Source organism: Pseudomonas sp. LBUM1657 (assembly GCF_059716075.1).
This window is the reverse complement of the sequence record NZ_CP166799.1, coordinates 1093700-1151370: the sequence shown is the minus strand read 5'-3', so window position 1 is coordinate 1151370 and position 57671 is coordinate 1093700. Positions and strand designations below refer to the sequence as shown.

46 protein-coding genes (1 of these 46 cut by a window edge) are annotated in these 57671 nt (G+C 60.2%); 17 read left to right on the top strand and 29 right to left on the bottom strand.

Annotation, left to right across the window (positions count from 1 at the left end; translation table 11 throughout):
- Positions 1-87, top strand: partial view of a tRNA 5-methoxyuridine(34)/uridine 5-oxyacetic acid(34) synthase CmoB gene (gene cmoB, locus ACA055_RS05205; RefSeq protein WP_497682660.1) — the end only. The gene continues 870 nt to the left of window position 1, outside the view; 87 of the gene's 957 nt are visible here — the last part of the coding sequence; its start codon lies off the left edge, out of view; it ends in the stop codon at positions 85-87.
- Between the two features lie 133 nt (positions 88-220).
- Here the strand turns inward: cmoB and tadA are convergent, their stop codons facing one another.
- The 7 genes from tadA to treP form a co-directional block, all read right to left on the bottom strand.
- Positions 221-718 (bottom strand): tRNA adenosine(34) deaminase TadA, encoded by a 498-nt coding sequence (gene tadA / locus ACA055_RS05200; RefSeq protein WP_497682659.1) that lies wholly within the window; start codon positions 716-718, stop codon positions 221-223.
- Positions 718-2094, bottom strand: a complete 1377-nt coding sequence (locus tag ACA055_RS05195) for a multicopper oxidase family protein (protein WP_497682658.1) — start codon at positions 2092-2094, stop codon at positions 718-720. The genes tadA and ACA055_RS05195 overlap by 1 nt, the downstream gene beginning before the upstream one ends.
- A gap of 228 nt (positions 2095-2322) precedes the next feature.
- Positions 2323-2613, bottom strand: a complete 291-nt coding sequence (locus ACA055_RS05190; protein WP_497682657.1) for a PTS sugar transporter subunit IIB — start codon at positions 2611-2613, stop codon at positions 2323-2325.
- 2 nt (positions 2614-2615) lie between these two features.
- Complete coding sequence (gene ptsP / locus ACA055_RS05185) at positions 2616-5150, bottom strand: phosphoenolpyruvate--protein phosphotransferase (RefSeq protein ID WP_497682656.1); 2535 nt, start codon at positions 5148-5150, stop codon at positions 2616-2618.
- A gap of 62 nt (positions 5151-5212) precedes the next feature.
- The gene (locus tag ACA055_RS05180; RefSeq protein WP_497682655.1) at positions 5213-6436 is read right to left on the bottom strand and encodes a maltoporin; all 1224 of its coding nucleotides are present in this window, start codon (positions 6434-6436) and stop codon (positions 5213-5215) included.
- A gap of 105 nt (positions 6437-6541) precedes the next feature.
- Positions 6542-8191, bottom strand: a complete 1650-nt coding sequence (gene treC, locus ACA055_RS05175) for an alpha,alpha-phosphotrehalase (RefSeq protein ID WP_497682654.1) — start codon at positions 8189-8191, stop codon at positions 6542-6544.
- Between the two features lie 120 nt (positions 8192-8311).
- Complete coding sequence (gene treP / locus ACA055_RS05170) at positions 8312-9754, bottom strand: PTS system trehalose-specific EIIBC component (protein WP_497682653.1); 1443 nt, start codon at positions 9752-9754, stop codon at positions 8312-8314.
- 236 nt (positions 9755-9990) lie between these two features.
- Here treP and treR point away from each other — a divergent pair, with 236 nt between their 5' ends.
- Positions 9991-10695 (top strand): trehalose operon repressor, encoded by a 705-nt coding sequence (gene treR / locus ACA055_RS05165; RefSeq protein ID WP_497682652.1) that lies wholly within the window; start codon positions 9991-9993, stop codon positions 10693-10695.
- Between the two features lie 101 nt (positions 10696-10796).
- Positions 10797-15518 carry a membrane-targeted effector domain-containing toxin gene (locus ACA055_RS05160; RefSeq protein WP_497682651.1) on the top strand — a complete coding sequence of 1574 codons (4722 nt, stop codon included), beginning with the start codon at positions 10797-10799 and terminating at the stop codon, positions 15516-15518.
- A gap of 86 nt (positions 15519-15604) precedes the next feature.
- Here ACA055_RS05160 and guaA read toward each other — a convergent pair whose 3' ends face one another.
- The 8 genes from guaA to ACA055_RS05120 all read right to left on the bottom strand — a co-directional run bounded on the left by guaA (position 15605) and on the right by ACA055_RS05120 (position 22931).
- The gene (guaA, locus tag ACA055_RS05155; RefSeq protein WP_497682650.1) at positions 15605-17182 is read right to left on the bottom strand and encodes a glutamine-hydrolyzing GMP synthase; all 1578 of its coding nucleotides are present in this window, start codon (positions 17180-17182) and stop codon (positions 15605-15607) included.
- Between the two features lie 99 nt (positions 17183-17281).
- Positions 17282-18751 (bottom strand): IMP dehydrogenase, encoded by a 1470-nt coding sequence (gene guaB / locus ACA055_RS05150; protein WP_497682649.1) that lies wholly within the window; start codon positions 18749-18751, stop codon positions 17282-17284.
- 117 nt (positions 18752-18868) lie between these two features.
- The gene (locus ACA055_RS05145; RefSeq protein ID WP_497682648.1) at positions 18869-19417 is read right to left on the bottom strand and encodes a sugar ABC transporter ATPase; all 549 of its coding nucleotides are present in this window, start codon (positions 19415-19417) and stop codon (positions 18869-18871) included.
- A 249-nt stretch (positions 19418-19666) separates the two neighbouring features.
- Positions 19667-20848, bottom strand: a complete 1182-nt coding sequence (purT, locus tag ACA055_RS05140) for a formate-dependent phosphoribosylglycinamide formyltransferase (protein WP_497682647.1) — start codon at positions 20846-20848, stop codon at positions 19667-19669.
- A 101-nt stretch (positions 20849-20949) separates the two neighbouring features.
- Positions 20950-21417, bottom strand: coding sequence for a preQ0 transporter (locus ACA055_RS05135; protein WP_497682646.1), 468 nt, complete (start codon positions 21415-21417; stop codon positions 20950-20952).
- 122 nt (positions 21418-21539) lie between these two features.
- A complete protein-coding gene (locus ACA055_RS05130; RefSeq protein ID WP_497682645.1) occupies positions 21540-21755 on the bottom strand; it encodes a DUF1289 domain-containing protein in 216 nt (71 codons plus the stop codon).
- Entirely contained in the window at positions 21752-22276 is a 525-nt protein-coding gene (locus ACA055_RS05125) for a gamma carbonic anhydrase family protein (protein ID WP_497682644.1), read from the bottom strand. The genes ACA055_RS05130 and ACA055_RS05125 overlap by 4 nt, the downstream gene beginning before the upstream one ends.
- Before the next feature lie 55 nt (positions 22277-22331).
- Positions 22332-22931 carry a CoA pyrophosphatase gene (locus tag ACA055_RS05120; protein ID WP_461957365.1) on the bottom strand — a complete coding sequence of 200 codons (600 nt, stop codon included), beginning with the start codon at positions 22929-22931 and terminating at the stop codon, positions 22332-22334.
- Between the two features lie 146 nt (positions 22932-23077).
- Between ACA055_RS05120 and ACA055_RS05115 the strand changes: the two genes are divergently transcribed.
- The 7 genes from ACA055_RS05115 (at position 23078) to nagE (ending at position 31681) form a co-directional block, all read left to right on the top strand.
- The gene (locus ACA055_RS05115; RefSeq protein ID WP_497682643.1) at positions 23078-23629 is read left to right on the top strand and encodes an NUDIX hydrolase; all 552 of its coding nucleotides are present in this window, start codon (positions 23078-23080) and stop codon (positions 23627-23629) included.
- A 64-nt stretch (positions 23630-23693) separates the two neighbouring features.
- Positions 23694-24197, top strand: a complete 504-nt coding sequence (locus ACA055_RS05110) for a L,D-transpeptidase family protein (RefSeq protein ID WP_497682642.1) — start codon at positions 23694-23696, stop codon at positions 24195-24197.
- A gap of 299 nt (positions 24198-24496) precedes the next feature.
- Positions 24497-25228 carry a GntR family transcriptional regulator gene (locus ACA055_RS05105; protein ID WP_497682641.1) on the top strand — a complete coding sequence of 244 codons (732 nt, stop codon included), beginning with the start codon at positions 24497-24499 and terminating at the stop codon, positions 25226-25228.
- A 37-nt stretch (positions 25229-25265) separates the two neighbouring features.
- The gene (nagA, locus tag ACA055_RS05100; RefSeq protein ID WP_497682640.1) at positions 25266-26372 is read left to right on the top strand and encodes an N-acetylglucosamine-6-phosphate deacetylase; all 1107 of its coding nucleotides are present in this window, start codon (positions 25266-25268) and stop codon (positions 26370-26372) included.
- On the top strand, positions 26353-27375 hold the full coding sequence (locus ACA055_RS05095; RefSeq protein WP_497682639.1) for an SIS domain-containing protein: 1023 nt from the start codon (positions 26353-26355) through the stop codon (positions 27373-27375). The genes nagA and ACA055_RS05095 overlap by 20 nt, the downstream gene beginning before the upstream one ends.
- Before the next feature lie 35 nt (positions 27376-27410).
- Complete coding sequence (ptsP, locus tag ACA055_RS05090; RefSeq protein WP_497682638.1) at positions 27411-29927, top strand: phosphoenolpyruvate--protein phosphotransferase; 2517 nt, start codon at positions 27411-27413, stop codon at positions 29925-29927.
- Positions 29928-29965: 38 nt separating this feature from the next.
- Positions 29966-31681 (top strand): N-acetylglucosamine-specific PTS transporter subunit IIBC, encoded by a 1716-nt coding sequence (gene nagE, locus ACA055_RS05085; RefSeq protein WP_497682637.1) that lies wholly within the window; start codon positions 29966-29968, stop codon positions 31679-31681.
- A 533-nt stretch (positions 31682-32214) separates the two neighbouring features.
- On the opposite strand, the gene ACA055_RS05080 is transcribed toward nagE, so the two are convergent.
- Together ACA055_RS05080 and purL are read right to left on the bottom strand one after the other, a co-directional pair.
- Complete coding sequence (locus ACA055_RS05080; protein WP_497682636.1) at positions 32215-32526, bottom strand: NGG1p interacting factor NIF3; 312 nt, start codon at positions 32524-32526, stop codon at positions 32215-32217.
- 20 nt (positions 32527-32546) lie between these two features.
- Positions 32547-36443: a phosphoribosylformylglycinamidine synthase gene (purL, locus tag ACA055_RS05075; protein ID WP_497682635.1), complete on the bottom strand. Its 3897-nt coding sequence runs from the start codon at positions 36441-36443 to the stop codon at positions 32547-32549.
- A 274-nt stretch (positions 36444-36717) separates the two neighbouring features.
- On the opposite strand from purL, the gene mltF reads away from it, so the two are divergent.
- Positions 36718-38178 carry a membrane-bound lytic murein transglycosylase MltF gene (gene mltF / locus ACA055_RS05070; protein WP_497682634.1) on the top strand — a complete coding sequence of 487 codons (1461 nt, stop codon included), beginning with the start codon at positions 36718-36720 and terminating at the stop codon, positions 38176-38178.
- Between the two features lie 126 nt (positions 38179-38304).
- On the opposite strand, the gene pdxJ is transcribed toward mltF, so the two are convergent.
- From pdxJ to lptF, 8 genes are all read right to left on the bottom strand, one after another.
- Positions 38305-39048 carry a pyridoxine 5'-phosphate synthase gene (pdxJ, locus tag ACA055_RS05065; protein WP_497682633.1) on the bottom strand — a complete coding sequence of 248 codons (744 nt, stop codon included), beginning with the start codon at positions 39046-39048 and terminating at the stop codon, positions 38305-38307.
- 148 nt (positions 39049-39196) lie between these two features.
- Entirely contained in the window at positions 39197-39886 is a 690-nt protein-coding gene (gene recO / locus ACA055_RS05060) for a DNA repair protein RecO (RefSeq protein ID WP_497682632.1), read from the bottom strand.
- Between the two features lie 159 nt (positions 39887-40045).
- Positions 40046-40948 (bottom strand): GTPase Era, encoded by a 903-nt coding sequence (era, locus tag ACA055_RS05055; RefSeq protein WP_497682631.1) that lies wholly within the window; start codon positions 40946-40948, stop codon positions 40046-40048.
- Positions 40941-41630: a ribonuclease III gene (gene rnc, locus ACA055_RS05050; RefSeq protein WP_033053426.1), complete on the bottom strand. Its 690-nt coding sequence runs from the start codon at positions 41628-41630 to the stop codon at positions 40941-40943. Before rnc ends, era begins: the two co-directional genes overlap by 8 nt.
- A gap of 184 nt (positions 41631-41814) precedes the next feature.
- Positions 41815-42669, bottom strand: coding sequence for a signal peptidase I (lepB, locus tag ACA055_RS05045; protein WP_497682630.1), 855 nt, complete (start codon positions 42667-42669; stop codon positions 41815-41817).
- Positions 42670-42674: 5 nt separating this feature from the next.
- On the bottom strand, positions 42675-44474 hold the full coding sequence (gene lepA / locus ACA055_RS05040; RefSeq protein ID WP_162441056.1) for a translation elongation factor 4: 1800 nt from the start codon (positions 44472-44474) through the stop codon (positions 42675-42677).
- Positions 44475-44645: 171 nt separating this feature from the next.
- Positions 44646-45707: an LPS export ABC transporter permease LptG gene (gene lptG, locus ACA055_RS05035; RefSeq protein WP_497682629.1), complete on the bottom strand. Its 1062-nt coding sequence runs from the start codon at positions 45705-45707 to the stop codon at positions 44646-44648.
- Positions 45700-46818: an LPS export ABC transporter permease LptF gene (gene lptF / locus ACA055_RS05030; RefSeq protein ID WP_497682628.1), complete on the bottom strand. Its 1119-nt coding sequence runs from the start codon at positions 46816-46818 to the stop codon at positions 45700-45702. The genes lptG and lptF overlap by 8 nt, the downstream gene beginning before the upstream one ends.
- 306 nt (positions 46819-47124) lie before the next feature.
- Here lptF and ACA055_RS05025 point away from each other — a divergent pair, with 306 nt between their 5' ends.
- Genes ACA055_RS05025 through ACA055_RS05015 form a run of 3 tightly spaced genes read left to right on the top strand, consistent with a single transcriptional unit; the run spans position 47125 to position 49502 of the window.
- Entirely contained in the window at positions 47125-48615 is a 1491-nt protein-coding gene (locus tag ACA055_RS05025) for a leucyl aminopeptidase (protein ID WP_497682627.1), read from the top strand.
- Between the two features lie 60 nt (positions 48616-48675).
- The gene (locus ACA055_RS05020) at positions 48676-49104 is read left to right on the top strand and encodes a DNA polymerase III subunit chi (RefSeq protein ID WP_497682626.1); all 429 of its coding nucleotides are present in this window, start codon (positions 48676-48678) and stop codon (positions 49102-49104) included.
- 8 nt (positions 49105-49112) lie between these two features.
- Complete coding sequence (locus tag ACA055_RS05015) at positions 49113-49502, top strand: DNA polymerase III subunit chi (protein ID WP_497682625.1); 390 nt, start codon at positions 49113-49115, stop codon at positions 49500-49502.
- A gap of 121 nt (positions 49503-49623) precedes the next feature.
- On the opposite strand, the gene ACA055_RS05010 is transcribed toward ACA055_RS05015, so the two are convergent.
- Entirely contained in the window at positions 49624-50391 is a 768-nt protein-coding gene (locus ACA055_RS05010) for a sulfite exporter TauE/SafE family protein (RefSeq protein WP_497682624.1), read from the bottom strand.
- A gap of 186 nt (positions 50392-50577) precedes the next feature.
- On the opposite strand from ACA055_RS05010, the gene xseA reads away from it, so the two are divergent.
- Both xseA and ACA055_RS05000 read left to right on the top strand, forming a co-directional pair.
- Positions 50578-51957 carry an exodeoxyribonuclease VII large subunit gene (gene xseA, locus ACA055_RS05005; protein ID WP_497682623.1) on the top strand — a complete coding sequence of 460 codons (1380 nt, stop codon included), beginning with the start codon at positions 50578-50580 and terminating at the stop codon, positions 51955-51957.
- A 3-nt stretch (positions 51958-51960) separates the two neighbouring features.
- Positions 51961-52782, top strand: a complete 822-nt coding sequence (locus tag ACA055_RS05000) for a peptidoglycan DD-metalloendopeptidase family protein (RefSeq protein ID WP_497682622.1) — start codon at positions 51961-51963, stop codon at positions 52780-52782.
- A 117-nt stretch (positions 52783-52899) separates the two neighbouring features.
- On the opposite strand, the gene ACA055_RS04995 is transcribed toward ACA055_RS05000, so the two are convergent.
- Positions 52900-53256 (bottom strand): hypothetical protein, encoded by a 357-nt coding sequence (locus tag ACA055_RS04995; RefSeq protein ID WP_497682621.1) that lies wholly within the window; start codon positions 53254-53256, stop codon positions 52900-52902.
- Positions 53257-53650: 394 nt separating this feature from the next.
- Between ACA055_RS04995 and leuA the strand changes: the two genes are divergently transcribed.
- Positions 53651-55330: a 2-isopropylmalate synthase gene (gene leuA, locus ACA055_RS04990; protein ID WP_497682620.1), complete on the top strand. Its 1680-nt coding sequence runs from the start codon at positions 53651-53653 to the stop codon at positions 55328-55330.
- Between the two features lie 202 nt (positions 55331-55532).
- On the opposite strand, the gene ACA055_RS04985 is transcribed toward leuA, so the two are convergent.
- Together ACA055_RS04985 and ACA055_RS04980 are read right to left on the bottom strand one after the other, a co-directional pair.
- Positions 55533-56324 (bottom strand): amidohydrolase, encoded by a 792-nt coding sequence (locus ACA055_RS04985; RefSeq protein WP_497682619.1) that lies wholly within the window; start codon positions 56322-56324, stop codon positions 55533-55535.
- Positions 56312-57460, bottom strand: a complete 1149-nt coding sequence (locus ACA055_RS04980; RefSeq protein ID WP_497682618.1) for a pyridoxal phosphate-dependent aminotransferase — start codon at positions 57458-57460, stop codon at positions 56312-56314. The genes ACA055_RS04985 and ACA055_RS04980 overlap by 13 nt, the downstream gene beginning before the upstream one ends.
- Positions 57461-57671: the final 211 nt, after the last annotated feature.

Genomic DNA, 57671 nt, shown 5'->3' with positions numbered 1-57671 from the left:
AGCGACTTCCTTGATCCCGAAGACCACAGCAAGACGATTGAAGGTCTGCCGGCGCCGATGCGCGCGGTGATTGTGGCTCGTAAATAATCCCCGATCTCCCCACCAATGGAGATCAAAATGTGGGAGCGGGCTTGCTCGCGAAAGCGGTGGGTCAGTCAACATTCCCGTTGAATGGTAAACCGCATTCGCGAGCAAGCCCGCTCCCACATTGGTTTGGTGTTTAGTCTGTTGGTTTCGCGCGTCGGGCCTTGAAGAACTCACTCAACACCGCCCCGCACTCCTCCGCCAACACCCCGCCCTCAAACAACACCCGGTGATTCAAAAAGCCTTGGGTAAAAAACTGCCCCTGGCTCTGCACAATCCCGGCCTTGGGCTCTAAAGCGCCATACACCACTCGCGCAATCCGCGAATGCACGATCAGCCCGGCGCACATGCTGCACGGTTCAAGCGTCACGTAGAGCGTGCTACCCGGCAGACGGTAGTTGCTGGCGGCCTGGGCGGCGGCGCGGATCGCGACCATTTCGGCGTGTGCACTCGGGTCGTTGCCGCTGATCGGGCAATTGAAGCCGCGGCCGATGATTTCACCGTCCTGCACCAGCACCGCACCCACCGGCACTTCGCCCAGCTTTGCCCCTTGAGCGGCCAGGGCCAGGGCTTCGTGCATGAAATCACGATCGCGACTGCGGTCAATGATTGCTGTCGGGCGTATCTGACGCATCAGGCCACCTCGATGGCGGCCATCAGGCCGGTTTCCATGTGGTCGATCACATGGCAATGGAACATCCACACCCCCGGGTTATCCGCCACCAGCGCCACTTGTGCGCGTTCGTTCTTGCCCAACAAGTAGGTGTCGGTGAAGTACGGGATGACCTTGTGCCGGTTCGAAGCGATGACCTTGAAGCTCATGCCGTGCAAGTGGATCGGATGCTGATACTGAGTCATGTTCTTCAATTCGAAAATGTAGCTCTTGCCCTTCACAAGCTTGGCAATCGGGCGGTCAGCGCAGGTCTTGTCGGTGATGTCCCAGGCCTTGCCGTTGATCTGCCACAGGCTCGGCGGCTTACCGTTGTCGACGTTCACCGACACCGAGCCCACCCATTCGAAATTGAAGTTGAGTTTCTCTGCATTGGCCAGGTCTGGTTCGGCCACTGGGTTGGCGGGCAATGCAGGCGGCCATGCGGTTGGCGCGTCGGTGTTGGCCACCGAGCGCAATGTACCCAAGCGCACCGGGCCGTTGCGCAGGGACAGTTCTTCACCGGCCGGTGGTGCCTTGATCGCCAGGCAGATGCGCATGCCGGGGCCGAGCCAGTATTCCTTGCCCAGCGGCCGCGGCTCGATGGGGTTACCGTCCAGCGCGTAGATCTGCGCTTCGACGCCGGGAATGTTGAGGCGATAAGTCAGGGTGTTATCGAGGTTGAGCAGACGCACCCGGGTGATCTGCCCGGCAGGCAAGTCGATCACCGCTTGCGAGACGCCGTTGATGGTCGACAAACGTCCCGCCGTGCCGCCACGCGCCGCCTCGCGAGGAATGCTGAACGCGACGAACGCGCCTTCTTCATCGACATGCCAGCTCTTGAGGCTCAGGGTCTGTTCGAATTTGAAACCGGTCGGCTCGCGCTCTTCGATGATCAGCGGGCCGACGAGGCCACGGCCGAGTTCTTCGCTGCTGTTCACATGCGGGTGATACCAGTAGCTACCGGCGTCCGGCACGCGGAATTTGTAGTCGAAGTATTCGCCCGGCAGGACCGGCAGCTGCGAGACATAAGGGACGCCGTCCATTTCCAGCGGCAGGCGGATGCCGTGCCAGTGGATGGTGGTCGCGACCGGCAGGTGGTTGATGAAGCGCACCCGCAACCATTCACCCTGACGGACCCGCAATTCGGTGCCCGGCGCCGACGGGCCGAACGCCCAGGCTGGGGTCTTGTGCCCGGCCACCAGTTCGACGTCCAGCGGCGCGGCGATCAGCTCATAGTCGTGACCTGCCTCGGCGTCGGCCATTTTACCCAGCCAGTAACGCGACGCGCCCCCCGCCCCCACGCCAACCACCACAAGACCGGCCAGACCACCGAGTATTTGTCGACGGGTAAAGGACATGAACTCAACTACCTCACGTATCAGCGACAGGCCCGCAGGCCTGTAAAAGGCGAATACGATACACCTGCGGTTGAGAAACAGTAAGGGCGGGGCGGCGACTGGTCGCAGTCAAAGCACGGCTGGCAATGCACCTGTGGGCGAGCTTGCTCGCGAAAGCGGTGGGTCAGTCACCATGGATGTTGGATGTGACGGCCTCTTCGCGGGCAAGGCCGCTCCCACAGGAATACCTTACGCTTGAAGGCCGGTGATCAGATGCACCACCCCGTTATCCAGCGTCATGACGCCCGGTACACCCGCCATCGTTAACGCCTGCCGATCCATCCGCCCCACATCCCGCAACTCCACCCGCACCCGGGTCAGTGCCACTGGCTGCTGCGACTTGAGGTTATCCACACCGCCCAACGCCGCCACGACAGTCGGCGCCAACCCGGAAACCGGCTGGGCAACCACCTTCGGCTCATCCGCTACCAGATCCGGAGTCAACGCTTTCCAGAACGCCCGCTGCATTTTCTCGAACATGTTCAGTTCTCCAGAATCAGTGAAGTATCGACCGTCGCCTCGTGATACAGCCGCAAGGCCTCGCGCACCTGTTCGGCACTTTCCAGGCCCAGCACTTGCTGAGCGATGGCTTGGCAATCCGCCAGATCCACTTCGCGAACCGCCGCTTTGATCGCCGGTATCAACGGCACACTCACCGACAACTCATCCACCCCAAGCCCCAACAACAGCGGCACCGCCAGCGTCTCGGACGCCATGGCGCCACACACACCGACCCATTTGCCATGGGCATGGGCCGCTTTCACGGTGCTGGCGATCAACCGCAGCACCGACGGATGAAAGCTGTCAGCCTGGCTGGCCAGACGCGGGTGATCGCGGTCCATGGCCAAGGTGTATTGGGTCAGATCGTTGGTGCCGATGGAGAAGAAATCCACCTCCGGCGCAAACAGATCCGCCATCAGCGCTGCTGCCGGCACTTCGATCATGATCCCCTGTTTCGGCAGCTCGGTGAGCCCCAGTGCCAGCGCCTCTTCTTCCAGCAGCTGTCGCGCCAGGCGCAGCTCCGACAGCTGCGTGACCATCGGCAACATGATGTGCAGACGGGCCAGTCCGGCGCAGCTCAGGATCGCCTTGAACTGATCGCGCAACAGCTGCGGACGCTCCAGGCACAAGCGAATCCCGCGCATGCCGAGGAAAGGATTGGTCTCGCTGTCCATCGGCACGTAGGCCAGGGGTTTGTCGCCGCCGACATCCAGTGTGCGCACCACCAGGCTGCGGGCTGGCCCCAGTGCGCGGGCGATAGCGCTGTAAGTGGAGGCCTGTTCTTCATGGCTCGGGGCATGGTGGCGATCCAGATACAGAAACTCCGAACGCAACAGACCGACGCCCTCACCGCCCAGGGTCATGGCCTGCTCGGTTTCGCTGAGCGAAGCGACGTTGGCTGTCACGTCGACGTGGTGACCGTCGCGGGTACAGGCGGCCAGTTCGGCGTTTGCCAGCTCATGCTGATGGCGTTTCTGCTGCCGCTGTCGATGGGCTTGCAACTGCTCGATGGCGGTCGGTTCCGGGTCCAGGTGCAGCTCGCCCTTGTCGGCATCGAGCAATACCTGAGTGCCGTTGGCCAGCGCCAAAACTTGCACGGGCAACCCGCAGATGGCCGGCAAACCGAAGGCCCGGGCGAGAATCGCCACGTGGCTAGTTGCCCCGCCGCCGACCGTGGCGAAACCCAGCACTTTGCGGGTATCGAGCCCGGCGGTCTGGGACGGCGTGAGTTGCTCGGCGATCAGAATCGCTCCGTCCGGCAGCTCCATCACCTGATCCTGCACACCGAGGATTCGCTTGAGCACCCGTTGGCCGACGTCAGCGAGGTCTGCTGCGCGTTCCGCCAGCAACGGACTGCCGAGGCTCTTGAACAGCGCTGCCGTAGTCTCGGTGGCCGCGCGCCAGGCGAACGCGGCGCTTTTGCCGTCGGTGATCAATGCCTGAGCCTGATCCAGCAGACTCGGATCTTCGAGCAGTTCCTGATGGGCCTTGAAGATTTCGGCCTGCGCATCGCCCGTCGCGTTGTCACGCAACTGCTGCAGGTCCAGCAGCGCTTGAGCCAAGGCAGCGGACAGACGCTCGCGCTCAACCTGCGACCCCTCGCCGGACTCGCTCACCTCAAGGGTCTGCTCGGCAATCTGCACCACCTGACCGAACGCCGAACCCGCCGACGCACACACACCGCGCAGCACATTCAGCGATGAGGCCTCAGTCGCCACCGGCGCCACATCAGCCACTACCGTCACTACTTCGCCGCAGCCAGCGACGAGCAACTCAGCCAGCGTCCTGATCGCCACGTCGGCATCCGCCCCCGCCGCACTGACCTGCAAGCTGTCGCCGTGAGCCGTCTGCAACGCCATGATCGCCACTAGGGATTTGGCATTCGCACTGTCCTGCTGTTTATGCAGGAAAATGCTCGCCGAAAAACCTTTCGCGGCCTGGGCGAACACGGCCGCCGGACGGGCATGCAAGCCATTGGGATTGGGCAGTGTCACCGGTTTGGAGAACAGCGCTTCGACTTCTTGCGGTGTCTGTTCATCGACCGTCTGTTGCGCTGGATTCAACTTCAGCAGCGGCTGACCACTTTCCACCACGCCCGTTTCCGGCGCCAGCCACGTGAAGGGCTCCCCACTGACCACCAGCATCAACGTCAACAGACTGCGCGCATTCAAGGCGATGTAATCGGCATCGAACTCGATCAACGCCTGCCCCGACTCGACCCGCTGGCCTTCCTCCACCAACCGGGTAAACCCCTTGCCGGCCAGGTTCACGGTGTCGAGCCCGATGTGCATCAACACCTGCACACCGTTGTCGTCGGTGATGCTGACGGCATGACCACTGGCCTGCACATTGCTGATCACCCCGGCCAATGGCGCGCACAGGGTTTGCGAAGTCGGGTCGATGCACAGACCGTCGCCGATCACACGCGTCGAGAACACCGGATCGGGCACTTGATCCAGTGGCATCAGCACGCCGGACAAAGGCGCGAGCAGTTGCAATTGTTGGGATGTGGCCATGACGTCACCTGCTGTTTTGTTCTTTGAAGTGCCGATGGAGCGCGAGGCTCCGACAGCATCGCTTATTTCCACCAGTACTCGACTTGCAATCCGACGTTCGCACCGTGGCGCGCCGTGCCGAACGCGCCGGTGTCGGACAACGCCGAACCCGCCGCCAATTCATTGGCCGCCCGCTTGGCCGCCTCGTTCCAACTGGCATAGGTGTAATACAGCCGCACCTCCGGGCGTTGCCAGAATTCCGGGCCTTTGGGCGACCAGGTCGGGGCGAAGGTGAATTTGCTCAACTTGCGCGTACCCCCCGTGGCCTCGACCTGATCATGTCCCAGCTCGGTCACCAGTTTGAACTGCTCGGAGATCGCGTAGGCCGGGCGCACGCCCAGGGAAATCCAGTTCTGGTCGCTGCCATCCTGGCGAATGTCTTTCTGGTACACCGCCTCGACTTGCCCGCCAAACCGCGGCGTCACTTGCCAGTCGAAGAACTCCACCACTCGGTAACTTTTGTTGCTGTCGTCCAGCTGCACATTACCGGTATAGCCCAACCCGGTGCCGGGGCCTTCGCCGTACTGAAAGGCCAGTTTGTTCTTGCCGCCCAGAAAGCCCTTTTGCACATGCTGGGCAGTGATCGCCCAACCGCGATGGGCGTCGCGGCTATCGGGCTTGTCGATGTAGCTCAAGCCCACTTCCAGCTCGCCACCAGGGTTGGTGTTGAAGCCGGCCACGTTGAAATCGTGACGGTTGATATAGTCCTTCTGGTACAGGTTGTCCTTGCGCGAGAACGCGTAGCTGTATTTCAGATCGCCGATCAGCACATCCTCGATACCGCCGCCGGTGGCGCTCTGGTTCCAGTAGTAGAAGTCGGAAATGTGGATATCGTTCCGCTTGTAGTAACGCCGCCCGGCCCACAGTGAGCCGCCGTTGAGGCTCGGCAAATTCGACCATTGCGCGTACAGCTGGGGCATGCGAATCGAGCCGTTGTCCTCCTCGAACGTCAGGCTGCGGTCGTACTGGTTATACAGCGACGCCATGCCATCGACGCTCACCACCGAGCCATCGTCCAGGGTGTACACATCCTGGCGCAACTCCAGCTCCGCGTATTGCTCGCATTCGTTGCCCAAGCGGTATTTCGTTTGCGCCCCGGGCAATTGAAAACACGATTGGGAACTGCTGTTGACCGAAGTGCCGACCCCACTGCGCAAGTAACCGCCGAACTCCAGCGCCTGGGCCGACAACGGCAAAACCAGGCAAACACTCGCCGCTACAAGGCTGCGATTTATTGTTGTTTTCAAGAGCCACCCATTATTTTTATTGTGTGATTCCGCAAAATCGGCGCGCAAAACTCCCCCGCGCAGCGTTCTGCGTGTTTTTTGAATCAGTGTTTTTTTGGTTGAGCGTTAGTGGTCGGTCAGGTGCAGAACGAACGACTCATAGGGCCGTAAAAAGACCTGCCGACTTCGCGGCGGACAATCCGGGTAGTTGCTGATCACCAGGCGTTGGCCCATCGCTTCGCTGAGGACTTCATCCGGCAATTCGACTTCACACGGCGTGTTGTAAAAGTTGTTCAGCACCAGCAAACGTTCGCCATGACCTTCACGGACATACGCCCAGATTCGTGTGTGCTCGGGCAGCAGCTGCCGGTAAACGCCGTCGGACATCAACGCTTCACTGCGGCGCAGGGCAATCAGTTGACGGTAGTGATGCAGCACCGAATCCGGGTCATCAAGTTGCGTTGCAACGTTGATCTGCGAGGCGTTGGCCGGCACGCCGATCCAGGGTTCCGCCACGCTGAAACCCGCATTCGGTTCAGCGTTCCAGTGCATCGGCGTACGACCGTTGTCCCGGGACTTCTGCATGATCGCCGCCATGTTGTCGGCGTCGCTTGCACCCGCCTCACGCTTGAGCCGGAAGATGTTCAGCGTCTCGACATCGCGGTACTGATCGATGTGATCGAAGCCGGGATTGGTCATGCCCAGCTCCTCGCCCTGATACACGAATGGCGTGCCCTGGAGGAAGTGCAGCGCCGTGCCGAGCATCTTCGCCGACACCACCCGATGCTCGCCGTCATGGCCAAAACGCGAGACCACGCGAGGCTGATCGTGGTTACACCAGAACAGCGCGTTCCAGCCGCCACCGGCTTGCATGCCGGTCTGCCAGGTGGACAGGATGCGCTTGAGCGCGAGGAAGTCGAAGTCGGCGCGAATCCACTTCTGCAGGTTCGGGTAATCGACCTTCAGGTGATGGAAGTTGAAGGTCATCGACAGTTCTTTCGACTCCGGCCGAGAGTAACGAATGCAATGCTCCAGGCTGGTGGAAGACATCTCGCCGACGTTGATCAGGTCATGACCTTCGAACACTTCGCGGTGCATTTGCTGCAAGTATTCGTGGACGTTCGGGCCGTCGGTGTAGAAGCGCCGACCGTCGCTGTTGTCCTCGGGAAAGTCCGCCGGTTTGGAGATCAGGTTGATCACGTCGAGACGGAAACCACCCACGCCCTTGTCACGCCAGAAACGCATCATCTTGAACACTTCGGCGCGCACCTGGGGGTTGTCCCAATTCAGGTCGGCCTGGGTGTGGTCGAACAGGTGCAAGAAGTACTGGCCGGTCTGCGCTTCATATTCCCAGGCCGAACCGCCGAATTTGGACTCCCAATTATTCGGCTGGTCACGCCAGATGTAGAAATCGCGGTACGGGTTGTCGAGGCTGCTGCGGGCCTGTTGGAACCAGGTGTGTTCGATGGACGTGTGGTTGACCACGATATCGAGCATCAACTTGATCCCGCGCTTGCCGGCCTCGGCGATCAGCAGTTCGCAATCGGCCATGGTCCCGTAACTCGGGTCGATGGCGTAGTAGTCGCTGATGTCGTAACCGTTATCGCGCTGGGGCGAACGCAGGAACGGCGTAATCCACAGGCAATCGACACCTAGCCAGTGCAGATAATCGAGCTTGGCCACGACGCCGAGCAAATCACCTGTGGGGTTGCCGGCGTGGCTGTGAAAACTCTTCGGGTAGATCTGGTAGATCACCGAACGTTGCCAGTCTTGCATGGCGCTATTCCTTCAATAAATAAATGCGGTGACTGTCCTGGCCCCTTCGCGAGCAAGCCCGCTCCCACATTTGGAATGCGGTCAACCTGTGGAAGCGGGCTTGCTCGCGATAGCGATCTGTCAGGCGACCCGATACCCCGGCCGAACAATCTTCATGCTCAACCCGCAGGTCAAAACAAACGGCACGACCATCGCAATGATCATCCCGATCACAAACATCGGGATGAACGACGGAATGATCGAGATGAAACCGGGCAACCCGCCAACCCCGATCGCCGAGGCCTGGACCTTGTTCAGCGACAGGAAGATGCACCCCAGGGCCGAGCCGATCAGGGCCGCGTAGAACGGAAATTTGTAGCGCAGGTTGACCCCGAACATCGCCGGCTCTGTGATGCCGAAGTAAGCGGAAATCGCCGACGTCGAGGCCATGCTTTTGTCTCGCACATTGCGGGTCATGTAGAACACCGCCAGTGCCGCGCTGCCCTGGGCGAGGTTGGACATGACGATCATCGGCCAGATAAAGGTGCCGCCCTGAGTCGAGATCAACTGTAGGTCGACGGCAAGGAACATGTGGTGCATGCCGGTGATGACCAGCGGCGCGTAGAGCAGGCCGAAAATCGCCCCGCCGACCATCGGCGCCAGGTCGAACAGCATGACCACGCCTTCGGTGATCAGAATCCCCAGATGCCGGGTCACCGGACCAATCACGGCCAGCGCCAGCACGCCGGTGACGACGATGGTGGTGATCGGCACCACCAGCAATTGCACGGCGTTCGGCACCCGTGCCCGCAGCCATTTCTCGATGACGCTCATCACGTAGGCCGCCAGCAGGATCGGCAGAATCTGCCCCTGATAACCGACCTTCTCGATCTGGAACAGCCCGAGGATGTCGAAGTACGGCAGGCTTTGCCCGTCCAGCCCGGCCACCGCTTTGCCGTAGTTCCAGGCGTTGAGCAGGTCCGGGTGCACCAGCATCAGGCCGAGCACGATGCCGAGGATTTCGCTGCCGCCAAACCGCTTGGCCGCCGACCAGCCCACCAGTGCCGGGAGGAACACGAACGAGGTGTTGGCCATCAGGTTGATCAGGCTCCAGAGCCCGTCAAGCTTGGGGTAGGCATCCAGCAGGGTCTTGCCCTCGATGAACATGCCTTTGGCGCCGATCAGGTTATTGATGCCCATCAGCAGGCCGGCAATGATCAGCGCGGGAAGGATCGGCATGAACACGTCGGAGAACACCCGCACCAGCCGTTGCATGGCGTTGATCTTGTCGGCGCTTTTTTGTTTAACGTCGGCGATGGTCGAAGCGGCGAGACCGGTTTGTCGACGCAACTCGGCGTAGACCTTTTCCACTTCGCCGGGGCCGATGACCACCTGGAACAAGCCGCCGGTGAAGAACGAGCCTTTGACCAGGTCGATCTGATTCAGCGTGGCGCTGTTGACCAGGCTCGGATCCTTGAGGGCCAGGCGCAGGCGAGTGACGCAATGCGCGGCCTGCTCGAGGTTGTCGCTGCCACCGAGGCTGTGCAGCAGCTCAGTGGCGATGTTCGGATAGTCGTGGCTCATGCTTGTTCTTCCGCTGTAGTTTTTTGTTATTGGCAGCACGCCGAAGCGAAAAGTACTCGTCTGTACGAGTTAAAGCAACAACTCGTACAGACGAGTTTGATTTTGTTTATCCTGAACCCGACCGGCGGCGACATTTCCTACCCCTCCTGCGCATGAAATCCAAAGCCGCATGGACAAACCCCGACCCTGCCCTTAAGGTTCAAAGCCTTGAGTACAGCGCGGCACAGAGCCATCCCATGAGTAAATACAACCAGATCTACAGCGATCTGCTTGCCAGCATTACTACCGAACGTCTGGAACGCGGCGCCCGGTTACCCTCCGAAACCGAATTGATGGAGAGCTACCAGGCCAGTCGCGGCACCGTGCGCAAGGCCATCGAGCAACTTCAGGAGCGCGGTTTCGCCCAGAAAGTCCACGGCAAAGGCACGTTTGTCCTGTCGACCAATCCCATCGAGTTTCAGCTCGGCGGCATCGTCAGCTTCCAGGAGACTTACCCGCGCCTGGGCAACGACGTCAGCACCGACGTGGTCGAGTTCAGCCAGATTCCCCTCGAAGGCCCTCTGCTGGAACACATCAAGGCGGAAGAAGGCAGCCTGATCACGCGGATCAAACGGGTGCGGCGGATCGACGGTAAACGGGTGATCCTCGACATCAACCATTTCGTCAGCGACGTGATTCCCGGCCTGACCCGTGATATCGCCGAACACTCGATCTACGCCTTCATCGAGCAAACCCTGCAATTGCAGATCGCCTATGCCCAACGCACCATCGAAGCGGTGCCCCGGAGCAAGGACGACCAGCAACACCTGGACCTCGACGGGCAGAGCCATGTGATCGTGGTCAGCAACCAGACCTTCCTGCAGGACGGCCGTCAGTTCGAGTACACCGAATCGCGCCATACGCTGGACAAGTTCTACTTCTCGGATGTGGCCCGGCGCTGACATTACAGGTCACTGAACTGCAAATGGGCATAACTATGTAGTGCACATGCCTTGAGTGAATGGGTCATCGTCGACGTCCATTTCTCAAGGATAGAGAGTGCATGAACTCGACCGAATCCCGTCCGTTGCCCAATGCAGCGGACAAGGCAACACTCAAGGCAATCGCCAACAACGTGATTCTGGCCTGCCCGGGCCTGCAAGACATGGCTCACGAGGTCGCCAGCGACCTGCTCAAGCAACACGACATCACCCGTCTCGACCCGGACCACATCTATTTCCACCGATTCAGCGCGGCGCAAAGCAGCGCTAAAACATTCACTGGCTGGGAACACATCCGGGCAACACCCAGCGAATCCACCACCCTGACACAACTGGTGATCCACCGCTTCCGCGCCACCGATCAGGACAACGCCGACCTGCTGGACCTCTATGGGGGCTTCTACACGGCAGGCCCCGAGGCCGGAACCTTCAATGAAACCAATGAAGTTCGCCTGCACGGCAATGACGTCTTGCAGTACTTTTGGACGATCGATTTCAGCACGCTTTACACCGGCAGACTGACTGCCTTCTGGAACGATTCCGGCACCGACTTCCGTACCTTGGCCAAGTGCAATTTCCTCATCAACGCCGTGCAGGCACGGGACAAACGTCAGTTGAGCGATGAGGATTTCCAGTTCGTCACGGATGCCGTCATCGGCCCGATCACCTGGCCTGTCAGTCTGCAGCTGCTGCAAGCTCACCACCCATGCGCTGAAGGTGTCCGAAACCTGGACGTCGCCGGTTATGTTTCCAACAATGCCCTGCGCATCGTTGCGCCCAGGGGCAGACAGATTGTTTACCTGCCCGGTGAAACCGACGCCTTTCAGGTGCTGGAAACCGCAATGGACATGCACGACTGGGTGTTACAGCAGATGAACAAGGAAGATGCGCGCCAGGCTTTCATGACGCACTTTTCCTTGGCAGATCGTCAGGATATCGACGAGAACATCACTGACATCATGAACCGGCTGGTCAGCACCTGGGGCAAATACGACCATCACCTTATCAATCAAAAAAATCAGGCCATTACCGGCGACGCCTTCAGTTGGCTGCGCGATTCGACCAAAACGGCCATGTTCAACGAAGCTCAACTTTCGTTGACCTCCAATGGCGATCTACGCAAAAAGCTCTGGATCGGCTACCTCAGTGCCGGTCTGAAAGTGCTCGGCCCGATGGCCGTCGTCGGCTGGCCGATTGCGTTGCCGGTGGTCGGCGCCAGCATTGTCAGCATGGGTTTGAACATCGATCAGGCGGTCAATGGAAAAACCGCCGAAGAGCGCAAGGCCGGCATCGTTGGCGCAGTGCTCAGCGGCATTGATGTGCTGTTCAACCTGCTCGCCCTGAAAGGCCCGGGCTTACTGGAGGAAATCGGTCCCGACATTGACGCCGCCGAAGCGCAAGAAATGGCCGATCTGAAGGGAAAGACCCTACCGCCCGAAGGCCCCGGACCGACTCCCAGCGAAGTCCCCCTTGAAACTTCGCACAACGCCGCCCCCTCCGAGAAAGTACCGGAAACTTTCAAAATCGAGGTGTCACTCAACGACGACACACTGGTTCGTGAACCGGGCAAGTTCCAAGGTACCTATCGGCTCGCGTCCAACCCTTCCAGCGCGATCAAGCTCAACAACAACGCTTATTACGTGCGCTTTGAAAGCAAACTCAACGGTCGAGGTTACTGGGCAATCATCGACCCGGCCAACCCCGATGCATTCTCGGGTTCGATTCCCGTACGGTTGAGCGCCGAAGGCAAGTGGGAAATCATCCCTCGACTGGGATTGAGGGGCGGCATGGAAGCATTGCCTGTTGCTGGCGTTGACGCGACAAGTGAGCCAATCGTCGAAGAATGGGCGCGAACGCCGGGCGTTCATGTTCCCGGGCTCGACGACCCCGAAATGAGGGCATGGGCACTCGGCGGACCCGACGTCCGCAGCCTGTTTAGAAGGGTGTGGACAATCGGCGGAGTAGATGTCCGCAGTGTGCTCAGGACTGATGTCGACAGCGTAGGCGCCCGCAGTGTGTTCATGTCCGATCTCGACGAAGCAACAGTCTCTTTGAGCGAGTTCGAATTGGCTCAGGAAGAACCTCGCAGAAACCTGGTCGACGATGCAAGCGCCTATTACGAGCTTCATCCACCGACTCCCCGCCAACCGGCAACCTCCACGGTGCGGATCGATACGCCGACCGAGCTGTTCGACAACGCATTCGCGGAAAAACAGGGACTGATCGTCGGCGAGAAACCCGGCAGTATCGGCAGCAAACAGTTCTTGATCGAAAACATGCCCGCCCTGGCCCAACGTGGCGTAAAGACGCTATACGTGCAGGAACTGCTGGCAAACGCCAATCAGCTCGACCTGGACACCTTTGCCCAAACAGGTGAAATGCCCGAAGAGCTGGAAAATTACCTGAAGAAACTCGACATCAAGGCCGGCAACGATCCCGACGGCAAGTTCAATCTGCTGGCGCTGGTCAAAGCCGCCAATGCCCAGCGTATCCGGGTTCAAGCCATCGACATGTCGACGACCTACCGCATCAATGTAGCCCCTTTCCTCAGGGAGCCGAATGACCAAATGGCGAGGAGCTTTTTTGCCAGCCAGGTCATTCAGTTCAATGAAGAATTGAGGGGGCCGGCCAATTGGGTCGCCCTGGTCGATCAGGAAAACATGACAACCTTCCGAGGCTACCGGGGCATCAGCGAACAGACCGATGCCCTGAGCATTCGTATCGATGACGTAATACCGGGTCAGGTACAGCCTATCGGCTCCGATCCCGGTTTTGCGGTGGAGTATGAGGACTATCCCGACTCCCCTGTCTATGAAGTGTCAGCAGTGACCGAGCCTGGCAGTATCCGGGCGCTGATTAAAGGCGACTGGCGTGTGCAGCTGGAAACCCCTTGGGCCTACAGAACCCCGCAAGAACTGAGAACGCTGTTGTCGGAACCGGGAATGTTCACCTTCCAGCGCTACAGAAGCAGCCTGCTGGTGGTTTATCGCAACGCCACTAATCAAATCGCGGACAGCGTCATCCGCTCGACACCCGGCGGCAGGATCAATCTGGATACTCCGCTCCGACCTGCCTACGATTCCATAACAGTGGATAACTTCGAGGAACTGAAACAGGCACTGATAGAAAAAGGTATGAAGCCGATGGGTTGGCCGGAACTGACCGGTGAGGCTGAGGGTGCAGCATCGCTGCTCGAAGGGATTGCGCAGGCGCTTCCTGAAATCCAGCGACCAACCATACCGGACAACTGGCAAGCCAATGAGCTGCTCGAAGGCAAGACGCCCGAACACGAACCCGGAAAGTACCAGGGTATCTATCGTCTCGACGCCAACCCTTCGACCGCCATCATGCTGGATGACACGCCGTATTACGTCGACTTCAAAACGGACGTCAATGGCGTTGGCTACTGGGCCATTATCAATCCGGAAAACCCGACTGCGTTTTCGGGCTCGATACCGGTGCGCCTGAATGCCGAGGGGAATTGGGAAACGGTGTCGAAAGAAGGACTCAAAGGGGGAGGAAAAAAGCTCAGTAAGCCAGGGACCGTCCAGCCCGGCCCCTCCCGCCCCACTTTCAGTCTGCCGTTGCCTTCTACGGCTTATGAGGTGCCGATTGAATTGCGATCGGCGCTGAGAAAAGGAGCGGACGGGTTCGATGATCGCTCGTTGTGGGATATCAGCGACAGCCTCCAGGAGTTCGACCCTCACCGAGACTTCAAGGCCATCAGAAAACGCCTGTACCAGGACGCGGCGCGGTTTTACGAGAACCCTAAACTCCCGCCAAGACCCTCCATACCACCACTGGACCCAGCTTCAACCGACCAGAGCATCATCAAGACGCTTCTCCAGGACGCCCGAGGGCTGGTGATTGGCGAAAGTCATGGTGACATCGGCAGCAAACAGTTTCTGATCGATAACATGGCGCAGTTGGCCAAACAAAACGTCAAAACGCTCTACATGGAACACCTGCTCACCGATTTCCACCAGGCCGGTCTGGATGAGTTTTTCAATACGGGTTCGATGCCAGATTCGCTCGAACAATATTTGAGGGGACTCGATCAGGGACATATCACCGACCCGCTTGAGCGCTATACGTTTTTTGAAGTGGTCAGGACAGCCGGAAACAACCGCATTCGAGTTCAGGCCATCGATTGCATGGCGAGCTACAGGCTCAACGGCATGAGGACTTTCAAGTCTGGAGAACGCGTCTACGACGAGGCACTCAGGCAGAAAATGATGAATTTCTACGCCAGTACAGTTATCCGAACCGACCAGGCAACGCACGGTGCCCACCGATGGGTGGCATTGATGGGTAATTCCCACGCCAATACCTACCGGAATGTCGCGGGAGTCAGCGAGTTGGAGGAAGCAATTGGTTTGCGGATCGAGGATGTCGCCGAGGGTAAATCAACCGGTATCGTGGTCGATCCGGGCAGGACTTACCCAACTGACCAAATGAGGCAGACTTTCGAGCTTGTCAAAAACGACCTTCGCCTCCAGGTCGAGACTCCCTGGATGGCGCAAAAAATGACAGAGATCGAACCCCTGCTGTCCCGCCCCGGCATGTACACCTTGAAACAGGAACCGCACATGACATTTCTGGTACATCGAAGTAACAACAACTCGGTCGTGCGCACCGCCATCGAGACGGACCAGGGTTACTACTACATCAATCGACCGTCCTGGTCCTCCGTCAGTGGCCGACGGTTTCCCAGCATCAAGGCGCTGCTCGGGGCTCTCGATCAAATGGGCATGACACTGGCGGGATGGTCGAAACCGCTGTAACCGGAAAACAAAAAGGCCGTGTGAAATCAGATTTCACACGGCCTGTTTGTTTCGCTAGCGATCAAGCCACAAGGGCTTGCGCGGGATCACTCCCACTCAATGGTCGCTGGCGGCTTGCTCGACACGTCGTAAGTGACGCGGGAGATGCCTTCGATTTCATTGATGATGCGGCCGCTGACGGTTTCCAGCAGTTCGTAAGGCAGGTGTGCCCAACGCGCGGTCATGAAGTCGATGGTTTCCACGGCACGCAGGGCCACGACCCAGGCGTAACGACGGCCATCGCCGACCACGCCAACCGATTTCACCGGCTGGAACACCACGAACGCCTGGCTGACCTTGTGGTACCAGTCGGCCTTGCGCAGTTCTTCGATGAAGATGTGGTCGGCGCGACGCAGCAGGTCGGCGTATTCCTTCTTCACTTCACCGAGGATCCGCACACCCAGGCCCGGGCCCGGGAACGGGTGACGGTAGACCATGTCGTACGGCAGGCCGAGTTCCAGGCCCAGACGACGGACTTCATCCTTGAACAGCTCGCGCAGAGGTTCAACCAGCTTGAGGTTCATTTCTTCCGGCAGGCCACCCACGTTGTGGTGCGACTTGATCACGTGAGCCTTGCCGCTTTTGGCGCCAGCCGACTCGATCACGTCCGGGTAGATAGTGCCCTGGGCGAGGTACTTGATGTTGTCCAGTTTGTTGGACTGGGCATCGAACACATCAATGAAGGTGCGGCCGATGATCTTGCGCTTTTTCTCAGGGTCGCTTTCGCCGGCCAAATTGTCGAGGAACTGGTCTTCGGCATTGGCGCGGATCACTTTGACGCCCATGTTCTCGGCGAACATGGCCATCACTTGCTCGCCTTCGTGCAGACGCAACAGGCCGTTGTCGACGAAGACGCAGGTCAGCTGGTCGCCAATGGCTTTGTGCAGCAGTGCGGCAACCACCGAGGAGTCCACGCCGCCGGACAGGCCGAGCAGTACGTTGTCGGTACCGACCTGGGCACGAACCTGGGCGATGGCGTCTTCAGCGATCTTCGACGGTGTCCACAGCGCTTCGCACTCGCAGATGTCGAGGATGAAGCGCGACAGGATGCGACCGCCCTGCTTGGTGTGGGTCACTTCCGGGTGGAACTGCACGCCGTAGTAGCCACGCGCATCGTCGAACATGCCGGCGATCGGGCAGCTCGGGGTGCTGGCCAGGATGTGGAATTCCTGCGGCATCTTGGTGACCTTGTCACCGTGGCTCATCCATACGTCGAGGCCGAACAGGCCGTCGGCGTCGATGTGGTCTTCGATGCCGTCCAGCAGGCGGCTCTTGCCAACCACGTCGACACGGGCGTAACCGAACTCACGCAGCTCGGAACCTTCTACCTTGCCACCCAGCTGTTCAGCCATGGTCTGCATGCCGTAGCAGATACCGAAGACCGGTACGCCCAGGTCAAAGACGGCTTGCGGTGCGCGTGGGCTATCAGCAACGTGTACCGACTCGGGGCCGCCGGCGAGGATGATCCCTTTCGGTGCGAATTCGCGAATCGCTTCGTCGTCCATGTCGAACGGATGCAGTTCGCAGTACACGCCGATTTCACGCACGCGGCGGGCAATCAGCTGGGTGTACTGGGAACCGAAGTCGAGGATCAGGATGCGGTGAGCGTGAATGTCGAGGGCCATGATTCAGTCTCGTCTAAGTAATTCAGAAACAGTCGTGATTCAGAAACAACTCGGGGCTGAATAAAACAGCCCCGGTTACTTAACTTTTTGCTTGAAGCCTCAACCTACGCGGTAGTTTGGCGCTTCCTTGGTGATCTGTACGTCGTGGACGTGGGACTCGGCCATGCCAGCGCCGGTGATCCGCACGAACTCAGGCTTGGTGCGCATTTCTTCGATGTCAGCACTGCCGGTGTAGCCCATCGAGGAACGCAGGCCGCCCATCAGTTGATGGATGATCGCGCTCAGGCTGCCCTTGTACGGAACACGCCCTTCAATGCCTTCCGGAACCAGCTTCTCGGCACCCGCGGAGGAGTCCTGGAAGTAACGGTCGGAGGAACCTTGGGCCTGGGACATGGCGCCCAGCGAACCCATGCCGCGGTAAGCCTTGTACGAACGACCCTGGAACAGTTCGATCTCGCCCGGCGCTTCTTCAGTGCCGGCGAACATCGAGCCCATCATCACGCAGGAAGCACCGGCAACGATGGCCTTGGACAGGTCACCGGAGAAACGGATGCCGCCGTCAGCGATCAACGGAACGCCGGTGCCTTCAAGGGCTGCGGCGACGTTGGCGATGGCACTGATTTGCGGGACGCCAACACCGGCGACGATACGGGTGGTGCAGATCGAGCCAGGGCCGATACCGACCTTGACGGCGTCGGCGCCCGCTTCAACCAGGGCTTTCGCCGCTGCGCCGGTGGCAATGTTGCCGCCGATGACCTGCACTTGCGGGAAGTTGTCCTTGACCCAGCGAACGCGGTCGATCACACCTTTGGAGTGACCGTGAGCGGTGTCGACCACCACCACGTCAACGCCGGCGTTGACCAGTGCCGTCACACGCTCACCGGTGTCTTTACCGGTGCCGACGGCAGCGCCAACGCGCAGACGACCTTGATCGTCCTTGCTGGCCAGCGGGTAAGCCTTGGCTTTTTCGATGTCGTTGACGGTCATCATGCCTTTGAGGGCAAATTTTTCGTCGACGATCAGCACGCGCTCGATGCGGTGCTTGTGCAGCAGTTCGCGGACATCGTTCTTGTCGGCGCCTTCCTTGACCGTGACCAGACGCTCTTTAGGCGTCATCACTTCACGGACGGTGGCGTCCAGGCGATTTTCGAAACGTACGTCACGGGAAGTGACGATGCCGACCAGGTCGCCATCGTGCAGCACCGGAACGCCGGAGATATTGTGCATGCGGGTCAGTTCGAACAGTTCACGAACCGTGGCGTCAGCCTCGATGGTGATCGGGTCCTTGACCACGCCGGCTTCGTAACGCTTGACCTTGCGGACTTCGGCAGCTTGCTGCTCGATGGTCATGTTCTTGTGGATGATGCCGATGCCACCTTCCTGAGCCATGGCAATTGCCAGACGGGCTTCAGTAACGGTGTCCATGGCGGCAGAAACCAGAGGAATATTCAGCTCGATGCCACGGGTAAGGCGGGTCTTGAGACTGACTTCGTTAGGAAGCACCTCGGAATAACCAGGCACTAGGAGAATGTCGTCGAATGTCAGAGCTTCTTGGCTGATACGCAGCATCGCGGGGGCTCCCGAGCGGGAAAATGGAAGCGCGCCATTATAGTCAGACACCCCCTCGGGTTCAATGTAAAACTCTGTCTATTATTGGTCTTACTGATATACGGGGATTGTCGTCGCTTACAACTCGACTTTCACCCAACTCACCGGCTGGTCCAGCCAATCGGCAAACTCGTCGAGAAAGCTCTGCTTGAACCCGGCCTCGGCCCAGTTATTGAAAATGAATCCGAGGTTGGAAAAGCCGCATTCCTGCAGGAAAAGAAAGCCGTTGATGTCATCTTCATGCCCGCACTCGGGGCAGGTGAAGTTATCGGTGCGCCCCGGCATCCACTCTTCCAGGCTTTCAAACAGCGCTTCGCCGACTTCCTTGCGGCACTCGGCGCAGCCTGCCTCGCTCAGGAAACCCTTGGCCGGCGTATAGATGCAGCGCTTGGTGATGATTTCCAGGCCATTGATCGGCTCGCCAAACGGCAGGGCTTCCGGGTGCAGGACCACCGCACGGGCGCCGTCGCCGATAGCGTGGCCCATGCGATTGCCGGTGCGACCACACGTGGTCAGGTCTTCCTTGATGATGTTCTTGCGCACCAGCCACCGCACAACCGCGCGGGCACGAGGTTCATGCACCGGCAGCGTGGAGATTTTCGGGACGATGATGCTTTGTGAATTCATGGGGTACAGGCCTGAAACGTTTAATGAAGGATCTTCATCGACTGCTTTGGCGGTCTGACGGGCAAACGTCGCGCCAACAAATTATAGGCCGGCCTGCGGAACCGGGCGCGTCCTGATGGGAAGCGAGGAACCTGTGGGAGCGGGCTTGCTCGCGAAGGCGGTCTGACATTCAGAAATGACGTCGACTGACACACCGTCTTCGCGAGCAAGCCCGCGCCCACATGGGTTACGAGCCTGCCGAAGGTATTTTTACAGCTCGACGACAACCGCCTGCGACGCACGGGTGGCCTTGGCGCGAGCGGCTTCGATCGACTCGTCGCGAGCCAGTGCCACGCCCATGCGGCGCTGGCCATTGACCTCAGGTTTACCGAACAGACGCAACGCTGTATCCGGCTCACTCAACGCGGCGCCCAGATTGGCGAAAGCGGTCTGGGTCGACTGTCCTTCCACCAGAATCACCGCCGACGCCGAAGGCCCGAACTGACGAATCAACGGGATCGGCAGGCCGAGAATCGCTCGGGCGTGCAGCGCGAACTGCGACAGGTCCTGGGAAATCAGGGTCACCAGGCCAGTGTCGTGCGGGCGCGGCGACACTTCGCTGAACCACACCTGATCACCTTTGATGAACAGCTCGACGCCAAACAGACCACGGCCACCCAGGGCTTCAGTCACGGCTTTGGCCACGCGTTCGGATTCAGCCAGGGCAACCGGGCTCATGGCTTGTGGCTGCCAGGATTCCTGGTAGTCGCCCTTTTCCTGACGGTGACCGACAGGTGCACAGAACGTCGTGCCGCCAACGTGACGCACGGTCAGCAAGGTGATTTCGTAGTCGAAGTCGATGAAGCCTTCGACGATCACGCGACCTTTACCGGCGCGACCGCCTTCTTGCGCGTATTCCCAGGCGGTCTTCACGTCATCGACGCTGCGCAGCAGGCTCTGGCCTTTGCCCGACGAACTCATGACGGGCTTGACCACACAAGGGAAACCGAGGTCTTCGACGGCTTTGCTGTAAGCCTCGAAGGTGTCGGCGAAGTGGTACGGCGAGGTCGGCAGGTCCAGCTCTTCAGCGGCCAGGCGACGGATACCTTCGCGGTTCATGGTCAGCTGCGCGGCGCGCGCGGTCGGGATCACGGTGAAGCCTTCGGCTTCCAGCTCCACCAGGGTCGCCGTGGCGATGGCTTCGATTTCCGGCACGATGAAGTGCGGTTTCTCGGCTTCGATGACAGCCCGCAGCGCGGCGCCATCGAGCATGTTGATCACATGGCTGCGATGGGCGACTTGCATGGCCGGCGCGTTGGCGTAGCGATCCACGGCAATCACTTCAACGCCCAGGCGTTGCAGCTCGATCACCACTTCCTTGCCCAACTCACCACAGCCACACAGCAATACGCGGGTCGCGGTTGGCGACAATGGAGTTCCGATACGGGTCATCTGAAGGTCCTCAAAGGAGCGGATCATCAAGGGACGCAACGCCTGGCGCGCTTCCCATGGGGAGAAAGCGCGGCATTTTACATGAACCAGAAGGTTTGGCTTCAGCTGACGACAGCCTGCTTGCGCATGCGCCAGGCCATGATCAGCCAGACGGCCGTCACGCCAGCAAACTTCGAGCCCAGGGCTGTGAGAATTACACCCGGCGTCAGGGCATCGATCATGCCGAAGAAAATGAAGGTGTCGAGGGGAATGCTCAGGGCCGAACTTATCCACAGGCGGTCGTGCAATGGGCGTTTGGTGATGCTGAACACCAGCCAGTCGATGCACTCCGACACCGCGAACGCCGTGGCGCTGGCCAACGCGATGGAGGGATCGGACGTGACGTAGGACAGCACCAGCGCCACCAGCATCGCCACGATCGCGCCGTGACCGAAACGGGTTTGCACCATGTCGCGCAGCACGAACACCAGACCACCCCACGCCGACCAGATGATGTCCAGGTGCGGGGCGGTGGAAAAGGCGTAGTTGATCAGCACGACGCTGCTGATGTAAGCGATCAGGAAGAGCATGGGGCGTGGGGATACCTGTCAATTTGGCGCACAGGGTACTTCAGGTATGCGGTCAGACCAAGAAAGGTGGCGGTGTCTGTGATGGCCTCTTCGGGAGCGGGCTTGCTCGCGAAGGCCGCGCCTCAATTATCCGGCGGGGCCCCGATCATCCAAAGAATCCCGCTGGACTTGGCCCGCTCATGACACAACCCCAACACCTTGCGCCGCTCCTCGTTGTCCATCCGGCTCCAACGGGTGATCTCGTCCACCGTGCGCTGACACCCGGTGCAAATATCATCCTCATCCAGCGCGCAAATGCTCACGCAGGGCGAGCGGACCGGTCGTTCGGCGGTGCTCATTCTTCCTGCTCAACCAGATCGCGGGCATAACGCTGCGAGTTATGCACATAGTGGGCGGCGCTGGCTTCCAGCATTTTCTTTTGCGGCTCGGTCAGCTCGCGCACCACTTTGCCGGGCGATCCCATGACCAGCGAACCGTCGGGAATTTCCTTGCCTTCAGCGATCAGCGAATTGGCGCCGATGATGCAGTTCTTGCCGATTTTCGCGCCATTGAGAATCACGACGTTGATACCGATCAGGCTGTAATCGCCCACGGTGCAGCCGTGGAGCATGGCGTTGTGGCCGATGGTCACGCCGGTGCCGATGGTCAGCGGGTAGCCCATGTCGGTGTGCATCACCGTGCCGTCCTGGACGTTGCTGTTCTTGCCGATCAGGATCAGTTCGTTGTCGCCACGCAGCACGGTGTTGAACCAGACGTTGGCGCCCTCTTCCAGTTTGACCTTGCCCACCAGCACGGCGCTGGGTGCGACCCAGCTCTGCGGATGGGTTTCGACGCGGGCGTCGCCCAGACGGTATTTCATCTTTGTTTCCTCAAGGTTCAGGCAGCCGCGGTTTCAGGCCATTTGGGTGATGGCTTCAAATATTGATAAAGCTTTTGGGTGGGTGATGCAGGCTGATATCGGCGTCATAAAGCAGATTGATCAACTCGACAATCATGATCGCCGTCAGGCCCCAGATTTTATACTCGCCATAACGATAGCTCGGAACGTACCAACTGCGGCCCTGATAATCGATGCGGTGGGTGTGTTCGCGTGGGTCCTCGCGGAAGAACTCCAGAGGCACGCTGAACACCGCGGCGATCTCGGCATCGTTGGCCAGGTATTCAACAAAATCCGGAATCACGCCGACATAAGGCGTGACCTTGATGCCGTGCAGGGAGATCAGCGGGCTCAGCGGGCCGATCACTTCGACCAGCCCCGGTGGCAGGCCGATTTCTTCTTCGGCTTCGCGCAGGGCGGTGAAAATCAGGTCAGGGTCTTCGGGGTCGCGCCGCCCACCGGGGAACGCAACTTCGCCGCCATGGGTCGAGAGCCCGCTGGCGCGCAGGGTCAGAACCAGTTCCGGTTCATCACTGCGAGTGATGGGCACCAGTACCGCGGCTTCAGGGAAACGTTTGTCGGTTTCCAGTGTGCGTGGGGTGTGGTTGCTTACTCGATGCAGTAGCTCGTCCAGCATGAGACTTCTCGACTTATTCGCTACCTTGCATCATGCACCAATCGCACTGGCCGCCCAAGCCCATAACCACTGCATGTCGCTAAACGACAACTTGCCGACAGACACCGCCGCACGCCAAGATAGGCGCAGCATTCAGGAACCCAAGCATGAAATTTTGCAGCCAGTGCGGCAACCCGGTGACCCAGCGCATTCCCGAAGGCGATTCGCGCCTGCGTTATGTCTGTGACAGCTGTCATACGATTCACTATCAGAACCCCAATATCGTCGCCGGTTGTGTGCCGACCTGGGGCTCCAAAGTGTTGCTGTGCCGTCGCGCCATCGAGCCACGGCTCGGTTACTGGACCCTGCCCGCCGGCTTCATGGAAAACGGTGAAACCATCGAGCAGGCGGCCATTCGCGAAACGTTTGAGGAAGCCTGCGCCCGCGTGCGCAACCTGAGCATCTATACCTTGATCGACGTGCCGCACATCAGCCAGGTGCATGTGTTCTTCCGCGCAGAGCTCGCGGACCTGGACTTTGCCGCCGGTCCCGAGAGCCTGGAGGTCCAGCTTTTCGAAGAAGCCGATATCCCTTGGTCCGACCTGGCTTTCCGTACAGTGGGCCGTACCTTAGAATGTTTCTTTGCTGACCGGCGGACCGAAGTCTACCCCGTGCGGTCCGAATCGATCCCGCCGCTGGCTCAGCCTGCCATCACTTAGCTCTTGTTCATCAAAAACCACCTATAACTAAAATAGTCGCGACACTCCTAGGGATATCGTTTCAATGCGCTGGTTGCTTGCCCTGTTTTGCTTGTCGTTCGTCACTGTCTCCCAGGCTTCCGTTGCGGAAACACTGGACGGCAAAGTCATCGAAAAAGTCCTGGTTCTCAAATCCGCCCACCAACTGCAATTGATCAATGACGGCAAGCCGCTCAAAACCTATCGCATTTCCCTGGGCAAACGGCCCAAGGGGCCGAAGCTGATGGAAGGCGATAAACGCACGCCTGAAGGTTTCTATTGGATTGACTGGCGCAAGACCAGCGACCGCTTCAACCTGTCGATGCACATCTCCTATCCGAATATCAGTGACTCCGCCCGATCACGACGTGAAGGTGTCGATCCCGGTGGCATGATCATGATTCACGGCACCCCGGATACTGAAGAAAACCCGGAAAACCTGTTCCACACCCTGGACTGGACCGATGGCTGCATTGCCATGCGCAACATGGACATGCGCGAAGTCTGGAACCTGGTCCCGGACGGGACGATGATCGAGATTCGTCCATAATCGGTACGGCTACCTTTCGTCGCTCATCAAAAAATAAATCAAAAAGATCGCAGCCTTTGCCAGCGCTGCCGGGTAGATACCAATTCTGCCGGTAGAAGCGGTCGAACGCTGCGATCTTTGCTTTCAAAACTCCTACCTCTAATACCACTTCAAACCCAACCCACCTTAGCCCACCCAACAGGGCCGCATTTCGCACGTCAACAGCAAAGTACTGGCATTGACATGGTATTTAAGTGGTATTAGTTTTCGCTGCACTACCGAGCGACAACACTCCAATATCCGCATCGGACATACCGCACATGAATGACCTCCAGGCCCTACGCCCCGACGACACCCAGCCCACGCCGTTGTACTTGCAACTGGCGCGCAATCTGGAAGCGGCGATCCATGCCGGCCAGTGGAAAGCCGAACAGGCCATGCCGTCGGAGCGCAACCTCAGCGAAATACTGGGCATCTCCCGCGTCACGGCACGCAAGGCCCTGGAAGTTCTGTTTGAACAAGGTCTGATCCGCCGCAACCAAGGTTCCGGCACGTTCATCACGCCACGCCTTGAGCAACCGCTGTCGCGTCTCTCGGGTTTCAGCGAAATGCTCCGCCTCAAGGGCTTCGTGCCCGGCTCGCAATGGCTGGAGCGGGAAATAACCCCGCCGACCCACGAAGAACTGATCCGCCTCGGCCTCTCGCCCAACGACAAAGTCGCGCGGCTCAAGCGCCTGCGTAAAGCCGACGACACGGTAATGGCCATCGAGATGAGCACCCTGCCCGCGTCGATCATTCCCAAGCCGCAAGCGGTGGGCGACTCCCTTTACGAATACCTCGACGGCATCGGCAAACCGATCGTCCGCGCCTTGCAGCACATCCAGGCAATCAACGCCTCCGACGAATTCGCGGCACTGGTGGGCATCGCCCCCGGCACCGCCATGCTGTTGATGACCCGGGTCGGCTATCTGGAAGACAACACGCCGATCGAAGTCACCGACACCTATTGCCGCAACGACTACTACGACTTTGTCGCAGAGCTTCGCCGCTAAAAGGCTTCGCCGCCAGACAAGCAACCGAGAACCGATCATGTCCGAAGACAACATCCTCACCGTCCATGGCTGGGTTCGCGGCCGGCTGATTCATGAACACGGCAAAGTCGTGTCCATCGAAGGCCAGCCATGCGATCCGGCGGACAACGACCTGCCTTACCTGCTGCCGGGTTTCATCGACCTGCACGTTCACGGCGGCGGCGGCAAAGACATCATGGAAGGCGCGCCCGCCTTCGAAACCATCACCAGAACCCACGTGCGTTTTGGTACGACCTCGATGCTGGCGACCACCATGACCGCGCCGAGCGAAGAGATTTCCAGCGTGCTCAAAGCCGTCGGCGAGTTCTGTGAACAGCGCCCGAAAGGCAGCGCCCGGATACTCGGCGTGCACCTGGAAGGCCCGTACATCAATCCCGGCAAACTCGGCGCCCAGCCGAATTTCGCCCACACCGCGTTGATGGCCGAAGTCGAGGAGTACCTGGCCCTCGCACCGATCCGGGTGATCACCATCGCCCCGGAAATCGCCGGTCACGACGCCTTGATCCGCGCCCTCAGCTCCCGTGGCGTGCGCATGCAGATCGGCCACACCCTCGGCAGTTACGAAGAAGGTGTGGCCGCGCTGGCGGCCGGCGCCAGCAGTTTCACTCACCTCTACAACGCCATGAGCCCGTTGCATCACCGCGAGCCGGGCATCGTCGGCGCGGCGCTGGCCCACGCCAAGTACGCCGAGCTGATTCCGGACTTGTTGCACGTGCACCCTGGCGCCATCCGCGTCGCTCTGCGGTCGATCCCGTGCCTGTATTGCGTCACCGACTCCACCGCCGCCGCCGGCATGCCGGACGGTGAATACAAACTCGGCAGCCACACCGTGACCAAATGCCTGGGCGGCGTGCGCCTGCCCGACGGCACGCTGGCTGGCAGCACCCTGACGATGGATCAGGCCCTGCGCAATCTGGTGAAGATCGGCTTGCCGATTGCCGAAGCCTCGCAACGTCTTTCGCAATTCCCCGCCGACTACCTCGGCATCACCGAACGTGGGCGCCTGCAACCCGGCGCCTGGGCCGACTGCGTGCGGCTGGATCGCTCACTCACACTGACCGCCGTCATGGTCGAAGGAGAAGACATTGACTTCAAAAATGCTTGAGGAGGCCCTGTCCTCGTTCGAGGCCGTGCAAGCGCAATTGCAGCAACTGGACCCGCAGATGATCGAAATCGCCGGTCGCCTGCGCCGTCAGCCGCCGCAAGTGGCGATGACCGTCGCGCGCGGCAGCTCCGATCACGCGGCGAGCTACTTCGCCTACCTGACCATGCAGCAACTGGGCATTCCGGTGGCGTCGTTGCCGATGTCGGTGGTGACCATGCAGCAAGCACCGTTGAAGGTCAGCGGTCAGGTCGCGTTCGCCTTCTCGCAATCGGGACAGAGCCCGGATCTGGTGAACAGCCTGCGTCTGTTGCGCAAGCGCGGTGTGCTGAGCATTTCGATGGTCAATGCCGAAAGTTCGCCCCTTGAAGCCGCGTGTGAATTCAGCCTGCCGCTGTGCGCCGGCACCGAAAGCAGCGTCGCCGCGACCAAGAGTTTTATCGCCACCCTCAGCGCCAGCGCCCGTTTGATCGCGCACTGGAAACAAGACGCGCAATTGCTCGAGGCAGGCCTGGCCCTGCCGGAAGGCCTGCGCGACGCGGCGCAACAGGACTGGAGCCTGGCCATCGACGCCCTGCGCGATTGCCAGCGTTTGATGGTGATCGGTCGTGGCGCCGGTTTCGCCATCGCCCAGGAAGCCGCGCTGAAGTTCAAGGAAACCTCGGCGATCCAGGCCGAAGCCTTCAGCAGCGCCGAAGTCCGTCACGGTCCGATGGCGCTGATCGACAACAACTATCCGCTGCTGATCTTCGCCCCGCGCGGTGCCGAGCAGGCCGGCCTCCTGAGTCTGGCGGCCGACATGCGCCAGCGCGGCGCCCGCGTATTGCTGGCTGCGCCGGATGACGTGAGCGAACGCGACCTCACCCTGACCCGCGCCGAGCACCCGGCCCTCGACCCGATCCTGGCGATCCAGAGTTTCTATGTGATGGCTGCCGGTCTGGCGGTTGCCCGTGGCATGGACCCGGACCAGCCGCGGCACTTGAGCAAAGTGACGCGCACGCACTGAGTCCGCCCCCTACGTTTTCCTGATGAGACCGAGCCATGCACAACAACAATAAAGAGCTGACCCTCAGCGCCCCGCTCAGCGGCCCGGTGCTCACGCTCGCCAAAGTCCCGGACCCGGTGTTTGCCAGCGGTGCCATGGGCGACGGCATCGCCATCGACCCACTGAACGACACACTCCACGCACCCTGCGCTGGCGTGGTGGTGCACGTCGCCCGCACCGGTCACGCCGTCACCTTACGCGCCGACAACGGCGCCGAACTGCTGCTGCACCTGGGTCTCGACACGGTCGAGTTGCAGGGCGAAGGCTTCTCGATGCTGGTCAAGGAAGGCGCGCGAGTCGCCAACGGTCAGCCGCTGTTGCGCTACGACCTGGACAAAGTCGCACAGCAGTGCAAAAGCCTGGTCAGCCTGATGATCCTGACCAACAGTCAGGACTTTCAGGCGCGACCGATCACCCTGAAGTCGGTGAAAGTGGGCGAGCCGCTGCTGCACATCATTCGTCGACAAGCGTCAGGGGCGCAGGCAGAAGCGGACCTTGCTGGGGAGGAAATTTACGGTCATATCCGCATCGCCCACCGGGGTGGTTTGCATGCCCGGCCGGCGGCGCTGATTCGTCAGACGGCACAAGGTTTCAAGTGCAAATCGCAACTGCATTTCGCCGGCAAATCGGCGACCTGTGACAGCCTGATCGGGTTGATGGGATTGGCCATCGGCGAGCAGGAAGAGGTTCAGGTCAGTTGCCAGGGGCCGGATGCCGAAGCGGCGCTGCAAGCCTTGTTGCTCGCATTATCTACAGCCCTGGCCGAAGACAGCCACGCCGCCGCGCCAACATCGATTGCCCAGCGCGGCCGTGCGGCCGAGGCTGGCGTGTTGCACGGTGTCTGCGCCGCTCCCGGTCTGGTGGGTGGGCCGTTGTTTCGCTTGAACGCGATCAGCCTGCCGGTGGACGCCGGCCATCATGATCCCGAGCAGCAACGGCAAGCGCTGGGCACCGCGCTGAGCCAGGTCCGCAGCGAAATCGACAGCACCCTGGCCCAAGCCAAAAAACACAAGAACACCGACGAAGAAGCGATCTTCGCCGCGCACCTCGCGCTGCTTGAAGACCCGGCACTGCTGAATGCGGCCAAGCAATCCATCGATCAAGGCAGGGCCGCGACTCACGCCTGGAGCCAATCCATCGACGTGCAGTGCGACGTCCTCCAACAACTCGGCAGCCCGTTGTTGGCCGAACGCGCCAATGATCTGCGCGACCTCAAGCAGCGGGTGCTGCGCGCCTTGCTCGGAGAAACCTGGCACTACGACGTGCCGGCCGGCGCCATCGTCGCTGCCCAGGAGCTGACACCGTCCGACTTGTTGCAACTGAGCCAGCAAGGCGTCGCCGGGTTGTGCATGGTCGAGGGCGGTGCGACGTCCCACGTGGCGATTCTGGCTCGCGGCAAAGGCTTGCCGTGCATGGTGGCTCTGGGTTCGACACTGCTGGAGCAGGAGCAAGGCCAATCGGTGGTGCTGGATGCCGACAGCGGTCGTCTTGAATTGATGCCGACTGCCGAGCGCCTGGCCGAAGTACGTCAGGCCCGACTCGACCATCAACAACGCCGCGCCGAGCAACAGGCGCAAGCGCATAACCCGGCGCTGACCCTCGACGGTTTGCAGATTGAAGTCGCGGCCAATGTCGCCTCCGGTGCCGAAGCGGCTGATGCCCTGGCCTATGGCGCCGATGGTGTCGGCCTGCTGCGCACCGAATTTCTGTTTGTGGATCGCAACACCGCGCCGGATGAACAGGAACAGCGCCTCGCCTACCAGGCCGTGCTCGATGCCATGGGCGACAAGTCGGTGATCATCCGCACCATCGACGTTGGCGGCGACAAGCAACTCGACTATCTGCCGCTACCCGTTGAGGCGAATCCGGTGCTCGGTTTGCGCGGCATTCGTCTCGCTCAAGTCCGGCCGGAATTGCTCGACCAGCAATTGCGCGCACTGCTGCACGTCAGTCCGTTATCGCGCTGCCGGATCCTGTTGCCGATGGTCACCGAAGTCGACGAACTGCTGCACATCCGCCAGCGCCTCGATGCCTTGTGCACTGAGCTGGGTGTGAGCCAACGTCCGGAGCTCGGCGTGATGATCGAAGTCCCGGCCGCCGCGCTGCTGGCCGAGCAACTGGCGGAACACGCGGACTTCCTGTCCATCGGCACCAACGATTTGTCCCAATACACCCTGGCCATGGACCGCGACCATGCCGGCCTCGCTTCACGGGTCGACGCAATGCACCCGGCCCTGTTGCGACTGATCGCCCAGACCTGCGCCGGCGCCGGGGTGCATAACCGTTGGGTCGGAGTCTGTGGCGCGCTCGCCTCTGATCCGCTGGCCACGCCGGTACTGATCGGCCTGGGGGTCAGCGAGTTGTCGGTGAGCCCGGTGCAAATCGGTGAAATCAAGGACCGCGTGCGCCACCTCGACGCCAGCGAATGCCGACGCATCAGCCAGGACTTGCTCAAGCTGAGCAGCGCCAGCGCGGTGCGTCACGCCTGTCACCAGCAATGGCCTCTGAGCTGAACTCACAACAACAAAAAAAGAATCCAGGGAGATACGCCATGTACCAATACTTCATCGAAGGCCTGCAGCGCCTCGGTCGCGCGCTGATGCTGCCGATCGCGATCCTGCCGATTGCAGGGTTGCTGTTGCGACTGGGCGACACCGACCTGTTGAACATCGCAATCATTCACGACGCCGGTCAGGTGATCTTCGCCAACCTGGCGATGATCTTCGCCATCGGCATCGCAGTCGGGTTCGCCAAGGACAACAACGGCACGGCAGGTTTGGCCGGGGTGATTGGCTACCTCGTGATGATCTCCACCCTCAAGGTGCTCGACGCGAGCATCAACATGGGCATGCTCGCCGGGATCGTCAGCGGCTTGATGGCGGGCGCGCTGTACAACCGTTTCAAGGACATCAAGCTCCCGGAATACCTGGCGTTCTTCGGCGGCCGGCGCTTCGTGCCGATTGTCACCGGGTTCGCCGCCGTCGGCTTGGGCGTGGTGTTCGGCCTGATCTGGCCGCCAATCCAGCACGGCATCAACAGCTTCGGCGTGTTGATGCTGGAAAGCGGCAGCGTCGGTGCCTTCATTTTCGGCGTGCTCAACCGCCTGCTGATCGTCACCGGCCTGCACCACATCATCAACAACATGGCGTGGTTCGTCTTCGGCAGCTTCACCGACCCGACCACCGGCGCGATCGTGACGGGAGACCTGTCGCGCTACTTTGCCGGCGACCCGAAAGGCGGCCAGTTCATGACCGGCATGTTCCCGATGATGCTCTTCGGCCTGCCTGCCGCGTGCCTGGCGATGTACCGCAACGCCCTGCCGGAACGGCGCAAAGTCATGGGCGGGATTTTCCTGTCGATGGCGCTGACATCGTTCCTGACCGGCGTGACCGAACCGATCGAGTTCGCCTTCATGTTCCTCGCGCCGATGTTGTTTCTGCTGCACGCGCTGCTGACCGGTTTGTCCATGGCGATCACCAACCTGCTGAACATTCATTTGGGCTTCACCTTCTCCGGTGGCTTCATCGACATGATTCTCGGCTGGGGTAAATCCACCAACGGCTGGCTGGTGTTCCCGGTGGGCCTGGCGTATGCGGTGATCTACTACGTGGTGTTTGATGTCTGCATCCGCCGTTTCAACCTCAAGACGCCGGGGCGTGAAGGCGTGCCGACGGGCGAAAAAGTGGTGGTCGCCGACAACGAGCGCGCCGGGGCTTACATCAAGGCGCTGGGTGGTGCGCAGAATCTGATCACCGTGGGTGCGTGCACCACGCGGCTGCGACTGGACATGGTGGATCGCAATAAGGCTTCAGATGCGGAGTTGAAAGCACTGGGCGCGATGGCGGTGGTTCGACCGGGCAAGGGCGGGAGTTTGCAAGTGGTGGTCGGGCCGATGGCCGACAGCATTGCCGATGAAATTCGCCTGGCGATGCCCGCTTTGGGCCGCGCGGTCATCTCCTCTCCTCCCGCCGCTGTTGATGCACCGAAACCTGTCGCCGTGGCGACACCGGAAGCGCAGCAATGGCTGAATGCGTTGGGCGGCGGTGAGAATGTGCTGCAGATGGATTGCGTGGCCATGACCCGGATTCGGCTGCAATTGGCGGATGGCAAGGCGTTGTCGGAGTGTGATTTGAAAGCGTTGGGTTGCCAGGGTGTCAGCCAACTGGAGGGCGGCGTGTGGCACCTGTTGATTGGTGACAAGGCGTCGAGTTTGAGTGATGCGCTGGAGGCGTTGGTTAATCGTAGTGAGGTGAGTGCCAAGGTTTAGGGGTTGCTGACTGTTTTTTGATTGTGTGCATATCCGTTGCTGCGGTAACGGCGGCTGGCGGTTTCGCTTTTACAGCGAGTCACTTGTACGCGTTCCCCTGTGGGAGCGGGCTTGCTCGCGAAGCTATTGATCTTGATCTTGCCGTTGCTTCGGCTTCAGATCTGCCGCCCCTTTCCCAGAGGCCGAACGCAGGTATTGCGCAGGGGGCACCGCGGCAAGGATGCCGCGGTAGCCGCCCCCGGAGCAATGCCGGAGTGAGAGCATACCGAGCCTGGGCGAGGCACCGAATGGCGGGGCAAAAGCCCTTGGTTACTTGGGGCTCTTCCAAGTGACTCGCTGTAGGAGCGAAACCGCCAGCGGCCGTTACCGCAGAAATGGATATGTACACCTGAAAGTAAATGGTCGCCTGACACACAGCCTTCGCGAGCAAGCCCGCTCCCACAGTTTGATCTCCATACGCACATGAAATCGCGGGCAATAAAAAACCCGCTGAAATCACTTCAGCGGGTTTCTCATTTCAGCGGGCAGGAAAATCAGAAATCCTCCAACCGCCACACCTCATAAGCCGGCGTCTCATAGGGATGGCTGAGCTTCAACGCAGCCACCACGGCCACGATCAGTTCCTCCGCCACCACCAGCTCAACCTTCCATTCCTCAACCTGCTCGACCTGCCCCGCCTCGCCAATGAACGGCTGACTGCCATCCAGTGGACGAAACTGACCCAAGCCCAACACCTGCCAGGCGCAATGATCATAAGCCCCGATCCGCCCGCCACCGGCAGCGAACACAGCGCTTTTGACCACCTCGACATGACTGTCGGGAACAAAGAAGCTGAGCTTATACATTGCGCTTAGTTAACCCGCTTTTAGTTTACCCAGACCCGAGCATTACGGAACATACGCATCCAAGGTGCGTCTTCGTTCCAGTCTTCCGAACGCCACGAGTTCTGCACCGCGCGGAACACACGCTCCGGGTGCGGCATCATGATGGTCACGCGACCGTCGCGGCTGGTCAGCCCGGTGATCCCACGCGGCGAGCCGTTCGGGTTGGCCGGGTAGTTTTCGGTGACCTTGCCATGGTTGTCGACGAAACGCATCGCCACGCAACCCGACAGATCCGCTTCCAGCAGCGCTTCTTCGCTGGCGAATTCGGCATGACCTTCACCGTGAGCAATGGCGATCGGCATGCGCGAACCGGCCATTCCCTGCAGGAAGATCGAGTTCGACTCCTGGATTTGAACCATCGCCACACGGGCCTCGAACTGCTCGGAACGGTTACGCACGAAGTGCGGCCAGAACTCGCTGCCCGGAATCAGCTCGTGCAGGTTGGACATCATCTGGCAACCGTTGCACACGCCGAGGGTGAAGCTGTCGTTACGTTCGAAGAAACCCTGGAACGCATCGCGGGCACGGCTGTTGAACAGCGCGGATTTGGCCCAGCCTTCGCCGGCACCCAAGACGTCGCCGTAGGAGAAACCGCCGCACGCCACCAGGCCCTTGAACTCGTTCAGGTCGACACGGCCGGCCAGAATGTCGCTCATGTGCACGTCGATCGCGTTGAAACCGGCGCGGTCGAACGCGGCCGCCATTTCCACCTGACCGTTGACGCCCTGCTCACGCAGCACGGCAACCTGTGGGCGGATGCCTTTCTTGATGTAAGGCGCGGCGACGTCCTGGTTGACGTCGTAGCTCAGCTTGACGCTCAGGCCCGGGTTGTCTTCTTCCAGCAGCACGTCGAATTCTTGCTCGGCGCAGTCGGCGTTATCACGCAGACGCTGGATCTGGTAGCTGGTTTCAGCCCACTGACGTTGCAGCAGGCGACGCTGACCTTCGAACACGGTTTCGCCGTTGAAGGTGATGTTGATCTGGCCATTGTTCATCGGCTGACCAACCACCGACACACAATCACCCAGACCGGCAGCGCTGAACTGCGCGAGGATGTCCGGGGTGGCGTCCTGGCGAACCTGAATCACCGCACCCAGTTCTTCGTTGAACAGGATCGCGGCGATGTCGGCGGACGTTTCCGCCAGACCGTCGAGGTTCAGGCTCAGGCCACAGTGACCGGCGAATGCCATTTCCACGGCGCTGGTCAGCAGACCACCGTCGGAACGGTCGTGGTAAGCCAGCAGGTGACCGTCGGCATTGAGGCCCTGGATTACGGCGAAGAAGGCTTTGAGGTCTTCGGCATCATCGACGTCCGGCGCTTGCGAGCCGAGCTTGCCGTGAACCTGGGCCAGGATCGAGGCGCCCATGCGGTTCTGACCACGACCCAGATCGATCAGGATCAGGTCGGTGGTGCCTTTGTCCATGCGCAGTTCCGGCGTCATGGTCTGACGGATGTCAGCCACAGGCGCGAAACCGGTCACGATCAGGGACATCGGCGAAGTCACAGTCTTGTCGACGCCTTCGTCGTTCCAGCGTGTGGCCATGGACATGGAGTCCTTGCCCACCGGAATGGTGATACCCAGGTCCGGGCACAGCTCCATGCCGACCGCTTTCACGGTGTCGTACAGACGCGCGTCTTCACCTGGGTGACCGGCCGCCGACATCCAGTTCGCCGACAACTTGATGTCGGAGATCTTGTTGATGCGCGAAGCGGCGATGTTGGTCAGGGTTTCGCCGATGGCCATGCGGCCCGACGCCGGAGCGTCCAGCAGCGCCAGCGGAGTACGCTCGCCCATGGCCATGGCTTCACCGGTGTAGACGTCGAAGCTGGTGGCGGTGACGGCAACGTCGGCCACCGGAACCTGCCACGGGCCGACCATCTGGTCACGGGCCACGAGGCCGGTGATGGTGCGGTCGCCGATGGTGATCAGGAAGCTTTTGCTCGCGACGGCCGGGTGATGCAGGACGCGCTCGACGCAGTCGGCGATGTCCAAAGTCGACGGATCGAAATCATCCCCCAGTTCGTTTTCGCGAACGGCCGAACGGTGCATGCGCGGGGCTTTGCCCAGCAGCACTTCGAGCGGCATGTCCACCGGGCTGTTGCCGAAGTGGCTGTCGGTAACCGTCAGTTGCGGCTCGGCAGTGGCTTCGCCGACGACGGCAAACGGGCAACGTTCACGCTCGCAGATTGCCTGGAAGCGTTCGAAGTCAGCTGGGCCGACCGCCAGAACGTAGCGCTCCTGGGATTCGTTACTCCAGATTTCGTGCGGGGCCATGCCCGGCTCGTCGTTTGGAATGTTGCGCAGTTCGAAGCGACCGCCACGGCCGCCATCGTTGACCAGTTCCGGGAAGGCGTTGGACAGACCGCCCGCACCCACGTCGTGGATGAAGCTGATCGGGTTGTGTTCACCCAACTGCCAGCAACGGTCGATGACTTCCTGGCAGCGACGTTCCATTTCCGGGTTTTCGCGCTGTACCGAGGCGAAGTCCAGGTCAGCCGAGCTGGTGCCAGTGGCCATCGACGAAGCAGCACCGCCACCCAGACCGATCAACATGGCCGGACCGCCGAGCACGATCAGCTTGGAGCCAACAATGATCTCGCCTTTTTGCACGTGTTCGGCACGGATGTTACCCATGCCGCCAGCCAGCATGATCGGCTTGTGATAACCGCGCACTTCGTCGCCACGCGGGGTGGTGATCGATTGTTCGAAGGTACGGAAGTAACCGGTCAGGGCCGGACGGCCGAATTCGTTGTTGAATGCCGCACCGCCCAGAGGGCCTTCGATCATGATGTCCAGCGCAGTGACGATGCGCTCAGGCTTGCCATACGGCACTTCCCACGGCTGTTCGAAACCCGGAATCTGCAGGTTGGACACGGTGAAACCGGTCAGGCCCGCCTTGGGTTTGGCACCGCGACCGGTAGCGCCTTCGTCGCGGATCTCGCCGCCACTGCCGGTGGACGCGCCCGGGAACGGGGCAATCGCAGTCGGGTGGTTGTGAGTTTCGACTTTCATCAGAATGTGCACCGGTTCCTGCACCGCGCCGTACTGGCGGGTTTCAGGGTCCGGGAAGAAACGGCCGGCGACGTTGCCGACGATCACCGAAGCGTTGTCCTTATAAGCCGACAGAACACCTTCGCTGTGCATCTGGTAGGTGTTCTTGATCATGCCGAACAGGCTTTTTTCCTGGCTCTGACCGTCGATGTCCCAACTGGCGTTGAAGATCTTGTGACGGCAGTGCTCGGAGTTCGCCTGGGCGAACATCATCAGTTCGATGTCGTGCGGGTTGCGCTTCAAGCCAACGAACGCGGCGACCAGGTAGTCGATTTCGTCTTCGGCCAGGGCCAGGCCCAGCTCGGTGTTGGCTTTTTCCAGCGCGGCGCGGCCGCCACCCAGCACGTCGATCGAGGTCAGCGGCTTGGGCTCGGCGTGGCTGAACAGGCCGGCGGCTTGTTCAAGGTTGTTCAGGACGATCTGGGTCATGCGGTCGTGCAAGGCATCGGCGATCAGCTGGGCTTCAGCCTCGCTGAACTGGCCGGCAACGTAGAACGCAATGCCGCGCTCCAGGCGCTGGATCTTGCCGAGGCCACAGTTGCGGGCGATATCGCTCGCCTTACTGGACCACGGCGAGATGGTGCCGAAACGCGGCAACACCAGGAACAGACGACCGGTTGGCTCTTGTACCGGAACACTTGGGCCGTACTTCAGAAGGCGCGCGAGCACCTGCTGTTCGTCGCCGGTCAGGACGCCGGTGACTTCGGCGAAGTGAGCGAATTCAGCATACAAGCCGCTGACAGCCGGGACCTTCTGGCTCAGTTGCTCAAGGAGTTTGCTGTGGCGAAAGGCAGAAAGGGCAGGAGCGCCGCGCAGGATCAACATCTTCGGGACAGCCTCGGGAAGGGGTGTGCTTTGAGGCCGTGCATTCTAGCCTAAACCGCCCGCGACAGCACCCGAAACGGTACGGGCGGCGTCACCCGGGCGTCGGGTTGGGTATTCGGGCCTTAAACAGCGGTTCGCCGTGGGTTATTTTTACTGTCTAGAAATGTCGTTAAAGCCTATTCCTGCGGGCTCCGGAGCCGTTTTCGGCTCCCTAGCAGACAAGCCCTTCGCTGTCGAGATATGGCGCTCGTGGTCCTTTGCGTATACTGCGCAGATGTTTTCCCCAACGGCTTTGCGTCCGCGGTTCGCCAAATGGCTGATCGCAACCGGACTCTTCCTGGTGCTCAGTGGCTGTGTTGATAAACCCAACACGCTGGAGCGCGTAAAGGAGGATGGCGTGCTGCGGGTGGTTACCCGTAACAGCCCCGCCACCTACTTTCAGGATCGCAACGGTGAAACCGGCTTCGAATACGAGCTGGTGAAGCGTTTCGCCGACGATCTGGGGGTCGAACTCAAAATCGAAACCGCCGACAACCTTGACGACCTGTTCAATCAGGTGGGCAAGCCTAACGGCCCGGTGATCGCTGCTGCCGGTCTGGTCAGCAGCGAGCAACGCAAGAAGCAGGTTCGATTTTCCCATTCCTATCTGGAAGTCACCCCGCAGGTCATTTATCGCAATGGCCAGTCACGGCCAACCGATGCCGGAGATCTGGTCGGCAAGAAGATCATGGTGCTCAAGGGCAGCACCCACGCCGAGCAGTTGGCGGAGCTGAAAAAGAAATATCCCGGCATTGAATACGAAGAGTCCGACGCGGTTGAAGTCGTCGACCTGCTGCGGATGGTGGACGAAGACCAGATTGATCTGACCCTGGTCGATTCAAACGAAGTCGCGATGAACCAGGTGTATTTCCCCAAAGTGCGGGTGGCCTTCGACCTCGGTGACGCCAGCAACCAGAGCTGGGCCGTGGCCGCTGGCGAAGACAACAGTCTGCTCAACGAGATCAACGCCTACCTCGACAAGGTGAAGAAAAACGGCACCTTGCAACGTCTGAAGGATCGTTACTACGGCCACGTCGATATGCTCGGCTATATGGGCGCCACTACCTTCGCCCAGCATTTGCAGCAACGGTTGCCCAAGTACGAACAGCACTTCAAGAATTACGCAAAGAAAGAAAAAGTCGATTGGCGCCTGTTGGCGGCGGTTGGCTATCAGGAATCGTTGTGGCAGCCGACGGTCACGTCGAAGACCGGCGTACGCGGCCTGATGATGCTGACCCAGAACACCGCGCAGGCCATGGGTGTATCCAATCGCCTCGACCCCAAACAAAGCATCATGGGCGGCGCCAAGTACCTGGCCTACATGAAAGAACAGCTGGACGAGTCGATTCAGGAGCCGGATCGCACCTGGTTTGCGCTGGCGGCCTACAACGTCGGCAGCGGTCACCTGGATGACGCACGCAAACTGACGGCCAAGGCAGGGATGAACCCGGACAAGTGGCTGGACGTGAAAAAGATCCTGCCGCGCCTGTCGCAGAAACAGTGGTACAGCAAAACCCGCTACGGCTACGCCCGGGGCGGTGAGCCGGTGCATTTCGTGGCGAACATCCGTCGCTACTACGACATCCTGACCTGGGTCACGCAGCCGCAGCTAGAAGGCAACCAGGTCGCCGAAGGCAGCCTGCATGTGCCGGGGGTCGACAAGACCAAGCCGAACCAGGAAACCCCGCCGCTTTAAAGCCTGCCCCAATCAAAAATGTGGGAGCGGGCTTGCTCGCGAAAGCGGTGTGTCAGCCGCAAAAATATTGACTGATACTCCGTCTTCGCGAGCAAGCCCGCTCCCACATTTTGATTTGTGTTCGGCTTAAGCTTTGGCTGCGGCCAGAATCAGCGCCTTCATCTCCGACACAGCCGACTTGAACCCGACAAACAACGCATGAGCCACCAGCGCGTGGCCGATGTTCAGTTCGTTGATGCCTTTGATCGCGGCGACCGCTTCGACGTTGTGATAGTGCAAACCGTGACCCGCGTTGACGATCAACCCCTGCGCCAGACCAAACGCAACGCCATCAGCCACACGCTTGAGCTCTTCTGCCACTTCGGTCGGCGTCTCGGCGTCGGCGTAACGACCGGTGTGCAGTTCAATGGCCGGCGCGCCCACACGACGGGACGCTTCGATCTGCCGCTCGTCGGCATCGATGAACAGCGACACTTCACAGCCAATCTTCGCCAGCCGATCCACCGCCGCCTTGATCCGCGCTTCCTGCCCTGCCACGTCCAGACCGCCTTCGGTGGTCAGCTCCTGGCGGGTTTCCGGCACCAGGCAAATGTGCGCCGGACGGATGCGCTCGGCGAACACCATCATCTCTTCGGTAACGCCCATTTCGAAGTTCATGCGGGTTTGCAGCACGTCCTTGAGCAACAGCACGTCGCGTTCCTGGATGTGCCGGCGGTCTTCGCGCAGGTGCACGGTAATGCCGTCAGCGCCCGCCTCTTCCGCGTCCAGTGCTGCCTTGACCGGATCCGGATAGCGAGTGCCCCGGGCCTGACGCAGGGTGGCAACGTGGTCGATGTTCACGCCAAGAAGAATGCGATTGCTGGTGGTCACGGAAGCGCTCCTGAATTTAAAGATTCGGCGCACAGCATACACGGGGAGATAGGGTCTGTTGATGTTTGGAAGCGGCCGCGACGGATGACCACTTGGTGCAGAGCAAGGCGCGAGGAACGTAGTCTGGTGTTCCAAGCGTCAACAGATCCTATGGCTTGCGAAACAGTTCGCGACTGACCAAGGGACGACCGCCCAGGTGAACAGCCAGTGCCTGACGCATCAAACGTTTGGCTGCCGATAGTGCGCCAGGGGCAGACCAGTCAGCCTCGGCCATGGCCAGCAGTTCGGTGCCGTTGAACAGTCCGGGTTGCAGCAGGTAGACCTGTTCCAGACCTGCATCCACTTGCAAACGATAAAGGCCGTCCGGGGAGATCGGATCGCCGTGAATGTCGGCATTCAGGGCAAAGCCATAACCGAGATCGTCGAGCAATCGCCATTCGAAAGAGCGCAGCAACGGCTCCAGCGGCCGCCCTTCAGCCAGGGCGAGGATGGTCGCGGCGTAGTGATCGAAGACGGCGGGATGCGGGTCTTCGGAGGGCAGCAGACGGATCAGCAATTCATTGAGATAGAGCCCGCTGAACAGCGCCTCACCATTGAGCCAGGTGGAAACACCAGCGCTTTCCATGCGTCCGACATTCTTCAGCTCGCCTCGACCACGGAACTCGACTTCCAACGGCACGAACGGCCGCGCCAGCGTCCCGGCCTTACCCCGCGCACTGCGCAACACCGCCCGCAGCCGACCTTGCGGCGTAAGGAAATCCACCAACGCGCTGTTTTCGCGGTAGGCGCGGCTGTGGAGCACGTAGGCGGGTTGGCCGATGGGCGGGGTTTGCGACATGGGGTTCTCGCTGATGGAACGCGGCGTTGAAAGCAACGCAAACCTAATGTGGGAGCGGGCTTGCTCGCGAAAGCGGCGTGACAGTCAACACTAATGCTGAATGTTACATCGTCTTCGCGAGCAAGCCCGCTCCCACATTGGATCTTTGTACAACCGGGATTACAGGTCGCCGTAACCCAGCGAACGCAAAGCGCGTTCGTCGTCGGACCAGCCGCCTTTCACTTTCACCCAGAGGTTGAGCATGATCTTGGAGTCGAACAGCAGCTCCATGTCCTTGCGCGCCTCGGTGCCGATGCGTTTGATCCGCTCACCCTTGTCGCCAATGATGATTTTCTTCTGGCCGTCACGCTCGACGAGGATCAACGCATGGATGTGCAGGGTTTTGCCCTGCTGCTTGAACTCTTCGATTTCCACGGTGATCTGGTACGGCAGCTCGGCGCCCAACTGGCGCATGATTTTCTCGCGCACCAGTTCAGCGGCGAGGAAGCGGCTGCTGCGGTCGGTGATCTGGTCTTCCGGGAAGAAGTGATCATTTTCCGGCAGGTGCTCGGCAATCACTCGCTCCAGCGTTTCGAGGTTGTGCCCGTGCTGGGCCGAGATCGGCATGATCTGCGCGTTCGGCAGCTGTTCCTGCAACCAGGTCAGGTGTGGCATCAGCTCGGATTTGTCTTCGATGCGATCGGTCTTGTTCAACGCCACGATCAGCGGGCCGGTCACGTACTGGACGCGCTCGAGGACCATTTGGTCTTCATCGGTCCACTTGGTGCGGTCAACCACGAAGATCACCACGTCGACATCTTTCAACGCCGCCGAAGCGGTTTTGTTCATGTAGCGGTTCAGGGCTTTCTCACCGCCCTTGTGCATGCCCGGAGTATCGACGTAGATCGCCTGCACGGCGCCTTCGGTCTTGATCCCCAGCATGTTGTGGCGAGTGGTCTGCGGCTTGCGCGAGGTGATCGCCAGCTTCTGACCCAGGATGTGGTTCAGCAGCGTGGACTTGCCCACGTTGGGACGGCCAACGATGGCGACATAGCCACAGCGAGTTGCAGTTGAATCAGTCATGGCCATTCTCCACGCCCAGGGCAATCAGTGCTGCGGCGGCCGCTACCTGTTCGGCAATACGACGACTCACACCCTGACCTCGGCTTTTTTCATTCAGTAAGGTGATTTCACATTCGACGAAGAACGTCCGGCAATGCGGCTCACCCTGGATATCCACCACTTCGTAACGCGGCAGTTCACAACCACGGGACTGCAGGAATTCCTGCAGGCGGGTTTTCGGATCTTTGTTGGTGTCGACCAGCGTCAGGCCTTCGAACTCTCCGGCCAGCCAGGCCAGCACGCGTTCGCGCGCCATGTCCATGCCGGCGTCCAGATAGATCGCCCCGATCAGCGCTTCCAGGGCATCGGCGAGAATCGACTCGCGACGGAAACCGCCGCTTTTCAATTCGCCGGAGCCCAGGCGCAGGTATTCGCCCAGATCGAAACCGCGGGCCAGTACGGCCAGGGTCTCACCTTTCACCAGGCGTGCGCGCAAACGCGACAACTGGCCTTCGCGGGCCAGCGGGAAGCGATCGAACAGCGCCTCACCGGCGACGAAGTTAAGGATGGCATCACCGAGGAATTCCAGGCGTTCGTTGTTGCGCCCGGCAAAACTGCGGTGAGTCAGGGCCAGGACCATCAGTTCCTGATCCTTGAAGGTGTAGCCGAGCTGACGCTCTAGACGGCTTAAGGAGACGCTCACGGTTTACCCACGCTGAGTTCGTGGCTGGATTCCACCGCCATCGCCGAGAGTCGGCGCAGGCTTGGGACAATTAACGCTGTGTTCAAAAATAACGTCCTGAATATCATTGTTTTCATGCTTTCCGAGCCGATTGTGGCGACTCCAGAAATGCATTCGGCGCTGTGTTCAACAGCGCCGTGTGTGATTACTTGATCAGGCCAACCCGCGAGAAATTCGGCAGGTGACTGAGTTTGGGTTCCGGCCAGCTCATCCAGACTGCGAAGGCCTTGCCGACAATATTCTTGTCGGGAACCATGCCCAGCAGATCCTTGGGAATGCTCGGATCATCCCAGTAGCGACTGTCGTTCGAGTTGTCGCGGTTGTCGCCCATCATGAAGTAGTGCCCCGCCGGCACGGTCCACGAATGGTCGGGGGTGGCGCGATAGCGGCTCATTTCCTTGCGGATCAGGTGCTCGGCGACGCCGAGTTTTTCCTTGTAGAGCTCCGCGCTGCCCAGCGTACCCGGCTCGGAGCCGACCAGTTGCTCGGCAATCGACTCACCATTGACGAACAGACGCTTGTCGGCGGTGTAACGAATCTGGTCACCCGGCAGGCCCACCACACGTTTAATGTAGTTGACGTTCGGATCGCTCGGGAAGCGGAACACCATCACATCACCGCGCTGCGGGTCACCCACTTCGATGACTTTCTTATCGAGAACCGGCAAGCGGATCCCGTAGGAAAACTTGTTCACCAGAATGAAGTCGCCGACGTCCAGGGTCGGTTTCATCGAGCCGGATGGAATCTGGAACGGTTCCACCAGGAACGAACGCAGCACCAGCACGATGAACAACACCGGGAAGAAAGACTTGCCGTATTCGACCAGCAGCGGCTCTTTGTTCAGTTTCTCGACCACCAACCCGTCAGGCTGGCTGACGCTGCCCTGATAGGAGGCAATGGCGGCACGCCGACGCGGCGCCAGGAACAGCAGATCGAGCAACGCCAACAGGCCGCAGACGAACACGGCGATGACCAGCAACAGCGGGAAATTTAGTGACATAGGACCTAACTATCCAACCTGAGCACTGCAAGGAAGGCTTCCTGTGGAATTTCCACGTTACCGACTTGCTTCATGCGTTTCTTACCGGCCTTTTGCTTTTCCAACAGCTTGCGCTTACGGCTAACGTCACCGCCGTAGCATTTGGCCAATACGTTCTTTCTGAGTGCCTTGACGGAGGTTCGCGCAATGATCTGCCCGCCAATGGCGGCCTGGATCGCGACGTCGAACATCTGGCGCGGAATCAGTTCTTTCATCTTCTCGGTCAACTGGCGACCTTTGTAGTGCGCGTTATCCTTGTGCACGATCAGCGCCAGGGCATCGACCTTGTCACCGTTGATCAGCACATCCAGTTTCACCAGATTAGCCGATTGATAACGGTCGAAATGGTAATCCAGCGAAGCATAGCCACGGCTGGTGGACTTCAGACGGTCGAAGAAGTCCAGGACCACTTCGTTCATCGGCAAATCATAAGTCACTTGGACCTGGGTACCGAGGAACAGCATGTCGTGTTGAACGCCACGCTTTTCGATACACAAGGTAATGACGTTGCCCAGGTGCTCTTGCGGCACAAGGATATTGGCCCGCACGATCGGCTCACGCATGTCCTCGATCGAGGACAGGTCCGGAAGCTTCGACGGGTTGTCGACGTAAATCGTTTCACCGGTTTTCAGCAACAGCTCAAAGATAACTGTCGGCGCCGTGGTGATCAGGTCCAGGTCGTACTCGCGCTCCAGGCGCTCCTGGATGATTTCCATGTGCAGCATGCCGAGGAACCCGCAACGGAAGCCGAAGCCCAGGGCATCGGAGCTTTCCGGGGTGTACTGCAGGGACGAGTCGTTGAGCGTGAGCTTTTGCAGGGCTTCACGGAAATCTTCGAAGTCGTCGGAGCTGACCGGGAACAGGCCGGCATAGACCTGCGGCTGGATGCGCTTGAAGCCTGGCAACACGTCGACGTCCGGCGTGGAGCTCAAGGTCAGGGTGTCACCGACCGGTGCACCATGGATGTCCTTGATACCGGCGATGATGAAGCCCACTTCGCCGGCCTTCAGGTCAACGGTGGCGGTGTGTTTCGGGTTGAAGACACCGACGCTGTCCACCAGGTGGATCTTGCCGGTGGACTTGACCAGGATCTTGTCGCCCTTCTTCACGCGACCGTGACGCACACGTACCAGGGAGACAACGCCCAGGTAGTTGTCGAACCAGGAGTCGATGATCAACGCTTGCAGCGGATCTTCGTAGTTGCCGGTCGGCGCAGGAATGGTGTGAACCAGACGCTCGAGCACTTCGTCGACGCCCAGGCCAGTCTTGGCACTGCACTCGACCGCGTCGGTGGCGTCGATGCCGATGATTTTTTCGATTTCTTCTTTGACGCGATCCGGATCGGCCTGAGGAAGGTCGATCTTGTTCAGGACCGGCATGACTTCCAGGCCCTGCTCGATCGCCGTGTAGCAGTTGGCAACCGACTGCGCTTCAACGCCCTGACCGGCATCGACCACCAGCAACGCACCTTCACAAGCCGCCAGCGAACGGCTGACTTCATAGGTGAAGTCGACGTGGCCTGGGGTGTCAATGAAGTTCAGCTGGTACTTGATACCGTCGCGAGCGGTGTAATAGAGGGTGACGCTGTGGGCCTTGATGGTGATCCCGCGTTCACGTTCCAGGTCCATGGAGTCCAGGACCTGGGCTTCCATTTCGCGCTCGGCAAGGCCGCCGCACATCTGGATGAAGCGATCGGCCAGCGTCGACTTGCCATGGTCAATGTGGGCGATGATGGAGAAATTGCGGATATGACTCAAATCACTCACGGATCAACACTCAAAAAGGCTGCAGGCATAGCCCGCCGAAAAATAGCCGGGAATTGTACCTGATCCACGGCGCAAGCGTCACGTTCGCAGGTCAGACGGCATGTACAAAAACGCCCCGGTCTTGCGACAGGGGCGTTTTTTATCAACAGCCAGGTCGGGAAATCCCCGCGATCAACCGGCTCGGCGCAACAACCAGACCCCGGCCAGGGCACAGATACTGGCCGGCACCAACACCGCAAACAGCGGCGAGAAACCGAATACCAGGCTCGAAGGGCCCAGCAGATCCTGGACGATACGGAAGGTAAAGCCCACCAGCACGCCGGTAAACACCCGCTGACCGAGGGTCACCGAGCGCAGCGGACCGAAGATGAAGGAAATCGCCATCAGTACCAGAGCCGCGGTGACCAACGGCTGCAACACCTTGACCCAAAAGGCCAGCCAGTAACGACCATTATTGAGCCCCTGATCCGCCAGATAGTGGATGTAACCCCACAGACCGGAGATCGACAGCGAGTCGGGCGACATCACCACGGTGCTGAGCAGTTGCGGGCTCAACGCCACGTCCCAGCGCTCGACAGGCGCGGTTACCACTTCGGTACTTTTCTCATGGAACAGCGTGGTGGTGACTTCGCTCAACTGCCAGTGATCCTTGTCGAACTCCGCACGCTTGGAGAAGCTCGCCGACAGCATGTGCCGTTCCTCGTCGAAGCGATAACGGGTCACGCCATACAGCAGGCCATTGGGCTGCACGGAGTTGACGTGAATGAACTCGTCACCCTGACGGTGCCACAGACCGTGCTTGGCACTTTGCGCATCGCCACTGCCCTGAGCCAGGGAGCGATTGGCCTGGGCGGTGCTTTCGGTCGCCGGCGCTACGTACTCGCCGATCAACACGCCCACCACCATCAGCACCAGCATCGGCTTCATGACCGCCCAGACGATTCGCCCGGTCGACACGCCCGCAGCACGCATGATGGTCAGCTCGCTGTGGCTGGCCAGGCTGCCGAGGCCGATCAGGCAACCAATCAGCGCTGCCATCGGCAACATGTCGTAAAGACGACGCGGCGCGGTCAGGAGGACGTAACTCAACACATCGACCAAGGTGTAGGTATCGCTGACATCACCCATCTCGTCGATGAAGGCAAACAGCGTCGCCAGACCAAGAATGATCCCCAATACCGCCAGGATCGCCACGAACACGCTGCTACCGATGTAGCGGTCGAGCTTAACCACGAGCCACCTCCAGCGCGCTGCGGCGACTCGCCATTTTCAAGCGCAACGGCTCCCAGTAGAGCAAGCCCAGGCCGATGGCCAGGAATATCCCATGCACCCACCACAAGCCCAGCGCGGGCGGGATCTTGCCCTTTTCGAGGGCGCCGCGAGCGGCAATCAGGATGGACAGGTAAGCCATATAAAGAAGAATCGCCGGCAGCAGCTTGAGGAAACGGCCCTGGCGCGGATTGACCCGCGACAGCGGCACCGCCATCAGGGTCACGATGAAGACCAGTAATGGCAAGGACAGACGCCATTGCAGCTCGGTGCGGGAACGGATGTCGTCACTGCCCAGCAAGGAACTGGTCGTCATTGCGTCACGGTCGGTGACTTCGTCGCTGACGTCCGGTTTGGGCAGCAATACACCGTACTCTTGGTACTTGATCGCTCGGTAGTCGGCCTGCCCGGGATTACCGTCATAGCGATAGCCGTTGTCGAGAATCAGGTAGCGGTTACCGTCCGGACGGATTTCCTGACGGCCCTTCTCGGCCACCAGCACGGAAATCCCGCGATCCTTCTTTTCGGAATTGACGTTCTTCTGCGAAATAAACACGCCGCCCAGGTTGATGCGGTCATCCGACAGGGTTTCGGTGTAGGTCACCCGCGTACCGTCGCGCAGCGCCTGGAAGCGACCCGGCTCCAGGGTGTCGAACTCGGTCAGGGCATCCTGTTTGTTCAGCAGCAACTGGAATTGATTGGCCCCTTGTGGCGCCAGACTCAGGCTCAGCCACGCCACGACCAATGCCACCAGGGTGGCTGGAAAAAGGGTCATGGTGAGCAGACGTTGCTGGCTCATGCCCGTGGCGGACAGCACGGTCATTTCGCTTTCCAGGTACAGCCGGCCATAGGCCAACAGAATCCCCAGAAACAGGCCCAACGGCAGGATCAACTGCAAAAAGCCTGGCAGGCGGAAACCCATGATCAGAAACAGCGAGCCCGGATCCAGAAGGCCAGCAGCCGCCTGCGCGAGGTATTTGATGAAGCGTCCGCTCATGATGATGACCAGCAGAACGGCGCTGACGGCGCTCAAGGTCAACAGGACTTCGCGGGATAGGTAACGGAAGACAATCAAACCAGACACTCCAGGGTTGTCAGGCTAAGGCGGCCAAACAAGCAAACATATCAGCCGGCTCGCAGGGCAGAGCCGCCGAAAAAGATGCGCATTATCCTGTGATTGAGCGCGCCTGTCACTGCGCACGCTCAAGCAGGTGGCCAAAGCACTGAAGATCGTACAACCGAGGGTTGTCAGGCGCTGGTAGCGAGGTTCAAACTGCGGCCTTTGTCGCAGGCCGTGACTTGCGTCTTTCTATTTATAAGCAAGCGGCGTACGCACTTCGCCTGGCACTTGCGTGTTGACCATTAATTCAGGGACCCGGACATGGAACTGGTTGTAAAAAGCGTTAGCCCAGAAACGTTGAAGACCGCCACTCTGGTGGTCGCCGTCGGCGAAGGCCGCAAGCTCGGCGCCGTCGCTAAACAACTCGACGAATTGAGCGGCGGCGCCATCAGCGCTGTGCTCAAGCGCGGCGACCTGGCCGGCAAAGTCGGTCAGAGCCTGATGCTGCACAGCCTGCCGAACCTCAAGGCCGAACGCGTGCTGCTGGTGGGCGTGGGCAAGGACGAAGAGCTGGGCGATCGCCCATTCCGTAAAATCGTCGCTGGCATCCTCAATACCCTCAAAGGCCTGGGCGGCAGCGATGCGGTGCTGGCCCTGGACGAAGTCGTGGTCAAAGGCCGTGACAGCTATGGCAAGACCCGCCTGCTGGCCGAAACCCTGGTGGACGGCGAATACACGTTCGATCAGTTCAAGAGCCAGAAAGCCGAGCCCCGCTCCCTGAAGAAAGTCACCCTGGTGACCATCAAGGCTGCTCAAGCTGAAGTGCAACGCGCTGTGACCCACGCCACCGCCATCGCCAACGGCATGGCATTTACCCGCAACCTGGGCAACCTGCCGCCGAACATCTGCCACCCAACGTTCCTCGGTGAGCAGGCGAAAAACCTGGGCAAAGAGTTCAAGGATCTGAAAGTCGAAGTGCTCGACGAGAAGAAGATCAAGGCACTGGGCATGGGTTCGTTCTACGCCGTCGGCCAGGGCAGCGCCCAGCCACCGCGCCTGATCGTCATGCAGTACAACGGCGGAAAGAAATCCGAGAAGCCGTACGCACTGGTCGGCAAAGGCATCACCTTCGATACCGGCGGCATCAGCCTGAAGCCAGGCGCCGGCATGGATGAAATGAAGTACGACATGGGCGGCGCCGCCAGCGTGTTCGGCACCCTGCGTGCCGTGCTCGAACTGAAACTGCCGATCAACCTGGTGTGCATCCTGGCGTGCGCCGAGAACATGCCAAGCGGCAATGCTTCGCGCCCTGGCGACATCGTCACCACCATGAGCGGCCAGACCGTCGAAATCCTCAACACCGACGCCGAAGGCCGTCTGGTGCTGTGCGATGCACTGACCTACTCCGAGCGCTTCAAGCCGCAAGCGGTGATCGACATCGCGACCCTGACCGGCGCCTGCGTTGTCGCGCTGGGCTCCCACACATCGGGTCTGTTGGGCAACAACGACGAACTGATCGGCCAACTGCTGAGCGCTGGCCAGTCCGCCGACGACCGCGCCTGGCAACTGCCGCTGTTCGATGAGTATCAAGAACAGCTGGACAGCCCGTTCGCCGACATCGCCAACATTGGTGGCCCGAAAGCCGGCACGATCACGGCGGCCTGCTTCCTGTCGCGCTTCACCAAGAACCTCAACTGGGCGCACCTGGATATCGCCGGCACAGCCTGGACCAGCGGCGGCAAGGACAAGGGCGCCACTGGCCGTCCGGTTCCCCTGCTGACCCAATACCTGCTGGACCGCGCCAAAGCCTGAAACCGATGACCTTGGGCGGCGCCACTTTCGGGTGACGCCGCGCCAGGTTCAGGAACCGCAATGACCAAAGTCGACTTCTATATCCTGCCCAGCGCCGACCCTTCGGCTCGGCTGGATTTCGCCTGCAAACTCACCGAAAAAGCCTGGCGCATGGGCCATCGCATCTACCTGCATTGCAGCGATGCCGCCCAGCGCGACGACCTCGATGCGCGCCTGTGGGCCTTCAAGGGCGAAAGTTTCGTGCCCCACGGTCCCGCCGAAAACGAGCCGGACGGTTTGATCGTATTGGGTCTCGGCGATGACTGCGGTCAGCATCAGGATCTGCTGGTCAACCTCGACCTGAAAGTCCCGGTCTTCGCCCAGCGTTTCGCCCGCGTGGCGGAAGTGGTGGTGGAAGATCCGACGATACGTACGGCTGCGCGGGAGAGTTTCCGTTTCTACCGCGAACAGGGCTATTCTCTGCAAGATCACCGTTTACAGCGACTCTGAGCATTCCGATGGACACTCCAAAACCGCAGCAAAAGTCCGCGCATCTGCTGGATGACCTTGAGTCGATCCGCCAACTGCTCGGCGACGATAACCTGCAACCACCGTTACTGACCGACACGGTCGAAGAAGGTGATCAGGAACAGATTCCAATGCTGTTCGACACGGTTGGCGCTACGCCGCCGACGCTTGAACCGACACCACCCGCCCCTCCCGTCCAAGCCGCACCCGCCGCCAGCAAAAACGCCGACGATCTGCTGCACTTGGACAGCGAACTGCGCGCCGCCGCGCTCTTGATCATGCAAGACGTGATCGACGACTTCGCCCCGCACATCGAAACCGAAATCAAACGCCGCCTCAACGCGCGGCTGGAACGGTTGTTGAGCCAATACAACGACTGAACCGGTGGGAGCGGGCTTGCTCGCGAAGAGGGCGTGTCAGTCGGCATTAATGTTGCCTGACACGCCCTCTTCGCGAGCAAGCCCGCTCCCACCATTGACCGGAAACAAGGCAAGCTTTGCGTCAGGTACTCAGATAGCGCCCGATCAAGGCAATCCCGCTGGCCAGCACCAACCAGGTCACCAATCGCACGAACGCCTCGCGGGACAGTTTCATGGTCAACCGTCGGCCGACCCACAGCCCCAGCGCCATGGCTGGCAACAAACACAGCGCCAGTACCAACAACGGCAAATCGGCATACACGCCAGCGATGGCAAACAGACTCAAACGCACCACGGTACTGCAACTGATCAGCGCACTCTGGGTCGCCCGGGCCGCGTCCTTGGGCAACCGACTGTTCAAATAGATCGCATATAAAAAGCCACCACTGCCGAACAACGCCCCGAACATCCCGCCCACCGTACCCATCGGCACCGCCCAACCGGCAGACAATTGTTTCGGCCGGGTTTTAATCCACAGGCAATAAATCGCATAGGCGCTGATAAACAGCCCCATCAACAGCAGCAACAAATCGGATTTCAGGTTCAGCAGAAAAATCACCCCCAACGTGCAGCCCACTGCCATACAGGGCAGCAGTCGCAGCAATTCCGGTTTGGCCACATCCCGGCGCGAGGGCAGCAGATTGCCGAAGGCCGCGACGAAATCCAGCAGCACCAGCAGCGGCACGATCTTCGACAGCGGCATGAACAGAATCAGAATCGGCCCCGCCACCAACGCCGTTCCAAAACCGGCGATGCCGAACACGATGTAAGCCAGGGCGATGCCCGACCCGACCACCAGCCAATCCACCGTGCCGAACGGCCATTGGCTCAACAGCTCAAGTACATTCATCCGTACGTCTTCCTTGAATCCCGATGACGACTTTACCTCCTGTGGGAGCGGGCTTGCTCGCGAAAGCGGTGTGTCAGTCAATGTAGATGCTGAATGTTAAACCGTATTCGCGAGCAAGCCCGCTCCCACAAGGGATTTTCGCTGACTCATGGAGATTGATTGCCGAATGCCTTTATCATGCGCCCCATGATTAAAGATCCCTTTGCAAGACTCGGCCTGGACCGTGAAGTCCTGACTGTCAGCCAGCTCAACGGCCGCGCGCGGGTGTTGCTCGAAGACGTGTTCAGCAACATCTGGGTCGAAGGCGAAATCTCCAACCTCGCCCGTCCGGCGTCCGGCCACGTGTATTTCACCCTCAAGGACAGTGGCGCCCAGGTGCGTTGCGCGCTGTTCCGGCAGAACGCCGCGCGGGTTCGCCAGGCGTTGAAGGATGGCCTGGCGGTCAAGGTGCGCGGCAAGGTCTCGCTGTTCGAGGGGCGCGGCGACTATCAGTTGATCCTCGACACCGTGGAGCCGGCCGGTGACGGCGCCCTGCGCCTGGCCTTCGATGCCCTGAAAGAAAAACTCAGCGCCGAAGGTCTGTTCAGTGCCGAACGCAAAGTGCCGCTGCCGGCGCACCCGCAACGCATCGGCATCATCAGCTCGCCTACCGGTGCGGTGATCCGCGACATCATCAGCGTCTTCCGCCGCCGTGCGCCGCAGGTGCAGCTGACGCTTATCCCCACGGCCGTGCAAGGCCGCGAAGCCACGGCGCAAATTGTCCGCGCACTGAAACTGGCGGATGCCCGTGGTTTTGATGCGCTGATCCTGGCCCGTGGCGGCGGCTCGCTGGAAGACCTCTGGAGTTTCAACGAAGAAGCCGTGGCCCGTGCCGTGGATGCCTGCGTGACGCCGATTGTCAGCGCCGTTGGCCATGAAACCGACGTGTCGATCAGTGACTTCGTGGCCGACGTTCGCGCCCCGACACCCTCCGCGGCCGCCGAGCTGCTCGCGCCGGATTCCAGCGATCTGGTGCGCCGGGTCGAAAGCCTGCATCGACGGCTGGTGATGCGCATGCGCGACCGCTTGATGCGCGACCGGCTGCGCCTGGAAGGCATCTCTCGCCGCTTGCGTCATCCCGGCGAACGTCTGCGCCAGCAAGCGCAGCGCCTGGATGATCTGGACATGCGCATGCGCCGCGCGTTCGAGCGCAACCTCAATACTCGCCGCGAACGATTGATCCGCCTGGAAACCCGCCTCGCCGGGCAACACCCCGGGCGGCAACTGGCGATGCTCCGCCAACGCCTCGACAGCCTCGCCGAACGCCTGCCCCGGGCCATGCGCGAAGGCCTCAAGAGCCGGCGCCTGCAACTGCAAAGCCAGATGCAGACGCTGCATGTGGTCAGCCCGTTGGCGACTCTTGGCCGTGGCTACAGCATTCTGCTGGATGAACGCGGCAACGCGATCCGCAACGCTGCGCAGACCCATACCGGCCAGCGCCTCAAGGCCAAGCTTGGCGAAGGCGAACTGCAAGTTCGGGTCGAAGACAATCACCTGACACCTGTCACCCTTTCTTTACTGGATTGATCCATGTCGCGTTTTTTAGCTCCGCTGCTGTTGCTCTGCCTGACCTTCAACGCCCACGCCGACAGCTACATCACCCGCCTGTTGAACAAACCGGTGCCGGGCGGCGTGGCGGTGGTGGATCTGGGTACGTCCGCCCAGGCGCCGAAAGCCAGCTATCAAGGCAAACCTGTATTGGTGGTCAAGGAACAGAACAACTGGCTGGCGATTGTCGGTGTGCCGCTGACAGTCAAACCGGGCACTCAGCAAGTCACCAGCAGCGGTCGTAACCTGAGTTTCACGGTCGGTAGCAAGAAGTACCCGGAACAGCGCATCACGCTGAAAAACAAGCAGCAGGTCAATCCGGACCCGGAGAATCTCAAGCGTATCGAGGGCGAGTTGGCCGAGCAGATTCAGGCTTACCGCACCTTCAGCCCGAATACCCCGAGCAACCTGCTGCTGGACAAACCGGTCAATGGCCCGTTGTCGAGCAAGTTCGGCGTGCGCCGGTTCTTTAATGGCGAAGAACGCAATCCGCATGCGGGGCTGGACTTCGCCGTGCCTGCAGGCACGCCGATCAAGACGCCGGCCGCTGGCAAAGTGATCCTGATCGGCAACTATTTCTTCAATGGCAATACGGTATTTGTCGACCACGGCCAGGGGTTTATCAGCATGTTTTGCCACATGTCGAAAATCGACGTGAAGGTTGGCCAGCAACTGGCGCGTGGTGGCGTGGTCGGGAAGGTTGGCTCGACCGGACGTGCGACCGGGCCGCATATGCACTGGAACGTCAGCCTGAATGATGCACGGGTGGATCCGGCGATTTTTATTGGGGCGTTTCAGCCATAGATAGTCGTTGAGGCTGATGGCCTCTTCGCGAGCAAGCCCGCTCCCACGTTGGATTTGTGTTCACACGATCAAATGCCGGAGCGGGCTTGCTCGCGAAGGCGGCCTCACAGGCGCGGCTTATTCCGCCTCCAAGTCCTCAATCCCATGGACTTCCCTGTGCGCCAGACACTCCTTGATCCACGCCTGGGTTTCCTCCGAGAAACCAGCCAACTCTTCCGACGTGATCAATTCATGAGTACACAACCCCAGCAAGTGAGCAGGCGCCTCATTGCGTGAGTGGCGGAAAACGCCAAACGCCCAATACAACTCCTGTTGACCGGCTTTCAGCCTTTCTTCGCTGGCTTCTAAGCGCTCATAGGGCGTTGTGCTCTTGTCCAGCACCATGCGCTCGACCTCCTCCATGATCCGCACACACATGCGCTCATGGGCCACCGGACGCAGCGTGCTATACAGCTTCCAATCCGACTCGTTCATTGCCCACTCCTGCCTGCAGTAGTCCCGTTCAGACTTTAAGAATAGCTGCGCCGACTGGAATGAGACCGACAGTTTTCAATTGCGCATCGCTCTGACCTCGCGCAAACATAAAAACAATCGACGCTATTAAGCACAATAAAACCTCGATAAATCCGACTTTTCGAGTATTCCTCTCAATTTTTTTCGACCGCTTGCCATCCTTCACCCTCGCGGTTAGGGTTGAAGGCATGAAAACCTCTCACACCCTCATTCAGCTTCGCCAGCACCGCAGCCTGTGCCTGGTCAGTGCACGACTGCCAGGCTGAATCGCGGCGCCTCGTCCCACGCGTTACCCCACAATTTTTGTTCCACCGGCAGGCCGCCTTTTTTCGGCCCACACAATAAGGATTTCCCGATGAGCATGCTCAAAGACCCGTCTTCGAAATACCGCGCGTTCCCGACCATCGATATCCCGGATCGCACTTGGCCGTCGAAGACCATCACCGCCGCACCGATCTGGTGCAGCTCCGACCTTCGTGATGGCAACCAGTCGCTGATCGAGCCCATGGACGCGGTCAAGAAGCTGCGTTTCTGGAAAACCCTGGTGTCCGTCGGCGTGAAAGAAATCGAGGCTTCGTTCCCGGCTGCCTCGCAAACCGACTTCGACTTCGTTCGTACCCTGATCGAAGGCAACCACATCCCGGATGACACCACCATTCAGGTGCTGACCCAGGGCCGTGAAGACTTGATCGAGCGCACCTTCGAATCCTTGCGTGGGGCGAAGAAAGCCATCGTTCACCTGTACAACGCCACCTCCCCTTCCTTCCGCCGGATTGTCTTCAACCAGGACAAGGACGGGATCAAGGAAATCGCCGTGAGCGCGGCCAAGCTGTTCGTGAAGTACGCCGCCCAGCAACCGGACACCGAGTGGACCTTCGAGTATTCGCCGGAAACCTTCAGCGCGACCGAACTGGAATTCGCCAAGGAAGTCTGCGACGCGGTGATCGAAGTCTGGAACCCGACGCCCGAGCACAAGATGATCCTCAATCTGCCGGCCACCGTCGAATGCGCGACCCCTAACATCTATGCCGACCAGATCGAATGGTTCGGCCGTCACATCAACCGTCGTGACAGCGTGATCATCAGCCTGCACACCCACAACGACCGTGGCACCGGCGTGGCGGCCACCGAGCTGGGCCTGATGGCCGGCGCGGACCGTGTCGAAGGTTGCCTGTTCGGCAACGGCGAGCGTACCGGTAACGTCGACCTCGTGACCGTGGCACTGAACCTCTACACCCAGGGCATTCACCCTGAACTGGACTTCTCCGACATCGACGGCGTGCGCAAAGTCGTCGAAGAATGCAACCAGATCCAGGTGCACCCACGTCACCCGTACGTCGGCGACCTGGTTCACACCGCGTTCTCCGGCTCCCACCAGGACGCCATCCGCAAGGGCTTTGCCCAGCAGAAACCGGACGCCCTGTGGGAAGTGCCGTACTTGCCGATCGACCCGGCCGACATCGGTCGCAGCTACGAGGCGGTCATCCGCGTCAACAGCCAGTCGGGCAAGGGCGGTATCGCTTACCTGCTGGAACAGGAATACGGCATCAGCTTGCCGCGTCGTATGCAGATCGAGTTCAGCCAGGTCGTGCAGCGTGAAACCGATCGCCTGGGCCTGGAAATGTCTGCCCAGCAGATCCATGCGCTGTTGCACAGCGAGTACTTGCAGGCCAACACCCCGTACGCGCTGGTCAGCCATCGCCTGCAGGAAGAAAACGGTCACAGTGCCGTGGAAGTGGAAGTTTCCGGCAAAGGCCAGGGCGAAACCAACCTGCATTGGCGCGGCAAGGGCAACGGTGCCCTGGAAGCGTTGGTAGCCGGTCTGCCGATCCCGGTGGAAATCATGGACTACAACGAACACGCCATCGGCGCGGGCACCAATGCCAAGGCGGCGGCCTACATTGAACTGCGAGTGAACGGTGAACGTGCGGTGCACGGCGTCGGTATCGATGAAAACATCACCACCGCGAGCTTCAAGGCCCTGTTCAGCGCCCTGAACCGCTCGTTGAGCCAGCCGGAAGCGAAAGCGGCGTAAGCGTTCGCTGAAATACAAAAGGCCCCGGGGTGAGAACCTCGGGGCCTTTTTTGTATGCCTGTTTTGTGTTGGTTGCTCTGGCCTCTTCGCGAGCAAGCCCGCTCCCACAGTGGATTTTTGGCGTACACAAAATCTGTGCCCACGTCGATCAAATGTGGGAGCGGGCTTGCCCGCGAAGAGGCCCTGTCAGACAGCGAAAATCTCAGGTGAACTCGAAAGTATCCGCATCCAGATTCGCCGGAAACCGCGTGCGATAAGCCGCCAGTTCCGCAGCGTCCAGCACCACCTTGAACACGCCATCGGCCTCACCGGCACTGAGCAATGTCTCGCCCTGGAAATCCAGCACCTGGCTGTCACCGGTATAGGCGAAACCCTTGCCGTCGTTGCCGATGCGATTCACCGCCGCCACGTAGCAAAGGTTTTCAATCGCCCGCGCCGGCAGCAAACGATTCCAATGCTGACGCCGCGCACCCGGCCAGTTGGCGGTGTACAGCAACAGGTCGGTGTCCTGAGCATCACGGCTCCACACCGGGAAACGCAAGTCGTAGCAAATCAGCGGCCGTACTCGCCAGCCCTTGAGCTCGAACTGCACCTGACGCTCGCCGGGGGTGTAGTGGTTATGCTCGCCCGCCATGCGGAACAGATGGCGCTTGTCATAATGCAACACCTCCCCGTCCGGCCGGGCCCACAACAGCCGATTGCGATGGCTGCCGTCAGCGGCCTGGACGATCACGCTGCCGGTAATCACCGCCTCCAGCTTCGCCGCCTGAACGCGCAGCCATTTACTGGTGGGACCGTTTTCCGCCTCTGCGAGCCTCTCGGACTCCATGGAAAAACCGGTGGTGAACATCTCCGGCAGGATGATCAGGTCGGCGCCGCGAGCCTGCTCCAACAGGTGCTCGAAATGCTCCAGGTTAGCCTGCCGGTCGTGCCAGGCCAGGGTGGTCTGGATCAGCGCGATGTTCAGATTGGGCAGCGCACTCAGATCACGCATAGTTTTTCCGCTGCTTCACGCAGGGTCTCTTCACGTTTGGCGAAGCACAGACGCACTAGACGCTGGCCTTCAGGTGGCGTCTGGTAAAACACCGAGATCGGAATGCTCGCCACACCATGTTCGCGGGTCATCCACAGTGCCATCTCGACATCATTGAGGTCCGGACGGATCTGCGAATAATCGACCAACTGAAAATAAGTACCGGCCACCCGGGTGAAGCTGAAGCGTGACGGGGTCAGCAAATCGCAGAACAGATCGCGTTTGGCCTGATAGAAACCCGGCAGTTCTTCCACATGTTCCGGGTGCTCGGCCATGTAGTCGGCCAAGGCGTATTGCAACGGCGTCACGCCGCAGAAACTGACGTATTGGTGCACCTTGCGCAGCTCGGTGGTGAGGGCCGGCGGGGCCACGACGTAGCCGGTTTTCCAGCCGGTGACGTGATAGGTCTTGCCGAAGGAGCTGACCACGAATGCGCGCTGATACAGCTCTTCATGGGCCAGCACGCTGACGTGGGGCACACCGTCGAACACCAAGTGTTCGTAGACTTCGTCGCTGACCACATAAATGTCGCGGTCGCGGATCAATGCCGCCAATTGATCCAGCTCGGCACGGCTGATCAGCGCGCCGCTGGGGTTGTGCGGGGTATTGAGGATGATCATCCGTGTACGCGGGGTCAGCGCTGCGCCAAGCTTCTGGAAGTCGATACTGAAATCATTCAGGCCCAGCTGCACATGCACGCAACGACCACCGGCGAGTTCCACCGAAGGTTCGTAACTGTCATAGGCTGGATCAAACACGATGACTTCGTCACCGCTGTGGATAACCGCCTGAATGGCGCAAAAAATCGCCTGGGTCGCGCCGGGGGTGACCGTCACTTCGCTGTCGGCATCCACATTGACGCCGTAGCTGCGGGCGATCTTCGCCGCGATCTGTTGACGCAACGCCGGTAGGCCAGTCATTGGCGAATACTGGTTGTGGCCATTGGCGATATGCCGACCGACCGCATCACGCAGGGCCTGGGGGCCGTCGAAATCGGGAAAACCCTGGGACAGATTGAGCGCGCCGGTTTGCGCCGCGAGCTGAGACATCTGAGTGAAGATAGTGATGCCGACATTCGGCAGCTTGCTGGTGATCATTGGTGATTCCCTGCTCAACACCCGGCTCTACGGCGGCGCGGGAGAGCCCGAGGATAGCCCAAACAACGCCCACAAAAAAAGGGCGCATAAAGCGCCCTTTTTGAACCCGCCCCTGTGAGAGCGGGCTTGCTCGCGAAAGCTGTTTCACATTCACCAAACAGGTGTCTGAAAGGACGCCTTCGCGAGCAAGCCCGCTCCCACAGAAGCCAGG

Coding starts and splice junctions, on each gene's coding strand:
- ACA055_RS05125 (WP_497682644.1), bottom strand. CDS start 22,276: ATGAAATACCGTCTGGGCGACGCCCGCGTCGAAACCCATCCGCAGAGC.
- ACA055_RS05120 (WP_461957365.1), bottom strand. CDS start 22,931: ATGCTGGACGAGCTACTGCATCGAGTAAGCAACCACACCCCACGCACA.
- ACA055_RS05195 (WP_497682658.1), bottom strand. CDS start 2,094: ATGTCCTTTACCCGTCGACAAATACTCGGTGGTCTGGCCGGTCTTGTG.
- ACA055_RS05015 (WP_497682625.1), top strand. CDS start 49,113: ATGGACACTCCAAAACCGCAGCAAAAGTCCGCGCATCTGCTGGATGAC.
- ACA055_RS05160 (WP_497682651.1), top strand. CDS start 10,797: ATGAACTCGACCGAATCCCGTCCGTTGCCCAATGCAGCGGACAAGGCA.
- purT (WP_497682647.1), bottom strand. CDS start 20,848: ATGACCCGTATCGGAACTCCATTGTCGCCAACCGCGACCCGCGTATTG.
- nagA (WP_497682640.1), top strand. CDS start 25,266: ATGTCCGAAGACAACATCCTCACCGTCCATGGCTGGGTTCGCGGCCGG.
- ACA055_RS05105 (WP_497682641.1), top strand. CDS start 24,497: ATGAATGACCTCCAGGCCCTACGCCCCGACGACACCCAGCCCACGCCG.
- ACA055_RS04985 (WP_497682619.1), bottom strand. CDS start 56,324: ATGCGTGATCTGAGTGCGCTGCCCAATCTGAACATCGCGCTGATCCAG.
- ACA055_RS05110 (WP_497682642.1), top strand. CDS start 23,694: ATGCGCTGGTTGCTTGCCCTGTTTTGCTTGTCGTTCGTCACTGTCTCC.
- ACA055_RS04995 (WP_497682621.1), bottom strand. CDS start 53,256: ATGAACGAGTCGGATTGGAAGCTGTATAGCACGCTGCGTCCGGTGGCC.
- lepB (WP_497682630.1), bottom strand. CDS start 42,669: ATGTCACTAAATTTCCCGCTGTTGCTGGTCATCGCCGTGTTCGTCTGC.
- ACA055_RS05080 (WP_497682636.1), bottom strand. CDS start 32,526: ATGTATAAGCTCAGCTTCTTTGTTCCCGACAGTCATGTCGAGGTGGTC.
- treP (WP_497682653.1), bottom strand. CDS start 9,754: ATGAGCCACGACTATCCGAACATCGCCACTGAGCTGCTGCACAGCCTC.
- treR (WP_497682652.1), top strand. CDS start 9,991: ATGAGTAAATACAACCAGATCTACAGCGATCTGCTTGCCAGCATTACT.
- ACA055_RS05025 (WP_497682627.1), top strand. CDS start 47,125: ATGGAACTGGTTGTAAAAAGCGTTAGCCCAGAAACGTTGAAGACCGCC.
- ptsP (WP_497682656.1), bottom strand. CDS start 5,150: ATGGCCACATCCCAACAATTGCAACTGCTCGCGCCTTTGTCCGGCGTG.
- guaB (WP_497682649.1), bottom strand. CDS start 18,751: ATGCTGCGTATCAGCCAAGAAGCTCTGACATTCGACGACATTCTCCTA.
- era (WP_497682631.1), bottom strand. CDS start 40,948: ATGACTGATTCAACTGCAACTCGCTGTGGCTATGTCGCCATCGTTGGC.
- tadA (WP_497682659.1), bottom strand. CDS start 718: ATGCGTCAGATACGCCCGACAGCAATCATTGACCGCAGTCGCGATCGT.
- leuA (WP_497682620.1), top strand. CDS start 53,651: ATGAGCATGCTCAAAGACCCGTCTTCGAAATACCGCGCGTTCCCGACC.
- ptsP (WP_497682638.1), top strand. CDS start 27,411: ATGCACAACAACAATAAAGAGCTGACCCTCAGCGCCCCGCTCAGCGGC.
- mltF (WP_497682634.1), top strand. CDS start 36,718: ATGTTTTCCCCAACGGCTTTGCGTCCGCGGTTCGCCAAATGGCTGATC.
- ACA055_RS05190 (WP_497682657.1), bottom strand. CDS start 2,613: ATGTTCGAGAAAATGCAGCGGGCGTTCTGGAAAGCGTTGACTCCGGAT.
- ACA055_RS05145 (WP_497682648.1), bottom strand. CDS start 19,417: ATGAATTCACAAAGCATCATCGTCCCGAAAATCTCCACGCTGCCGGTG.
- ACA055_RS04980 (WP_497682618.1), bottom strand. CDS start 57,460: ATGATCACCAGCAAGCTGCCGAATGTCGGCATCACTATCTTCACTCAG.
- ACA055_RS05135 (WP_497682646.1), bottom strand. CDS start 21,417: ATGCTCTTCCTGATCGCTTACATCAGCAGCGTCGTGCTGATCAACTAC.
- treC (WP_497682654.1), bottom strand. CDS start 8,191: ATGCAAGACTGGCAACGTTCGGTGATCTACCAGATCTACCCGAAGAGT.
- ACA055_RS05115 (WP_497682643.1), top strand. CDS start 23,078: ATGAAATTTTGCAGCCAGTGCGGCAACCCGGTGACCCAGCGCATTCCC.
- ACA055_RS05000 (WP_497682622.1), top strand. CDS start 51,961: ATGTCGCGTTTTTTAGCTCCGCTGCTGTTGCTCTGCCTGACCTTCAAC.
- ACA055_RS05020 (WP_497682626.1), top strand. CDS start 48,676: ATGACCAAAGTCGACTTCTATATCCTGCCCAGCGCCGACCCTTCGGCT.
- nagE (WP_497682637.1), top strand. CDS start 29,966: ATGTACCAATACTTCATCGAAGGCCTGCAGCGCCTCGGTCGCGCGCTG.
- guaA (WP_497682650.1), bottom strand. CDS start 17,182: ATGGCCCTCGACATTCACGCTCACCGCATCCTGATCCTCGACTTCGGT.
- xseA (WP_497682623.1), top strand. CDS start 50,578: ATGATTAAAGATCCCTTTGCAAGACTCGGCCTGGACCGTGAAGTCCTG.
- ACA055_RS05010 (WP_497682624.1), bottom strand. CDS start 50,391: ATGAATGTACTTGAGCTGTTGAGCCAATGGCCGTTCGGCACGGTGGAT.
- purL (WP_497682635.1), bottom strand. CDS start 36,443: ATGTTGATCCTGCGCGGCGCTCCTGCCCTTTCTGCCTTTCGCCACAGC.
- recO (WP_497682632.1), bottom strand. CDS start 39,886: ATGTCGCAAACCCCGCCCATCGGCCAACCCGCCTACGTGCTCCACAGC.
- ACA055_RS05130 (WP_497682645.1), bottom strand. CDS start 21,755: ATGAGCACCGCCGAACGACCGGTCCGCTCGCCCTGCGTGAGCATTTGC.